Annotated in this window: 54 protein-coding genes (1 of these 54 cut by a window edge); 29 read left to right on the plus strand and 25 right to left on the minus strand. The window is 62.4% G+C overall.

Features of this window, described 5'->3' with window-relative positions:
* Positions 1-421: 421 nt before the first annotated feature.
* From K3557_RS13890 to K3557_RS13905, 4 genes are read right to left on the minus strand one after another with little or no spacing between them, the layout of a single operon-like run.
* Positions 422-799, minus strand: a complete 378-nt coding sequence (locus K3557_RS13890) for a carboxymuconolactone decarboxylase family protein (protein WP_259990388.1) — start codon at positions 797-799, stop codon at positions 422-424.
* A 1-nt stretch (position 800) separates the two neighbouring features.
* Positions 801-2,255 (minus strand): aldehyde dehydrogenase family protein, encoded by a 1,455-nt coding sequence (locus K3557_RS13895; RefSeq protein ID WP_259994594.1) that lies wholly within the window; start codon positions 2,253-2,255, stop codon positions 801-803.
* A gap of 5 nt (positions 2,256-2,260) precedes the next feature.
* Positions 2,261-3,361 carry an aromatic ring-hydroxylating dioxygenase subunit alpha gene (locus K3557_RS13900; protein WP_259994595.1) on the minus strand — a complete coding sequence of 367 codons (1,101 nt, stop codon included), beginning with the start codon at positions 3,359-3,361 and terminating at the stop codon, positions 2,261-2,263.
* Complete coding sequence (locus K3557_RS13905; RefSeq protein WP_259990382.1) at positions 3,358-4,245, minus strand: MurR/RpiR family transcriptional regulator; 888 nt, start codon at positions 4,243-4,245, stop codon at positions 3,358-3,360. Before K3557_RS13905 ends, K3557_RS13900 begins: the two co-directional genes overlap by 4 nt.
* A gap of 70 nt (positions 4,246-4,315) precedes the next feature.
* Here K3557_RS13905 and K3557_RS13910 point away from each other — a divergent pair, with 70 nt between their 5' ends.
* From K3557_RS13910 to K3557_RS13950, 9 genes are all read left to right on the plus strand, one after another.
* The gene (locus K3557_RS13910) at positions 4,316-6,775 is read left to right on the plus strand and encodes an FAD-dependent oxidoreductase (protein WP_259994596.1); all 2,460 of its coding nucleotides are present in this window, start codon (positions 4,316-4,318) and stop codon (positions 6,773-6,775) included.
* Between the two features lie 99 nt (positions 6,776-6,874).
* Positions 6,875-7,957, plus strand: a complete 1,083-nt coding sequence (locus tag K3557_RS13915) for an alcohol dehydrogenase family protein (RefSeq protein ID WP_259994597.1) — start codon at positions 6,875-6,877, stop codon at positions 7,955-7,957.
* Positions 7,954-8,562: a dimethylsulfonioproprionate lyase family protein gene (locus K3557_RS13920; RefSeq protein WP_259994598.1), complete on the plus strand. Its 609-nt coding sequence runs from the start codon at positions 7,954-7,956 to the stop codon at positions 8,560-8,562. Before K3557_RS13915 ends, K3557_RS13920 begins: the two co-directional genes overlap by 4 nt.
* Before the next feature lie 17 nt (positions 8,563-8,579).
* Positions 8,580-8,870 carry a hypothetical protein gene (locus K3557_RS13925; RefSeq protein ID WP_259994599.1) on the plus strand — a complete coding sequence of 97 codons (291 nt, stop codon included), beginning with the start codon at positions 8,580-8,582 and terminating at the stop codon, positions 8,868-8,870.
* A 71-nt stretch (positions 8,871-8,941) separates the two neighbouring features.
* Positions 8,942-9,226, plus strand: coding sequence for a cupin domain-containing protein (locus tag K3557_RS13930; protein WP_259994600.1), 285 nt, complete (start codon positions 8,942-8,944; stop codon positions 9,224-9,226).
* The gene (locus K3557_RS13935) at positions 9,223-10,332 is read left to right on the plus strand and encodes a mandelate racemase/muconate lactonizing enzyme family protein (RefSeq protein WP_259994601.1); all 1,110 of its coding nucleotides are present in this window, start codon (positions 9,223-9,225) and stop codon (positions 10,330-10,332) included. Before K3557_RS13930 ends, K3557_RS13935 begins: the two co-directional genes overlap by 4 nt.
* Before the next feature lie 4 nt (positions 10,333-10,336).
* Positions 10,337-10,987: a dimethylsulfonioproprionate lyase family protein gene (locus tag K3557_RS13940; RefSeq protein ID WP_259994603.1), complete on the plus strand. Its 651-nt coding sequence runs from the start codon at positions 10,337-10,339 to the stop codon at positions 10,985-10,987.
* Entirely contained in the window at positions 10,984-12,087 is a 1,104-nt protein-coding gene (locus tag K3557_RS13945) for a mandelate racemase/muconate lactonizing enzyme family protein (RefSeq protein ID WP_259994604.1), read from the plus strand. The genes K3557_RS13940 and K3557_RS13945 overlap by 4 nt, the downstream gene beginning before the upstream one ends.
* 66 nt (positions 12,088-12,153) lie before the next feature.
* Positions 12,154-13,428 carry an aspartate aminotransferase family protein gene (locus K3557_RS13950; protein WP_259994605.1) on the plus strand — a complete coding sequence of 425 codons (1,275 nt, stop codon included), beginning with the start codon at positions 12,154-12,156 and terminating at the stop codon, positions 13,426-13,428.
* Positions 13,429-13,500: 72 nt separating this feature from the next.
* On the opposite strand, the gene K3557_RS13955 is transcribed toward K3557_RS13950, so the two are convergent.
* The 4 genes from K3557_RS13955 to K3557_RS13970 all read right to left on the minus strand — a co-directional run bounded on the left by K3557_RS13955 (position 13,501) and on the right by K3557_RS13970 (position 16,516).
* The gene (locus K3557_RS13955) at positions 13,501-14,544 is read right to left on the minus strand and encodes an Ldh family oxidoreductase (RefSeq protein ID WP_259994606.1); all 1,044 of its coding nucleotides are present in this window, start codon (positions 14,542-14,544) and stop codon (positions 13,501-13,503) included.
* Between the two features lie 269 nt (positions 14,545-14,813).
* Complete coding sequence (locus K3557_RS13960) at positions 14,814-15,164, minus strand: RidA family protein (RefSeq protein ID WP_259994607.1); 351 nt, start codon at positions 15,162-15,164, stop codon at positions 14,814-14,816.
* Positions 15,165-15,214: 50 nt separating this feature from the next.
* Entirely contained in the window at positions 15,215-15,556 is a 342-nt protein-coding gene (locus tag K3557_RS13965; RefSeq protein WP_259994608.1) for a hypothetical protein, read from the minus strand.
* Between the two features lie 87 nt (positions 15,557-15,643).
* A complete protein-coding gene (locus K3557_RS13970; RefSeq protein ID WP_259990361.1) occupies positions 15,644-16,516 on the minus strand; it encodes a MurR/RpiR family transcriptional regulator in 873 nt (290 codons plus the stop codon).
* Positions 16,517-16,668: 152 nt separating this feature from the next.
* Here K3557_RS13970 and K3557_RS13975 point away from each other — a divergent pair, with 152 nt between their 5' ends.
* From K3557_RS13975 to K3557_RS14005, 7 genes are all read left to right on the plus strand, one after another.
* The gene (locus K3557_RS13975; RefSeq protein WP_259994609.1) at positions 16,669-17,454 is read left to right on the plus strand and encodes an N-formylglutamate amidohydrolase; all 786 of its coding nucleotides are present in this window, start codon (positions 16,669-16,671) and stop codon (positions 17,452-17,454) included.
* Positions 17,447-18,043: a TRAP transporter small permease subunit gene (locus K3557_RS13980; RefSeq protein WP_259994610.1), complete on the plus strand. Its 597-nt coding sequence runs from the start codon at positions 17,447-17,449 to the stop codon at positions 18,041-18,043. The genes K3557_RS13975 and K3557_RS13980 overlap by 8 nt, the downstream gene beginning before the upstream one ends.
* Positions 18,043-19,545 carry a TRAP transporter large permease subunit gene (locus K3557_RS13985; protein WP_259994611.1) on the plus strand — a complete coding sequence of 501 codons (1,503 nt, stop codon included), beginning with the start codon at positions 18,043-18,045 and terminating at the stop codon, positions 19,543-19,545. The genes K3557_RS13980 and K3557_RS13985 overlap by 1 nt, the downstream gene beginning before the upstream one ends.
* Positions 19,546-19,597: 52 nt before the next feature.
* Complete coding sequence (locus K3557_RS13990; protein WP_129369951.1) at positions 19,598-20,632, plus strand: TRAP transporter substrate-binding protein; 1,035 nt, start codon at positions 19,598-19,600, stop codon at positions 20,630-20,632.
* 117 nt (positions 20,633-20,749) lie between these two features.
* Entirely contained in the window at positions 20,750-22,102 is a 1,353-nt protein-coding gene (locus tag K3557_RS13995; RefSeq protein ID WP_259994612.1) for a glutamine synthetase family protein, read from the plus strand.
* A gap of 100 nt (positions 22,103-22,202) precedes the next feature.
* Positions 22,203-23,585: an aldehyde dehydrogenase family protein gene (locus tag K3557_RS14000; protein ID WP_259994613.1), complete on the plus strand. Its 1,383-nt coding sequence runs from the start codon at positions 22,203-22,205 to the stop codon at positions 23,583-23,585.
* Between the two features lie 64 nt (positions 23,586-23,649).
* Positions 23,650-24,795, plus strand: coding sequence for an iron-containing alcohol dehydrogenase (locus tag K3557_RS14005; RefSeq protein ID WP_259994614.1), 1,146 nt, complete (start codon positions 23,650-23,652; stop codon positions 24,793-24,795).
* Positions 24,796-24,864: 69 nt separating this feature from the next.
* Here the strand turns inward: K3557_RS14005 and K3557_RS14010 are convergent, their stop codons facing one another.
* Together K3557_RS14010 and K3557_RS14015 are read right to left on the minus strand one after the other, a co-directional pair.
* Positions 24,865-25,080, minus strand: a complete 216-nt coding sequence (locus K3557_RS14010; protein WP_027256338.1) for a hypothetical protein — start codon at positions 25,078-25,080, stop codon at positions 24,865-24,867.
* A 147-nt stretch (positions 25,081-25,227) separates the two neighbouring features.
* Complete coding sequence (locus tag K3557_RS14015) at positions 25,228-26,232, minus strand: LacI family DNA-binding transcriptional regulator (protein WP_259994615.1); 1,005 nt, start codon at positions 26,230-26,232, stop codon at positions 25,228-25,230.
* A gap of 143 nt (positions 26,233-26,375) precedes the next feature.
* Here K3557_RS14015 and gap point away from each other — a divergent pair, with 143 nt between their 5' ends.
* Together gap and K3557_RS14025 are read left to right on the plus strand one after the other, a co-directional pair.
* Complete coding sequence (gene gap, locus K3557_RS14020; RefSeq protein WP_259994616.1) at positions 26,376-27,404, plus strand: type I glyceraldehyde-3-phosphate dehydrogenase; 1,029 nt, start codon at positions 26,376-26,378, stop codon at positions 27,402-27,404.
* A gap of 278 nt (positions 27,405-27,682) precedes the next feature.
* Entirely contained in the window at positions 27,683-28,756 is a 1,074-nt protein-coding gene (locus K3557_RS14025) for an Mrp/NBP35 family ATP-binding protein (RefSeq protein WP_259999641.1), read from the plus strand.
* 221 nt (positions 28,757-28,977) lie between these two features.
* Here K3557_RS14025 and K3557_RS14030 read toward each other — a convergent pair whose 3' ends face one another.
* From K3557_RS14030 to phnC, 5 genes are all read right to left on the minus strand, one after another.
* Positions 28,978-29,592, minus strand: coding sequence for a chloramphenicol acetyltransferase (locus K3557_RS14030; protein WP_259994617.1), 615 nt, complete (start codon positions 29,590-29,592; stop codon positions 28,978-28,980).
* Positions 29,593-29,617: 25 nt separating this feature from the next.
* On the minus strand, positions 29,618-31,000 hold the full coding sequence (phnE, locus tag K3557_RS14035) for a phosphonate ABC transporter, permease protein PhnE (protein WP_259994618.1): 1,383 nt from the start codon (positions 30,998-31,000) through the stop codon (positions 29,618-29,620).
* Positions 30,997-31,866: a phosphonate ABC transporter, permease protein PhnE gene (gene phnE / locus K3557_RS14040; RefSeq protein ID WP_259994619.1), complete on the minus strand. Its 870-nt coding sequence runs from the start codon at positions 31,864-31,866 to the stop codon at positions 30,997-30,999. The genes phnE (K3557_RS14035) and phnE (K3557_RS14040) overlap by 4 nt, the downstream gene beginning before the upstream one ends.
* A 115-nt stretch (positions 31,867-31,981) precedes the next feature.
* Positions 31,982-32,884: a phosphonate ABC transporter substrate-binding protein gene (phnD, locus tag K3557_RS14045; RefSeq protein ID WP_259994620.1), complete on the minus strand. Its 903-nt coding sequence runs from the start codon at positions 32,882-32,884 to the stop codon at positions 31,982-31,984.
* Between the two features lie 66 nt (positions 32,885-32,950).
* Positions 32,951-33,769, minus strand: coding sequence for a phosphonate ABC transporter ATP-binding protein (gene phnC, locus K3557_RS14050; protein WP_259994621.1), 819 nt, complete (start codon positions 33,767-33,769; stop codon positions 32,951-32,953).
* A 215-nt stretch (positions 33,770-33,984) separates the two neighbouring features.
* On the opposite strand from phnC, the gene rpe reads away from it, so the two are divergent.
* The gene (gene rpe / locus K3557_RS14055) at positions 33,985-34,674 is read left to right on the plus strand and encodes a ribulose-phosphate 3-epimerase (protein ID WP_259994622.1); all 690 of its coding nucleotides are present in this window, start codon (positions 33,985-33,987) and stop codon (positions 34,672-34,674) included.
* 185 nt (positions 34,675-34,859) lie between these two features.
* Here rpe and K3557_RS14060 read toward each other — a convergent pair whose 3' ends face one another.
* From K3557_RS14060 to K3557_RS14085, 6 genes are all read right to left on the minus strand, one after another.
* Complete coding sequence (locus K3557_RS14060) at positions 34,860-36,950, minus strand: 3-hydroxyacyl-CoA dehydrogenase NAD-binding domain-containing protein (protein ID WP_259994623.1); 2,091 nt, start codon at positions 36,948-36,950, stop codon at positions 34,860-34,862.
* A gap of 244 nt (positions 36,951-37,194) precedes the next feature.
* Entirely contained in the window at positions 37,195-38,427 is a 1,233-nt protein-coding gene (locus K3557_RS14065) for a Tm-1-like ATP-binding domain-containing protein (RefSeq protein ID WP_259994624.1), read from the minus strand.
* A 115-nt stretch (positions 38,428-38,542) separates the two neighbouring features.
* Entirely contained in the window at positions 38,543-39,985 is a 1,443-nt protein-coding gene (locus K3557_RS14070; protein WP_259999643.1) for an aldehyde dehydrogenase family protein, read from the minus strand.
* On the minus strand, positions 39,892-41,511 hold the full coding sequence (locus K3557_RS14075; protein ID WP_259994625.1) for a tripartite tricarboxylate transporter permease: 1,620 nt from the start codon (positions 41,509-41,511) through the stop codon (positions 39,892-39,894). Before K3557_RS14075 ends, K3557_RS14070 begins: the two co-directional genes overlap by 94 nt.
* A 9-nt stretch (positions 41,512-41,520) precedes the next feature.
* Entirely contained in the window at positions 41,521-42,051 is a 531-nt protein-coding gene (locus tag K3557_RS14080) for a tripartite tricarboxylate transporter TctB family protein (protein WP_259994626.1), read from the minus strand.
* 71 nt (positions 42,052-42,122) lie between these two features.
* Positions 42,123-43,070, minus strand: coding sequence for a tripartite tricarboxylate transporter substrate binding protein (locus K3557_RS14085; RefSeq protein WP_259994627.1), 948 nt, complete (start codon positions 43,068-43,070; stop codon positions 42,123-42,125).
* A 173-nt stretch (positions 43,071-43,243) separates the two neighbouring features.
* Here K3557_RS14085 and K3557_RS14090 point away from each other — a divergent pair, with 173 nt between their 5' ends.
* A complete protein-coding gene (locus K3557_RS14090) occupies positions 43,244-44,023 on the plus strand; it encodes an IclR family transcriptional regulator (protein WP_259994629.1) in 780 nt (259 codons plus the stop codon).
* Positions 44,024-44,071: 48 nt separating this feature from the next.
* Positions 44,072-45,427 (plus strand): aspartate aminotransferase family protein, encoded by a 1,356-nt coding sequence (locus K3557_RS14095; protein ID WP_259994630.1) that lies wholly within the window; start codon positions 44,072-44,074, stop codon positions 45,425-45,427.
* Between the two features lie 198 nt (positions 45,428-45,625).
* Here the strand turns inward: K3557_RS14095 and K3557_RS14100 are convergent, their stop codons facing one another.
* Both K3557_RS14100 and K3557_RS14105 read right to left on the minus strand, forming a co-directional pair.
* Entirely contained in the window at positions 45,626-46,915 is a 1,290-nt protein-coding gene (locus K3557_RS14100) for a glutamine synthetase family protein (RefSeq protein ID WP_259994631.1), read from the minus strand.
* 108 nt (positions 46,916-47,023) lie between these two features.
* Entirely contained in the window at positions 47,024-48,283 is a 1,260-nt protein-coding gene (locus tag K3557_RS14105; protein WP_259994632.1) for a cytochrome P450, read from the minus strand.
* Positions 48,284-48,363: 80 nt separating this feature from the next.
* Between K3557_RS14105 and K3557_RS14110 the strand changes: the two genes are divergently transcribed.
* Complete coding sequence (locus tag K3557_RS14110) at positions 48,364-49,074, plus strand: type 1 glutamine amidotransferase (RefSeq protein WP_259994633.1); 711 nt, start codon at positions 48,364-48,366, stop codon at positions 49,072-49,074.
* 74 nt (positions 49,075-49,148) lie between these two features.
* Here K3557_RS14110 and K3557_RS14115 read toward each other — a convergent pair whose 3' ends face one another.
* A complete protein-coding gene (locus K3557_RS14115) occupies positions 49,149-49,799 on the minus strand; it encodes a GntR family transcriptional regulator (RefSeq protein WP_259994634.1) in 651 nt (216 codons plus the stop codon).
* 131 nt (positions 49,800-49,930) lie between these two features.
* Complete coding sequence (locus tag K3557_RS14120; RefSeq protein ID WP_259994635.1) at positions 49,931-51,556, minus strand: sulfatase-like hydrolase/transferase; 1,626 nt, start codon at positions 51,554-51,556, stop codon at positions 49,931-49,933.
* Positions 51,557-51,684: 128 nt separating this feature from the next.
* On the opposite strand from K3557_RS14120, the gene K3557_RS14125 reads away from it, so the two are divergent.
* The 7 genes from K3557_RS14125 to K3557_RS14155 all read left to right on the plus strand — a co-directional run.
* A complete protein-coding gene (locus tag K3557_RS14125; protein WP_259994636.1) occupies positions 51,685-52,215 on the plus strand; it encodes a GNAT family N-acetyltransferase in 531 nt (176 codons plus the stop codon).
* A 174-nt stretch (positions 52,216-52,389) separates the two neighbouring features.
* A complete protein-coding gene (gene pcaF, locus K3557_RS14130; RefSeq protein ID WP_259994637.1) occupies positions 52,390-53,592 on the plus strand; it encodes a 3-oxoadipyl-CoA thiolase in 1,203 nt (400 codons plus the stop codon).
* A gap of 23 nt (positions 53,593-53,615) precedes the next feature.
* Entirely contained in the window at positions 53,616-54,593 is a 978-nt protein-coding gene (gene paaA / locus K3557_RS14135; RefSeq protein ID WP_027248067.1) for a 1,2-phenylacetyl-CoA epoxidase subunit PaaA, read from the plus strand.
* 73 nt (positions 54,594-54,666) lie between these two features.
* Positions 54,667-54,951, plus strand: a complete 285-nt coding sequence (paaB, locus tag K3557_RS14140) for a 1,2-phenylacetyl-CoA epoxidase subunit PaaB (RefSeq protein WP_014879084.1) — start codon at positions 54,667-54,669, stop codon at positions 54,949-54,951.
* A complete protein-coding gene (paaC, locus tag K3557_RS14145) occupies positions 54,951-55,724 on the plus strand; it encodes a 1,2-phenylacetyl-CoA epoxidase subunit PaaC (RefSeq protein ID WP_102853986.1) in 774 nt (257 codons plus the stop codon). The genes paaB and paaC overlap by 1 nt, the downstream gene beginning before the upstream one ends.
* Positions 55,725-55,846: 122 nt before the next feature.
* Positions 55,847-56,320 carry a 1,2-phenylacetyl-CoA epoxidase subunit PaaD gene (gene paaD / locus K3557_RS14150; protein WP_102853985.1) on the plus strand — a complete coding sequence of 158 codons (474 nt, stop codon included), beginning with the start codon at positions 55,847-55,849 and terminating at the stop codon, positions 56,318-56,320.
* Between the two features lie 10 nt (positions 56,321-56,330).
* On the plus strand, positions 56,331-56,595 hold the beginning of the coding sequence (locus K3557_RS14155; RefSeq protein WP_259994638.1) for a 2Fe-2S iron-sulfur cluster-binding protein. Its footprint extends 809 nt past the window's final position; the window shows 265 of its 1,074 coding nt (coding positions 1-265); the start codon lies at positions 56,331-56,333; the stop codon falls past the right edge of the window.

Genomic DNA, 56,595 nt, shown 5'->3' on the forward strand with positions numbered 1-56,595 from the left:
GGGTTCTAAGGTTAGACCAACAAACCCGCAAGCCAAAAAACAGCAAAAACCGAACTTTCCGCAGAGAAAAGATACAAACACAATAAAATCAACGACTTACACAGCGAAAAAGTCAGCAATCCTGACCCGGATGCTGCAGCCGCAAACACCGCAGAACACCCAAACCGCCCCAGCACCGGACTTACCCACAGAAAGCCCCCGCTTATCCACAGACCCGCCGCCCGGAATCACAGCAAATCACCCCTCCGGAAACGAGTCGCCCTACCCGGAACCGCAACAATCCAGACAAAAGACCCCTCCCCGCGTCTCCCCGGTCAAAAATACCCAGCCAAAAATCCGGCAATGCCAAAAAGAAAACAGCACATAACAAAAAGACGGCCACAAAGGGCCGCCTTTCTAGTCCAACGCTGATGACGCGGTCCTATTCATCCAGAACCTTGCGGGCGGCGCGGAAGCATTCCAGCGCTTGCGGAACACCGCAATAGATCCCGATCACATGAATGATCGCCCGGATCTCCTCTTTGGTGACACCGTTATTGATGGCACCGCGGCAGTGCAGCTCCCATTCGTGCATCTTGCCCAGCGCCCCGATCATCGACAGGTTCATCATCGAGCGGGTCTTGGCGTCAATGACATCATCACCCCAGCCGAAGCCCCAGCACCAGGCAGTCATTGCTTCCTGGAAGGGGCGGCTGAAATCATCCGCCGCGGCCAGATTGCTTTCGACGTATTCCGCGCCAAGGGTTGCCTTGCGCTGCTCCATGCCCTTCAGGAACAGGTCTTCGTCAAATGTACTCATCTCAGCCTCTCAATCTCATGGCGATGTTCTTGGTCTGCACGTAGTTCCACAGCGCCTCGCGGCCCTTTTCGCGGCCGTAGCCGGATTTGCCGTAGCCGCCAAAGGGGGTTTCGACCCCACCGGCATACCATTCGTTCACAAAGACCTGGCCTGCGCGGAGCTGGCGGGCGCAGCGGGTGGCGCGGTCCAGGTCGCGGGTGAAGACGCCGCCGACCAGCCCGTATTCGGTGCTGTTGGCGATCGCGATCGCCTCGGCATCGGATTGGAACTTGAGCACCGAGAGGACGGGGCCGAAGATTTCCTCGCTGGCGATGCTGTCGTTCGGAGTGATGCCGGACGCAACGGTTGGGGCCAGGAAGGCACCCGCATTGCCAACGGGCGTGCCACCGGTGGCAACGGTGGCACCCTCTGCCTGCGCCTGCTGGACGATGCCCAGGGCGCGGTCGCGCTGAGGCATCGAGACCATCGCACCCATATTGGCACCAAACTCCGGCCGGTCGATGCCGGGGCCGACGTTCAGGCTGCTGGCCACATTTACCGCGCGCTCGACCAGTTCATCATGGCGGCTTTCGTGCACGATCACCCGGCTCATGGCGCTGCACACCTGGCCTGCGTTGAAATAGATACCCCAGCGGATGTCATTCTCAAACGCGTCGAGGTCGGCGTCCTCATGCACGATGGCGGCGGATTTGCCGCCAAGCTCAAGCACGCAAGGGACCACATTCTGAGCCGCTGCGGTAGCGATACGGATGCCGGTGGGCACAGAGCCGGTGAAGACGATCTGGTTCACCTGGCTGTGACCGGAAAGTGCCGCGCCCGCTTCGTGGCCATAACCGCAGAGGATATTGACCGCGCCAGCCGGGAAACCGGCAGCCTCGGCCGCGCGGGCGAGCCAGGCATTGGTAAGCGGTGTCAGCTCAGGTGTCTTGATCACGCAAGCGTTGCCGGTGGCAAGTGCAGCCGACAGCGAACGCGCGGTCATCTCCACCGGGTAGTTCCAGGGGATGATCTGGGCAGAGACGCCCATCGGCTCATTCTCGGTCCAGTCGAAGTAACCGCCACCCAGCGGGATCGAGCGGCCTTCGACGGTGCTGGCCTGATTGCCGTAGTATTCGAAGTAGAGCGCGGCGCCCTCAACCTCGATCCGGGATTCCCAAAGCGGCTTGCCTTGCTCCAGTGTCAGGACACGGGCGATCTCGTCGAGATTGTCCAAGAGGTAGCGGCCCATCGCCTGCACCATGCGCCCGCGCGCAATCGGGCGCAGCGATGACAGCTCCCCTGACAGATGCAGCCGGCGGGCAGCCTGCACGGCGCGATCCACATCGGCGGCATCAGCCAGCGCCTGGCGGGCCAGCAGTTCGCCATTAGCCGGGTTGGTGACATCAATCCACCCTGCCCCGCCTGGCACCCAGGCGCCGTCGATGTAATTCAGCCATTCGGCATCAAGCTGTGTCATATTCGTTAGGTCCCTGCTGCAAGATCGTGGTCTGCCGCTTCACGCATCCACTTCTGAAGATGCAGGATTGAATGTTCCGAGTTCACTCCGCAAGAGGGATCAACCACCAAGGGTCCGGGAACATAGCCGCGGCTTTTGAGGCCGCGCTGCACGGACTCCACCAGGTGGATATCCTCCTCTACCGTGGTTGCCCGGTCCTGAACCGCCATCCGGCGCACGGTTTCATTGTCCTCGCCGCCGATGGAATACCAGCCGCGCCAAACCACCACGTGATCAGCGTCCACTGCCCGCCAGTGATAGGTGTTCAGCAGATTGCCCGGGTAGACCTGAAAGGAGAACATCGGCCAGAGGAACCAGCTGGAGTATTTCTCGTTGTTTTCAAAACCGGAATTGATGTCATAAGTCATCTGGTCCAGCGAATTGCACTCGGTGGTGTGGCGCAGGCAGTAACCCTGAGGCTGGATGTCATAGGTTTCCGGCTTGATCACCCCGGTGGAGAAGGTCGGGTGGTTCAAGCTGCAGTGGTAGCATTCAGAGTAGTTCTCAACGGAAACTTTCCAATTGCAGGCCTCCGGAATACCCACCCATTCCAGCGGCTTCAGGTCCGCCCAATTGGGGACAAAACTCTCCAGCTCAGCCCGCACATTCGGGAACCAGTCCTCCATCGGCCGCGCCTCCGGGTCGAGGTTCACAAAGATAAAGCCGAGGAAAACCTCGGTGCGGACTTCGGTCAGGCAAACCTTGGATTTGTCGAACCCCTGAACCGATTTGAGGTTCGGCCCGGCACGCAGCTGGCCGGTCAGCTCATAGGTCCAGGCGTGATAGGGGCAGACCACAACCCGCGTGGTACCGATCCCCGAGACAAGCTGATGGGCACGGTGCTGGCAGACATTATAAAAGGTGCGGATTTCGCCATCGCGCCCCTTGATGCTGAACAGGTTTTCGCCGGCCATCTCAAAGGCGAAATAGTCGCCGGTGTTTTCCAGCTGGCTGGCGTGGCCGGCAAACTGCCAGCTGCGCGCCAAAAGGCCCTTGCGCTCAGCCTCAAAGAGGACCGGGTCGATGTAATACCGCGCCTCAAGAGAATGGATCGGGGCTGCGTTCATTCAGGGTCCTCCGCGTAGATGCCAAGCTGGTGCCGGCGTTTGTGGAACTTCTCCACCCGCGCGACAATTTCCTCGCTGGAGACAGCAATCACAAAGGACAGCAGCGTTTCCAGAAAAGCGATAGTCGAGACGGATGAAGGAAAGAATTGCGGCGTATCCACTGCAACGACAAAACCATGATCCGCATTCAGGACCACCGGGCTGGCGGGGCTGTCGGAGACCCCGATAATGGCGACCCCCTGTTCGCGCGCGATCTGGACCGCCTCGATCACCTCGGCCCGGTAGGGCTTGCAGGTCATCGCGATCAGCACATCCTGGCCGTCCGCCCAAGCAAGGTCATCCACCGCCGTCGAGCCGGGCCGCGGGATGGCGTGGAATTGCTTCATGCCGGTTGAGGCAAGATAGGTGAAATTGCGGGCATTGGCGTTGTTGACGCCGACGCCCAGCGTGAACACCTGGCGGGAATTCCAAATCGCATGCGCTGCTGCCTCCAAAGCGCTGGCGTCGATCCCTGCAAAGGTGTCTTCGATATTGCGGATCGCAGCACCCGCCATATCGGCATAAAGCGCGCCCAGTTCACCGGACTTGGCCGTATCCTGCAGCCAGCGGGCGCGGTCGGGAAACGACACCCCGCCTTTGCGAATCGCCTCGCGGAAGGGGGCGCGGAAATCCTCATAGCCTTCAAAGCCCACCTGCCGCGCCATGCGGACAAAGGTGTTGGGCTTCACATTGGCCGCCCCGGCAATCTCGCGCACGGTGGAAACCCCGACATCCGCAGGATTTTCCAGCACATAGCGGGCCGCCTTCTGGGCCTCGGGGGTCAGCGCATCCCACTCTTCCGTGAGGCGCTCCAAAACAGTCAGTGATACATTTGTGCCATTCATGATTGACGATGGTACAAATATGGAATTAGCCTGTCGAGCAGAAAAGCGCATTGCAATCAGGAACAGCGAAATGGCTGAGAGAGAATTCCCGGCACAGGCTCGCGTGGTCATCGTGGGCGGCGGCGTGATGGGGGTGGGCCTGGCCTATCACCTGGCACATGAGGGTTGGGGTCCTGAGGTGGTTCTGCTGGAAAAGGCGGAGCTGACGTCCGGCTCGACCTGGCACGCGGCGGGGCAGATCACCCATTCCACCAGCTCCTTCGGCCTTGGCAAATGCGTCGACTACAACATTGGGCTCTATTCCGGGAAGCTGGAGGAAGAGACCGGCCAGGCGGTAACCTGGCACGGTTGCGGCTCCTTCCGCCTGGCCTATACCGAGGATGAAATGGACTGGCTGCGCCACACCCTGTCCGTCGGGCGCTCGCTGGGGTTCAACATCGAACTGGTTGGACCGGAAAAGGTCGCCGAGCAGCACCCCTTCTACAACCTCGACGGCGTTCTGGGCGCGCTGCACACCCCGGACGACGGCCACGTGGACCCTTCAGGCGTCACCATGGCACTGGCAGCAGGCGCCCGCCAGCTTGGTGCCCGCATCATCCGCCACTGCCGCGCAACAAATATCACCCAATCCGACAATGGCGAATGGATCGTGGAAACGGAAAAGGGCTCCATTGCTTGCGAGCATGTGGTCAATGCCGGCGGCACCTATGCCCGCCAGATGGGCGAATGGTCCGGGCTGCAGCTCCCGATGACCTCGATGACCCACCACTATTTCGTGACCGAACCGGTGCCGGAGTTCGAGGCGCTGGACAAGGAACTGCCGGTGATCCGCGACGACAGACAGGTTTCAGGCTACATCCGCATGGAGCAAAAGCGCGGGCTGATCGGGATCTACGAAAAGGAAGGCTCGAACTCGGTCTGGCACGACCACTGCCCCTGGGACTACGAAAACTGGCTGTTTGATGCCGATTACGACCGGGTGATGCCCTGGCTGGAGGAAAGCCTGAACCGGATGCCGGTCTTCGCCGACCTCGGCATCCAGCGCGAGGTGCACGGCGCGATCTCGCATCCCCCCGATGGCAACCCGCTGATCGGCCCGGCGCCGGGCGTCAAAAACTACTGGTGCTGCTGCGGCACCCAGATCGGCATCGGCTGGGGCCCGGGCCTGACCCGCGAGCTGGCCCGCTGGATGGTGCATGGCGCCGCCGATATCTCAATGCGCGAGTATGACCCGCGCCGTTTCGGCGCCTACGCCACCAAAGACTGGCAGGTGACCAAGGCGCATGAGGACTACAAGCTGCGCCACGAGATCCCCTTCCCGCATTTCAACCGCCTGGCGGGCCGCCCGATCAAACCCTCGCCGCTGTATGAACGGCTGAAGGAAAAGGGTGCAGTCTATGAGGAGGTCTTTGGCCACGAGCGCCCGCGCTGGTTTGCCAGGAACGGTGTGGAGCAACGCGACCACTATTCCTTCAAGCGCAACGAAGTGCACCATATGGTCGGCCTGGAGTGCAAGGCCGTGCGCGAGGGCGTCGGCATCATGGACATCTCCGCCTTCACCAAAGTCGAAGTTTCAGGCCCCGGCGCCGCCGCCCTGCTGGACCGGCTGACCGCCAACCGCCTGCCGCAAAAGCTCGGCGGCATTGCCCTCACCCACATGCTGAACCGCCGCGGCCGGATCGAGCTGGAAACCACCGTGGTGAAACTGGCGGAGGACAGCTACTACCTCGTCTGCGCCGCCTTCTTTGAACAGCGGCTGCTGGACCACCTGAACCAGAACCGCGCGGGTGAAGAGGTGGAAATCACAACGCTGTCCACCGATTGGGCTGCCATCGCTCTCAACGGCCCGAAAGCCCGCGAGGTCCTGGCCGCCTGCACCGATGCGGATCTTTCAAGCGCCGGTTTCAAATGGCTCACGGCGCAGCAGATCGAGGTGGCAGGCCACACACTCTGGGCCTTCCGTATGTCTTACGCGGGCGAGCTTGGCTGGGAATTGCACATCCCGCGCGGCAGCACCCTGGCCGTCTACGACGCGCTTTGGGCTGCGGGTGAGGCGCATGGCATTGCCGACTACGGCTCCTTCGCCATGAACGCGATGCGGATGGAAAAGGGCTTCAAGGGCGCAGGCGAACTCACCAACGAGGTCACCCTGGCCGAAGCGGATGTGCTGCGCTTTGCCCGCACCGACAAGGACTACCTGGGCAAGGACAAGACGCTGAATGATGCCGATAAGCCGTGGGTCTGCGCCTACCTGGAGATTGAACCGGACGGCGTTGAAGACGGCCACGGCGGCGAGGCCATCCTGCTGGACGGCCAGGTCGTGGGTTCCACCGCATCGGTTGCCTTTGGCCACACCGTCGGCAAGATCCTGGCCTTCGCCTATGTCAAACCGCACGCCAATGTGCCGGGCACGCAGATCGAAGTGATCGTTGCCGGAGAGCCGCGCAAGGGCCGGATCCTGGGCGCCCCCGCCTATGACCCCGAAAGCCTGCTGCCCCGTAGCGACGCGGAGCTCACTCCGGCAGAATGAGCAAACAACAGGCTCCCCTTCATTTATTTAAAAATACTCCGGGGGAGCCGAAGGCGGGGGCAGCGCCCCCCTCCCCATAGCCAAAAGGGAAACGCAAAAATGACCCTGCCCGACACAATGAAAGCGATGGTTCTGACCGGCCACGGCGGTCTGAACAAATACGAATGGCACCAGGACTGGCCGGTGCCGCAACCCGGCCCGATGGAGGTGCTGATCAAGGTCGGCGCCTGCGGACTGAACAACACCGATGTGAACACCCGCTCCGGCTGGTACTCCAAGTCCGTCAAAGGCGCCACCACCGGCGGCGCCTTTGACGAAGCGGACGAGGAAGACCCGAGCTGGGGCGGCCGCCCCCTCACCTTCCCGCGCATCCAGGGGGCCGACGCGGTTGGCGATGTGGTGGCCGTTGGCGACGGGGCCGACCCCGCGCTCATCGGCAAGCGTGTCATGGCCGGCGGCTGGGTCCGTGACTGGGACGATCCCGGCAACATGGACAAGGCCGGCTACTTCGGCTCCGAATGCGATGGCGGCTTTGCCGAATACACCAAGGCGGATGCGCGCGGTGTTGCGGTGGTCAACAGCCCCCTCAGCGATGCGGAGCTGGCCACTTTTTCCTGCTCTTATGTCACCGCCGAGGGCATGCTGAGCCGTGCCAATGTGGATGCGGATGACACCGTGCTGATCCCCGGCGCCTCGGGCGGGGTTGGCGGCGCGCTGATCCAGTTGGCCAAGCGCCGCGGCGCCAGGGTGATTGCCATGGCGTCTGAGGCCAAACATGCAGAGGTGGCCGGGCTTGGCCCCGACCTGATCCTGCCACGGTCGCCGGAAAACCTGCAGGCTGCACTTGGCGGCGAAAAGGTCACCGTGGTGGCCGATGTGGTCGGCGGCGCGGCCTGGCCCAAGCTGATCAGCGTGCTGGAGCGCGGCGGCCGCTACACCTGCTCCGGCGCGATTGCCGGACCGGTGGTCGAGCTGGACCTGCGCACCTTCTACCTGCGTGACCTGACATTCACCGGCTCCACCGTAACTCCGCACCGCAACTTCACCGACGTGGTCTCCTATATCGAAAAGGGCGAAATCAAACCGGCACTGGCCGCAGCCTATCCGCTGGCGGACTTGAAAGAGGCGCAGGCCGCCTTCATCGCCAAGAAGCACACCGGCAATATCGTGGTGCTCCCATGAGCCGGGCGCTGTTTGATAAGGCGCTGGAGGCGGCCAAGGCCTTCCATGCCGCCTTGCCAGCCGTGGCAAAGTTTCAGCCCTGGCCCAGCGACATCCGCTGGGCGGGCCGCGAGGGACATCAGGTTCCCGGCGCAGCACTGGTGCAATCCGACCCCGGTTATGCCGCCAAAGGCATCCCGGCAGAGGCTGAGGTGCGCGCCCTGCAGCAAGCGATCATTGCCCTGGCGCCGCATGCGGAATGGCGCCACACCTATACTGAAGAGGAAGTCGGCCAGGACTTTCTGCTGCGTTACGGCTGGTTTGAACTGGTTGGGCCAACGGGGCATTTCCATTCACTCCAAACGCGGATGACCATTGGCTATTGGGGCCCTGGACTGGACTATCCCTGGCACCAGCACGCCCCTGAAGAGCTTTATACCATCCTGTCCGGCAGCGCCGATTTCATGGCCAAGGGCGAAGAAGTCCGGCGGCTGGTTCCGGGTGACACCAAGATGCACGGGCCAAACCAGCCGCATGCGATGATCACCAACGAGCATCCGATCCTCTGCTTCGTCTTCTGGCGCGGCGAAGGGCTGGCGGATAACCCCGCCATGTCCCCGGACTGACCACAGGAGCGCCAGAGATGAAGATCACCTGTATCCGCATCTTCCAAACCGACCTGCCTTATGTTGGCGGCGCCTATGTCTGGGGCGCAGGCAATGCGATTGAAACCGCCACCGCCTCGGTGGTGGTGATCGACACCGACGCAGGCCTGCAGGGCTGCGGCGGGTTCACCCCTTGCGGCGAAAATTGCATCGCGGCGCACTCCGAAGGCGTGCCGCCACTGGCACTGCTGATAGCGCCCGGGCTGGGCGCGGTACTGGAGTTCGAATGTCCCGGCACGCCGGCAGCCGCGTTCGGAACTGCCAAATGACACACCCGGTCTATTCTGGCCGAAAATATCCCCGCCAGAGGCTCCCGCACTCTCAACAAGGACCGTTCCCCATGACCATCGCAGCCCAAGCCACCCAGATGATCGACGATACCCGCGTCCGCGTAACCCGTTTCGACTTTGTCCCCGGCGCGGAAACCGGCTGGCACACACATGCGATGGATTACGTGATCACCGCCGTCACCGACTGCCACATGCGGCTGGAGATGCCGGGCGGCAACGTACAAGAAGTCACTGTCCCCGCGGGGACAGCCTACCGCCGCGACGAGGGCGTCGAGCATAATGTCATCAACGCCGGAGACACCCCGATGAGTTTTGTGGAAGTGGAGCTGAAATGAAAATCACCCGGATCACCGTCTATCAGCTCGATATGCCGCTGACCGAGCCCTATTACCTTTCGGGCGGGCGACTGAAGTTCGAAAAGCTCGACAGCACGTTTGTGCGCATTGATACCGACGAGGGCATCTCGGGCTGGGGGGAAGGCTGCCCCTGGGGGCATACCTATCTGCCCGCACATGGGCCGGGGATTCGGGCCGGAATTGAAACGTTGGCACCGGCTCTGATCGGGCTGGACCCGCGCTGCCTGGATCACGTGAACCGGGTGATGGATGTGCAGCTGCCGGGACATCCGTATGTGAAGTCGCCGGTCGACATGGCCTGCTGGGATATTCTCGGCAAGGCTACAGGCCTGCCGCTGTGGCAGCTTCTGGGCGGGGCCGAGGCGGCGCCGGTACTGGTGAACTCCTCCATTTCCACCGGCAGTCCGGAAGAGATGCTGGCGCTGATCGCCCGTGCCGCGCAAAAGGGCTATACTGTGCATTCGGCCAAGGTCGGCGGCACTGACATTCGCCTCGACATCGACCGGATCGAAGCGATCTCGGAAGGCTTGCCCAAGGGCCACAAGGTGACCTTCGACGTAAACCGCGCCTGGCAGCCAGGGGTCGCGGTGGAGGTGCTGAACTCGGTCAAGGCCCGCGACTGGGTGGAGCAGCCCTGTGAAACGCTGGATCAATGCGCCCATGTGGCGTCGCGGGTCTCCAACCCGATCATGCTGGATGAATGCATGCATACGTTCGGTGATCACCTGGCGGCCTGGAAGCGTGGCGCCTGCGAGGGGGTAAAGGTGAAACCCAACCGCGTCGGCGGGCTGACCCGGGCGCGGCAGATCCGCGACTTTGGCGTCTCGGTGGGCTGGCAGATGCATATTGAGGATCTGGGCGGCTCGGCGCTGGCGGATACCGCGGCGATCCACCTGGCGGCCTCAACGCCGGAAGCCAACCGGCTGGCGAGCTGGCTTTGCCACTATCATCTGGACGTGGACCCGGTGCCCGGCCAGGGCGCGCGCAATGACGCAGGGGTAGCGGTGCCGCCCTCCCTGCCCGGCCTTGGTGTTACCCCGGAAGACGGCGCGCTAGGGGATCCGGTTGCGGTCTACGGAGGCTAACGCGATGCCCGCGCGCCTGTTACAGGAGCTGACACAGCTGGCGGCCCGGACCGAAGGGCTGGCGTGGTTTGCCGCGCGGATGCGGGACCTGCCGCTGATAGAGACTGAGCCGCACCGTCTGCCTGTGTGCAACAGGGTTGCCGAACTCGTTCATGCCGGGTCACAAAGCGGCCCTTCCCACGGCAGGAGCGATTGCGCGCCCCCGGCCGGACGCGACCCTCACGATTCGGCCTGCACGCTGCCGGTTGTTCAGGCTCTGGTTGATGCCCTCCACGCGCTGCGCTGGCAGCAGAGTTACACCAAGGCTGACGGCTTCTCCCGCGACTGGCTGGACAATTACGGCTGGGTCAATCTGGTCTCGCCCGAGGGGCTGTACCAAAGCGATGAAATGCGCCTGTCCATCGGCTACTGGGGTGCCGGGCAGCATTACGATGAACATTCGCACGCGCCCGAGGAAACCTATCTGATCCTCGCAGGCCAGGCCCGGTTTCATTCCGAAGGCCGCGCGGCACAGGATGCCGGGCCGGGAGACACCATCCACCACGCGCCGCATCAGAAACATGCCATTGATATGGTGCCGGGTCCGCTGCTGGCGGCGGCGTTCTGGCGCGGTGAAGATCTCTTGAAAAAATCCGACCTGGGAACACGCGAATGAAAATCACCCGGATATCCCTGTGGCATGTGCCGCTGACCAGCCACACCGCCTATTACATGGCCGAGGGCAAGACCTGCGGCACAGTCGAAAGCGTGGTGCTGGCGCTGGACACCGATACCGGCCTGACCGGCTGGGGCGAGGTCTGCCCGATCCCGCACTACCTGCCAGCCTATGCCCGCGGCGTGGTGCCTGCGATCAAGGAGATGGCGCCGGTTCTTCTGGGTGCCGATCCGGTGGGGCCAGAGGCGGTGATGGCGAAGCTGGACAGTTGGCTGCAGGGGCATGCCTATGCCAAATCAGCCATCGACATTGCTCTGTGGGACCTGACCGCGCAGGCGGCAAACCTGCCGCTTCATGCTCTGCTCGGCGGTCAGCGGCAGGCGGATATGCCGCTTTATCATTCAATCACCTGTGTTGCGCCCGAGGAGATGGCCCGCATTGCCTGCGAGGCGCAGGCCACCGGCATCACCCAATTTCAGGTGAAACTCGGCGCGGACCGGGACTGGCAGGCGGATGCAGCCCGTCTGCGGATGGTGCGCGAGGCGGTCGGCAGCGGGCCACTGGTCTATGGCGACTGGAACTGCGGTGCATCCTCGCTGGATGCCTCCCGCGTGGGCCGGGCTGTTGCAGATCTGGACATCATGCTGGAACAGCCCTGCGCCACCATCGAGGACTGCGCCCGGGTGCGCGCGTCTTGCGGCCTGCCGATGAAACTGGATGAAAACGCCCATGATACAGCTTCGCTGCTGGCAGGCCATGCGGCGGGCGTAATGGATGCGGTTGCCATCAAACTGTCGAAATTCGGCGGGCTGTCAGCCTCGCGCCGGGCGCGGGACTTGTGCCTGCATCTGGGCGCCAAGATGTGCATCGAGGACACCTGGGGCTCGGACATTACCACCGCTGCCCTGCTGCATTTGGGTGCGTCCACCGATCCGCTGCGGCTGATGAACGTCTGCGACCTGTCCTCCTACGTTAGCCCGCGGCTGGACCCGGCAGGTCCAGAGCGCCGCAATGGCCGCATCGCCCCGCCCGAAGGCCCTGGCCTTGGCGTGCGGCCTGACCGCAAGGGGCTGGGCGCTCCCGCAGCTGTGATCGAATAAATTTTGACTTCTTGGTCAAATTTCACCTAACTTCGGGCAACCCGGCCCTCAACAGGAATTGAAGACATGGAAAAGATCCTCTCCCAGGCTGAATGGACCGAACGGGCCCGCGCGGTGCTGCCCGCGGGCGGCTTTGGCAACTTCGACCCCGGTATCGTCATCCGCGAGGGCAAGGGTGCGCGTGTGTGGGATGAAGACGGCAAGGAGTACATCGACTATCTGATCGGCTCCGGTCCGATGATGCTGGGCCATGGCCACCCCGAGGTGATGGAGGCGGTGCTGGAACAGCTGCCGAAGGGTATGACCTTCTTTGCCAGCAACGCCCGCGGTATTGAGCTGGCCGAGGAAATCTGCCGCGCAGTACCCTGCGCCGAACAGCTGCGCTATGTCTCCACCGGCGGTGAGGCGGACATGTATGCGATCCGGTTGGCGCGGGCCTTCACCGGGCGCACCAAGATCGTGAAGTTTGAGGGCGGCTATCACGGCATGTCGGCAGAGGCGCAGATGAGCCTGGCGCCCTCGGTGCGGGTGAACTTTCCGCAAGCGGTGCCGGACAGTGCCGGAATCCCGCCGTCGGTCGCCGCCGAGGTGCTGGTGGCGCCGTTCAACGATTTTGAGTACATCAAGCAGCTGATGGCCGAGCACGGGCACGAGATTGCGGCGATCATCGCCGAACCGCTGCAGCGCATCGTGCCGCCGCTGCCGGGATTCCTGGAGCTGCTGTGCGAGGAGACCAGGGAACACGGCAGCCTGCTGATTTTTGACGAAGTGGTGACCGGGTTCCGTTCCACCTATGGCGGCGGGCAGGAGCTGTATGGCGTGACGCCGGATCTGGCGGCATTGGGCAAGGTGATCGGCGGCGGCTTCCCCCTGGCAGCCATCGTTGGCCGTGCCGATATCATGCAGCATTTCGACAAAGCGCAGGTCGGCGCCGAGGGCTGGCTGATGCAGCTGGGCACGCTGTCGGGCAATCCGGTGGCCGCAGCGGCGGGCCTCAAGACCATGGAAGTGCTGCGCCGCGAGGGCGCCTATGACCGGCTGAACGGCACCGGCAAGCGGCTGATGCAGGCAACCAGTGCGGCGCTGGAAGAGGCCGGAGTGCCGTTCCGGATCGTCGGGGAGCCTGCTCTGTTCGAAGTTGTGTTCACGGACAGCAAAGTCCGGGACTACCGCGATACCCAGGCGGGCAATGCGGAGCGTACCAGACGGTACAATGCGGTGCTGCGCGCGGAGGGCATCTTCAAGTCGCCAGGCAAGACCTACCCAAGCCTGGCCCTGACCGAAGAGGATCTGCAACAGACCGAAGCAGCCATCCGCAAGGCGGCAATGGCTCTGGACTGATCAAGGCGGTTTTTGCCAGGCTGCAAAACCCAGGTGTAACGGCGGGTCCTGCTGGCACCGCCGTTCATCGGTTCATGCCGCCCCCAGGCTTTCGGCCAGCTCCTGGATCTGGCGCCAGGTCTCCAGTGGCACCGCGATCCGCCCCTCTGAAGCAGCACGGTGGTTGCGTTCGCGCTCTCCTGGGATTTCTACCTGCTCAAATCCCGGTGCCGGCGGGCAGCTGCGCAGATCGGCCAGCACGTCTTCGGCCGCGGCCTGCATGGCCGGCGCGGCGCGGAACCGGGAGGTCTCCAGGGTGATCAGCAGCCAGTTGCATTCGGTTGTGGACGGCCCCAGCATCGCCTCGCCGATGAGTTCAGCCACCAGCGCCAGCGCATAGCCTTTTTGCGCGCCCGCAGGCAGGATGGCACCGCCCGCAAAATAATCTTCGGGATCGCGGGTCGGGTTGCCATTGCGGTCGATCACGCAGCCCTCTGGCAGCAGAGCGCCCGCGGATTGGGCAGCGTAGATCCAGCCGCCGGCAATTTTGGATGTCGCAAAGTCCAGCACCACCGGACCCTGCGCGCCGCCCGGGATGCCTGCACACCAGGGATTGGTCGGCAATTTGGCCTGCGCCCCGCCATGGGGCGCCACCTGGCGCCAGGTCTGCCGGTTGCCGCCGCCAATGCAGATGGTCAGGAAACCCTGCTCTGCCGCGATGTCGGCAAAGGCGCCATGGCGGCCAGTGTGACCCGCATGACGGATGGAAAGCGCCGAAATCCCGCGCTCCCGCGCCTCGGCGATGCCGGTTTCGTAGGCAAGCTGCATCGCCGGGATGCCAATGCCGCCGCCGCCCTCGACCCGCATCACACCGCAGCTGTCCCGGAATGCGCGCGCTGTGCCCTTGGGGTCAAGATAGCCGGACCGCGTTTGATTGGCATATTCCAGCACCCGCATGACGCCGTGGCTTTCCACGCCGCACAGGCTGGTGTCGGCCAAATGATGCGCCACCTGCACCGAGACTTCAGGGCTGTACCCCAGGTTGGTAAAAATTCTACGGATCAGGCCTTCCGCCTCAGCCGCTTCGACGGATGTGCGGCTCCCCTGCAGGGTAAGCTTGGAAGCTGGTGATTGCATCAACGCATGCGCCCCCAGCAGGGTATTGGGCCCTGGCTGCTGTGTGAAAGCGACTGATCTGCCATGCCGCGTACTCCGTCCCCCCTGCCTGCACCAATCACTCTACCGCCGTGCAGCAGCGGGAAAAGAAGGTAAAAAGAACAATCCATGCTGCAAGGATTGTTATCCCGTCTCACCAGATTGCCGCGCTTCAAGCCACTAAGCGCAACCTTGGGCATGCACGGGCGGCGCAGGAGCGATAGGAGTCCTGAACTGGACAGCCACCGGGATCAGGCCCTGGCAGCGGTGACGATAAATTCGACCAGAAAATCCTCGCGGGCCAGCTTTGCCTCGCCGCAGGCACGCGCCGGAGCATGGCCTTCGGGAACCCAGGCGTCCCAAACTGCGTTCATCCCGGCAAAATCCTTCATGTCGGCAAGCCAGATCACCGTCTGCAGAATGCGGGTCTTGCTGCTGCCAGCCTCGGCCAGCAGCGCGTCGATCTTGTCCAGGCAATCCTGGGTTTGCTGCGCGACGCTGGCACCGGCTGTGCCGACTTGGCCTGCCAGATAGATAGTATCTCCGTGGGTCACGATCTGGCTCATGCGCTGGCCGGTGTGTTTGCGGGTAATATCAGTCATCATATTATCTCCCTTGCACTGAATGGAACGTTTTACGCTTGTGCGCCCGGTTACTGGGTCAGCAGCCAGTCAGCCCCCGACGGGCAAAACCTGCGCCGGACCTGCTTGGGGTCCTGGCTGTCCTTAAGAAAGGCCTGATGCTGCAAGAGCAGGCAATCACCCTCCTTGCCGGCCACCCGGACCTCGCCATGTGCGCCACTGTCCGGGTTGGTCCATTCGGCCCGCTTGCCAGTGCCGACCTGCGCCTCGGCCAGCAGAGACTGTTCGGCCTGGCGCATGATATTGGTGTCCTGCGGCGTCAGCCCTGACGTGGCCAGAATGCGGCTGAGCGGGTTGGCCGCGGCGGGTGCTGCAGCAAATGCTGCCAGCGCCAGAATTCCGATTAGTCGCATTTGAATACTCCTGCCTGAAAGAAACCGGCCTGATGCCCAGTAAGGCGCAACCGGAGGGCAATGTCCATGCAGCAGCCTGTCTTCTGGTCAGGAGAACTTGCGGAACAGGCGGGTCATATCGAACAGCTCATCCAGGCGGTCGTAGCGGTCCTTGGTCTTGTCCCAGCTTTCTTCCTGGGTGGCGGCGATCATCGCCTCCAAGAGCATCATGGTGGAGATGTTGGAGTCCCAGGCGGAAGGGATCTCGACCCAGCAGTTGAAGGTATGTTCGGCAACCGACGCAATCGGGCTGGCCCATTGATCCGTGATCAAAACAATCTTCACCCCGCGTTCGGAGGCGAGTTCGGCCAAGCGCTGCAGGTTGGTTTCATAACGGCGCACATCGAACAGCAGCAGGGTGTCGCCCTCAACCATGTCCAGCACGTAGTGCGGCCAGGTCGCGGAGGAAGACGTCATATGGGTGACCCGCTGCCGGATCGCCTGAAAATGGGTAAAGGCGTAATCTGCCAGCGCCCGGGTGATGCGGCCGCCAACCACATAAAGCCGCCCCTCGGTGTTTGACAGCTGATGCACCGCCGCATCGAACTGTGCGGTGTCGATGTTGGAAAACGTCTGTTGCAGGTTGTCGGTCACAGCCTGTGCAAATCTGTTCAGCAGGTGGCCCTCGGGCGCCTCGGTCGCCCAATTGTCCCGCCGCTTGGTCGGACCGGAGACTTTGGCCTCCAGTTCCTTCAGCAGTGCCTGATGGAATTGCGGATACCCTTTGAAGCCCAGTTTCTGCACCATCCGCGCCACGGTCGGTGTCGAGACATCAGCATTGCTGGCCACAATGGTGATCGAAGCCAATCCTGCCGCAGGGTAATTTTCCAGCAGCAGATTTGCGAACTTGCGTTCGGACTGGGTGAGCGCGGAATAGCTCTCGCGGATCAACTCACGAACGGTGGCTGGCGGTTTCGTCAACGGGGCATTCCTGCTTTGAACAGACACTTTCCTATCCGGGTCCGGCCTGAAAAGAAAGTTTCAGGAATCTCTGTGCGAAACCGGTCATGAAAAGATATTGACACAAATATCTCTTCATGGAAAGATTTTTCCAAATCGCAGGGGGGCAACATATGCGAGAGAGCGATTCTCACGCTCAAGCGGAGACAGTGGAGGTGGTGAACCGTGAGGGCGCCAGCCCGGTTCTGCTGCTGTGCGAGCACGCCTCCAGCAACATCCCCGCACGCTATGACGGGCTGGGACTGCGGGATCAGGACCGGCTGAGCCACGCCGCCTGGGACCCGGGTGCGCGGGCCATTGCTCTGCATATATCTAAGGCCCTGAATGCACCGCTGGTGGCCAGCACCGTGTCGCGGCTGGTGTACGACTGCAACCGCCCGCCCGAAGCGGCCTCGGCGATGCCAGAGAAATCCGAACTGGTCGAGGTGCCCGGCAACAAAGACCTGACAGCCGCCCAGCGGCAGGAGCGTACGGACACGGTCTATGCCCCGTTCTGCAGCACTGTCACCGAGATCATCAAGGCCCGCAAGGATGCCGGGCTGCAAACCGTTCTGGTCACCATGCACAGCTTTACCCCGGTCTATTACGGCGAAAACCGCGCGGTCGAAATCGGCATCCTGCACGACGCCGACAGCCGCCTGGCTGACGCCATGCTGGCCGCGGCCCCTGCCCTGCCGCACCGCCGGGTGGAGCGCAATGAACCCTATGGCCCGGCGGATGGCGTCACCCATTCTCTGAAGATCCACGGGCTGGCACACGGGCTGGCCAATGTAATGATCGAAATCCGCAACGATCTGGTGACCACGCCGGAAGAAGAAGAGGCCATGGCAGAAGAAATGCTGACATTGCTGCGCCCGGCCCTGGCCGCGCTGGCGGCGGAAGGGGGCTTTGGTGCCTAAAGTAATAAGGGCCTATGTGCGCGGCATTGACGCGATGAACCGTTTCATCGGCCGCTTTGCCATGTATCTGATCTTTGCCCTGATCGGGGTGCTGTTGTGGTCGTCGGTGTCCAAGACTTTTTTCAACCCCTCACACTGGACGCTGGAGACGGCGCAGTTCGTGATGGTGGCCTATTACATACTGGGCGGGCCCTATTCGATCCAAATGGGGTCAAACGTGCGGATGGACCTGTTTTACGGCGGCTGGTCGACGAAAACCAAGGCGCTGGTCGATGCTTTCACCGTGCTGTTCCTGATCAGCTACCTTGCAATCCTGATGTACGGCGCGCTCAGCTCTACGGCCTATTCACTGGGGTATTTCGGAATAGAACCCGTGCAGTTCTTCTGGGACCTGCTGAAAACGCTGCTGAGCGAAGGCCCCGCCGCTGCGGGCGAAAAGCTCGGCTATCTCGAGCGCAGTTCCACCGCCTGGCGCCCCTTCCTGTGGCCTGTAAAAACCATCCTCTGCTTCGGTGTCTTTCTGATGCTGCTGCAATGCCTTGCCGAATTGTTCCGGGATATCGGACGCCTGCGCGGAGTTGAAATCTGATGTCCTACGAATGGATTGCTATCGTCATGTTTGCCGGCATGATGCTGATGCTGATGACCGGCCAAAGGGTGTTTGGCGCAATCGGCTTTGTCGGTGCGGTTGCGGGCATGCTTTTGTGGGGCACCGGCGGGGTCGAGATCCCGTTCTCTGCGGCAATGAAGCTGATGAAATGGTATCCGCTGCTGACCCTGCCGATGTTCATTTTCATGGGCTATGTGCTGTCGGAATCAAAGATCGCCGATGATCTGTACCGGATGTTCCACGTGTGGATGGGGCCGGTGAAAGGCGGGCTCGCCATCGGCACGATCGGTCTGATGGTATTGATCTCGGCGATGAACGGCCTGTCGGTCGCAGGCATGGCAATTGGTGCCACCATTGCGCTGCCTGAACTGCTGCGCCGCGGCTATGACAAGATCCTGGTGACCGGCACCATTCAGGCCGGCTCCTCGCTGGGTATCCTGGTGCCGCCCTCGGTGGTGCTGGTGCTTTATGCGATGATTGCACGCCAGCCGGTGGGCCAGCTGTGGCTGGCAGGCGTGATCCCCGGCCTGCTGATGGCTACCATGTTCATCATCTACATCTATGTCCGCTCCCGCATGCAGCCCGACCTGGGTCCTGCCATGCACCCCGAGGATCTGGCCGAGTATGAGCAGATCACCGACCACCCGCTTCGCCTGAACTACATCGTGCTGGGCGCGCTGGTGCTGGTGCCGCTGCTGATCAAGACTGGAACGTTGGAAGCCAAACCCGCGCTTGGCCTGGCGCTGGCCCTGGGCGCATTGTCCTTCCTGACCCGCAAGAACACCCTGTTCTACAAAGACGTGTTCATGAAGGAGAAGTACCGCCTGCTGTTCTCCGGCGTGCTGCCGCTGGCGATCTTTGCCGCGATGATGGTTCCGTTCGTGAACGGCTGGACCTCGCTGGTGGAAAGCTCGGCCATCGGTGCCATGACGGCCTTCATCGCCGCGGTGCTGAAGGGGCGGATGACCAAGGAGGTGTTTGAGACTTCGGTGCGCTCTACCCTTGGCATCTCCTGCATGTTCATGTGGATCATCCTCGCCGCCCTGGCCTTCGGGGCAATCTTTGACGGCCTCGGCGCGGTCAAGGCCATCGAAGACCTGTTCACCACCAAGCTGGGCCTGTCCCCTTGGATGATCCTGATCCTGATGCAGCTGAGCTTCATCATCATGGGCACCTTCCTGGACGACACCGCAATGCTGGTGATCGTGGCGCCGCTTTACGTGCCGCTGGTGGGGGCGCTTGGGTTTGATCTGATTTGGTACGGGGTGCTTTATACCATCACCACCCAGATCGCCTATATGACACCGCCTTTCGGCTATAACCTGTTCCTGATGCGGGCGATGGCGCCGCCGGAAATCGGGCTGAAGGACATCTATGTCTCGATCATCCCCTTTGCCGCAGTGATGGTGCTGGCCCTGGCCCTGATCATGGTCTTCCCGCAAATCGCCCTGTGGCTGCCGGACTATGTCTACGGAAAATAACCAAGGAAGAGTCCCGCCAAGGGGCCGGATATTTCAACAAGGAGTGAGTATAATGACAACAAGACGTAAGTTTCTGAAGACCGCCGGCGTTGGCGCCATGGCGGCACCGCTGGCCACCCCGGCCCTGGCCCAGTCCACCATCAAATGGCGGATGCAGACCTATGCCGGTGCGGCGCTGGGTGAGCATGTGATCAAACCCGCCATCGACATGTTCAACAAGATCGCCGGCGACCGGATGCAGATCGAACTCTACTACGCCGATCAGCTGGTCCCCACCGGCGAGCTGTTCCGCGCCATGCAGCGCGGCACCATCGACGCGGTGCAGTCGGATGACGACTCGATGGCCTCGCCCACCGAGGTCACCGTGTTCGGCGGCTACTTCCCCTTCGCCTCGCGCTACTCGCTGGACGTGCCAGTGCTGTTCAACCAGTACGGCCTGAACGAGATCTGGGACGCGGAATATTCCAAGGTCGGCGTCAAGCATATCTCGGCCGGTGCCTGGGACCCCTGCCACTTTGCCACCAAGGATCCGATCAACTCATTGGCGGACCTGAAGGGCAAGCGCGTCTTCACCTTCCCGACTGCCGGCCGCTTCCTGTCGCAGTTCGGCGTTGTGCCGGTCACCCTGCCCTGGGAAGACATCGAGGTCGCAGTGCAGACCGGCGAGCTGGACGGCATCGCCTGGTCCGGCATCACCGAGGACTACACCGTCGGCTGGTCCAAGGTCACCGACTACTTCCTGACCAACAACATCTCCGGCGCCTGGGCCGGGTCGTTCTTTGCCAACCAGGGCCGCTGGAATGAACTGCCCGAAGACCTGCAGACCCTGTTCCGCGTTTGCTGCGACCAGTCGCATTATTACCGCCAGTGGTGGTATTGGGGCGGTGAAGCCAACCTGCGCGTCAACGGCAGCGACATGAAGCTGACCACCATTCCCGATGACGAATGGGCACAGGTCGAAGACGCCGCAGTGAAGTTCTGGGACGAGATCGCGGCCGAGTCCGAGACCAAGGCAAAGGTTGTCGAGATCTTCAAGAAGTACAACGCCGACATGCAAAAGGCGGGCCGCCCCTACCGCTACGGCTAAGGGACGGGCAAACAAAACGGAACTTGGCCTGCCGCGCAGCGGGCCAAATTCCTTACCCAAGGAATTTGCCAAAACTTTTGAGGAAAAGTTTTGGCCCAAGCACGCAAAGGGCTGCTCATGCTCTCCTTCGAAGATTTGAAATCCCAGGTTTCTTCGGGCCTGGTCGACACGGTTCTGGTGTGTCTTGTGGACATGCAAGGGCGGCTGATGGGCAAACGCTTCCACGCCAAGCATTTTGTTGCCGGAGCCTGGGAAGAGACCCATTGCTGCAACTACTTGCTGGCGACAGACCTGGAGATGGCGACGCCGGACGGCTATGCTTCAACCAGCTGGGAAAACGGCTATGGCGACTATGTGATGAAGCCGGACCTGGCGACCCTGCGCCCGGTGCCGTGGCTGGAGGGCACGGTGATGGTGCTGTGCGATGTGCTGGATCACCACACGCATGAAGAGGTTTCACACTCCCCCCGCGCGATCCTGAAACGCCAGGTAAACCGGCTTAAGGCGATGGGCTATGACGCCATGTGCGCCACCGAGCTGGAGTTTTTCCTGTTCGAGAAGAGCTTTGACGAGATCCGCAAGTCCGGTTTTCGCGACCTGGCGCCGATCTCGGGCTACAACGAGGATTACAACATCCTGCAGACCACCCGTGAAGAGCATGTGATGCGTCCGATCCGCAACCACCTGTGGGACGCGGGCTTGCCGATCGAGAACTCCAAAGGTGAGGCGGAGACCGGCCAGGAAGAGCTCAACATCAAATACGCCGCGGCGATGGACACTGCAGAATACCACACGATCGCCAAACACGCGGTGAAGGAAATCGCCCACCAGCAGGGCCATGCGGTGACCTTCCTGCCGAAATGGAGCCACGATAAGGTCGGCTCATCCAGCCATGTGCATCAGTCGCTATGGCAGGACGGCAAGCCCGCGTTTCATGATCCGTCGGATGAGCTGGGCATGTCGCCGCTGATGAAGGCCTACATGGGTGGCCTGCTGAAATACGCGCCCGATTACACTGCCTTCATGGCGCCCTATATCAACAGCTACAAACGCTTCATGAAGGGCACCTTTGCGCCGACACGGATCATCTGGTCGGTGGACAACCGCACCGCCGGCTACCGCCTGTGCGGCGACGGGACCAAGGCGATCCGGGTGGAGTGCCGCATTCCGGGCTCTGACATGAACCCCTATCTGGCGATGGCGGGCATGCTGGCGGCGGGCATTGCCGGGATCGAAGAAGGGCTGGAGCTGCAGCCCCCGTCAAAAGGCGATGTCTACCAGGGTGACACGGGCATGATCCCGGGCACACTGCGCGATGCCGCAGCGGCGCTGAAAGGCTCGGCGATGCTGCGTTCCGCCCTTGGCGACGATGTGGTCGACCATTATGTACGCGCCGCCGAGGTGGAGATCGAGGAGTTTGACCGCGTGGTTACCGACTACGAGATCGCGCGCGGCTTCGAGCGGGCGTGATCCGGCCCCGGCGGACCGGGGGCCAGCCCCCTGACCCCCGAGGTATTTTTGACCAGAAAGAAGCAGGGGCGGCAGTGCCCCTTGGAATGGAGTTGATGGCATGGGCCAGACACTGAAGTGCATCTCGCCGATCGACGGATCGGTTTTTGCCGAACGCGAAACCCTATCGCGCGAGGCGGCTTTTGACGCGGTGGCGCGCGCCCGCGCGGCCCAAACCGCCTGGGCCGCACGCTCCCTGCAGGAGCGGATCGGCCTGGTGATGGCAGGCGTCGCTGCCGTTGGCGCGATGAACGATGAAATCGTGCCGGAACTGGCCCATATGATGGGCCGCCCGGTGCGTTACGGCGGCGAATTCGGCGGCTTTAACGAACGTGCCTCGCATATGGCGAAGATTGCTATGGGATCGCTGGCTGATATAGAGGTTGGCGAGGACGCCACCTTCAAACGCTATATCAAGCGTGTTCCGCATGGGGTCGTGCTTGTCGTGGCGCCCTGGAATTACCCCTATATGACCGCAATCAACACTGTGGCCCCTGCCCTGATCACAGGCAACGCGGTAGTGCTGAAGCACGCCACCCAGACGCTGCTGGCAGGCGAGCGCATGGCGCAGGCTTTTGCTTCGGCGGGTGTGCCTGCGGATGTGTTCCAGAATGTCTTTTTGGACCATGACACCACTTCGGCGCTGATTGCGGAGAAGGCGTTCAACTTCGTGAACTTCACCGGCTCGGTGGGCGGCGGCCAGGCGATGGAACGTGCGGCGGCAGGCACCTTTGTGGGCGTCGGCACTGAGCTGGGCGGCAAGGATCCGGGCTATGTGATGGAAGACGCCGATCTGGATGCGGCGGTGGACACACTGATCGACGGGGCGATGTTCAACTCCGGCCAGTGCTGCTGCGGCATCGAGCGGATCTATGTGCATGAAAGCCTTTTTGATGCCTTCCTGGAGAAGGCCATTGCCATCGTCAAAGGCTACAAGCTGGGCAATCCGCTGGAGGCGGAGACCACCATCGGGCCAATGGCCAATGTGCGCTTTGCTGGTGAGGTACGCAGCCAGATCGCCGAGGCCGTGGAGGCAGGTGCGGTGGCCCATATCGAAACCCTGCCGGAGGATGACGGCGGCGCCTACCTGACGCCGCAGATCCTGACCGGTGTGACCCACGGGATGCGGGTGATGCGCGAGGAAAGCTTTGGCCCGGTCGTCGGCATCATGAAGGTACAGTCGGACGACGAAGCCATTGCGCTGATGAACGACAGCAACTTCGGTCTCACCGCCTCGCTCTGGACCCGTGATCTGGAGCGGGCGCAAGCGGTCGGCGACCGGATCGAGACCGGTACCGTGTTCATGAACCGCGCCGATTACCTGGATCCCGGCCTGTGCTGGACCGGTTGCAAAGATACCGGGCGCGGCGGCGGGCTGTCGGTCATCGGCTATCACAATCTGACCCGCCCGAAGTCTTACCACCTGAAAAAGGTAACCGGCTAAGGGCGGCCCCGCCCGCCCTGGCGTCTCCTCCGCGGGGCGGGCCATTGCATCAAAGGAACACGATATGAGCCTTAACGGAAACTGGTCCTACCCGACCGCAATCAAATTCGGTGCTGGCCGGATCAACGAACTGGGTGACGCCTGCGCCGCTGCCGGCATCACCAAGCCTTTGCTGGTCACCGACAAGGGGCTGGCCGATCTGCCTGTCACCCAAGCCACCCTGGACATCATGGAGGCCGCAGGCTTGGGCCGCGGCATGTTCTCGGAGGTTGATCCGAACCCGAATGAGAAGAATCTGGAAGCCGGTGTCGAAGCCTATAAGGCGGGCGGTCATGACGGGGTAATCGCCTTTGGCGGCGGCTCCGGGCTGGACTTGGGCAAGATGGTTGCCTTTATGGCCGGACAGACCCGCCCGGTCTGGGATTTTGAGGATATCGGCGACTGGTGGACCCGCGCCGATGCGGACGCCATCGCGCCGATCATCGCGGTGCCGACCACTGCAGGCACGGGATCCGAGGTGGGCCGCGCGTCCGTGATCACCGACAGTGTCAGCCATCAGAAGAAGATCATCTTCCACCCCAAGGTGCTGCCGACGGTGGTGATCTGCGATCCCGAGCTGACGGTGGGCATGCCCAAGTTCATCACCGCAGGCACCGGGCTGGATGCCTTTGCCCATTGCGTCGAGGCGTTTTCCTCACCCCATTACCACCCGATGTCCCAGGGCATCGCGCTGGAAGGCATGCGGCTGGTCAAGGACTACCTGCCGCGCGCCTACGCCGACGGCACCGATATCGAGGCCCGCGCCCAGATGATGTCTGCCGCGGCGATGGGGGCCACGGCCTTCATGAAGGGGCTTGGCGCCATTCATGCCATGAGCCACCCGATCGGAGCGCACTTCAACACCCACCACGGCACCACCAACGCGGTCTGCATGCCTGCGGTGCTGGAGTTCAACGCGCCTGCAATCGCGGACCGGTTCACCATGGCGTCGGCCTACCTCGGCATCGACGGCGGTTTTGACGGCTTCCGCACGTTTGTGCAGGAACTGAACGACAGCCTCGGGATCCCTTGCAAGCTGGCAGATCTGGGCGTCACCGAAGCGGCCATCCCCGATCTGGTCAAAGGCGCGATCATCGACCCCAGCTGTGGCGGCAATCCGATTGAGCTTACTGAGGAGAACCTCACCCAGCTGTTCAAGGCCGCCTTGTAAACAACGGCTCTTTGCCAGGTTTCAGCGCTCTCCGCCCGGCGGGGAGCGCTGTTTCATTCCGCTACAGCGTCAGCCGCTGACGTAGACCTTGTCTTTGGGGTAGTAGAAAATTTTCTGATTGTGCAGCCGGCCCAAAAGCTCGTGCACGCGGCGCAGCGTTTCGTCTTCGCTGCTGCCCGCTGCCGGTTGGGCCTCTGACAGAGTGTCCCTTGTGGTTTGCAGGGCGGTCTCTATCAGCTCCATATCCGTAACGGACAGTTCGAACATGTCGTTGTACTGGGGCATCTGGGCTCCTTCTCCGGTTGGTTGGACTGAACTGGCTGCCTACAGGCTGCCCCATGGCGGGACGCAAAGCCACAGGAAAGCGCCAAAATCATCCCTGCCCTGCCCCGGATCGCGGAACCGCCGCCGGTTTCAGCCGCCGGGAGGTTGTCAGAGGGTCTCCCCAAGGCTGATCGCGGGGCACAGCCGGTCAAAAACCAGACCGTCCGTACCGCCAGCCTCGCGCGATTGCAGGATGACCCGCGCGGCACGCTCGCCAATCTCACGGCGGCAGGCGTCCGTCGTGGCCAGCTGTTGCGGCATGCCCTGCAGGATCTGCAGATTGTTGAAGCCGGCAAGCGCGATGTCGCCAGGCACCGACAGGCCTGCGGCCAGGCAATGCATCAAGCCGCCAACACTCATCACGTCGCTGGAATAGTAGATGCAATCAAGATCCGGGTTACGCGCCAGCATCTGCCCGGTCAGCTGGCGGCCGGTCTGAATCGCGCTTTCGCCGGCATAATGCTCAATATCACCGAGGGCGACACCCTGTGCGGCCAGACCGTCGGTGAAGCCGTCAAACCGTTTCCGGGCGCGGAAGTCCTGCGGCATTTTGGTACCGATAAAGCCGATCTTGCGGTAACCGCAGGCCAGAATCTGCTCTGCCATGTCGCGGCCTGCCTGCAGATGCGAAATGCCGACACAATGGCGGACCGGGTCGCCGTCCACATCCATCACCTCGACTACCGGACAGTCAGCCTGCTGCAGCATCCGCCGTGTTGTTTCAGTATGCTCCAGCCCTGCGACGATCAAGCCGGAGGGGCGCCAGCTGAGCATTTCGCGGATAACGCCTTCTTCTTCCTCAAGATCATACCCCGACACCCCGACCACTGGCTTCAGCTGGCTGTCTTTGAGCACGGCGGAAATGCCCGAGAGCACCTCGGGGAACACAAAGCTGTTCAGCGACGGCACAACCACCGCCACCAGATTGACCGATTGCGAGGACAGCGAGCCGGCAATCCGATTGGGCACATAACCGTGGCTGCGGGCGATTTCTTCAACCTTGGCCTTGGTTTTGGCGGACACATCCGGGGCACCGCGCAGGGCGCGGGAGGCGGTCATCTCGCTGACGCCGGCCAGATGGGCCACGTCTTTCAGCAGCAGTTTCTTGGTCATCTGCCCATGGTCAAGCACTTTGCCCGCAGCCGCAAGGGCTGCTCTGCCGGCAGGGGGGTTGATTTCCAGAACCGTTATCGGTATCGGTATCGCAACCGTTATCGCTACCGGCGCCATGCCGGCCCAACAGCCAGAGGTGAGGCATGACACTGAAAATCGCAATCAACGGATTTGGACGGATTGGCCGCGGGGTGCTGCGCGCGCTTCTGGAAAGCGGCCAACAAGACATCAAAGTTGTTGCCATCAACGACCTGTCGCCCCCCGAGACGCTGGTGCATCTGCTGAAATACGACAGCGTGCACGGCCGCCTGAAGACGCCGGTGTTTCTCGCCGATGACCTGATCCGGGTGGGCCGCCACAGCATCCGGCTGAGCGCGATCCGCAATCCGGAAGAGCTGCCTTGGCAGGATGTCGATATCGCCTATGAATGCACCGGGCTGTTCACCGCCCGCGATGACGCCGCGCGGCACCTGAAAAACGGCTCCAAGCGGGTGCTGATCTCCGCCCCCGGCAAGGATGCCGACCGCACCGTGGTCTACGGCGTCAACCACATGGATCTGACGGCGGACGACGTGATCGTCTCCAACGCCTCCTGCACCACCAATTGCCTGGCACCGCTGGCGCAAGTGCTGGACGGCGCCTTTGGCATCAAGACCGGCTATATGACCACGATCCACGCCTATACCGGCGACCAGCCGACCCATGACACCAGCCACTCGGACCTGTACCGCGCCCGCGCGGCCTCGCTGTCGATGATCCCCACCTCCACCGGAGCGGCCCGGGCGATCTCCGAGGTGCTGCCGCATCTGAAGGGGCGGCTGGAAGGCTCGGCAATCCGGGTGCCCACCGCGAATGTGTCTGTGGTGGACCTCAGCTTTGTGCCGGAAAGACCTGCCACGGTTGAAACGGTCAATGCCGCGGTCAAGGCGGCTGCCGAAAGCGGGCTGGCGGGCATTCTATCGTATGAAGAAGACCCGTTGGTCTCTGTCGATTTCAACCACGATCCGCATTCCAGCTGCTTTGCTGCGGCACAGACGGCTGTCACCGCCGAGGGTCTGGTGCGGGTGGTCAGCTGGTACGACAACGAATGGGGGTTCTCCAACCGCATGGTGGACACCGGCCGCCGTATTGGCGAAGTGATGAGGTCCGCCGAGGTCGCACTGGCCAGCTGACAGGGTCAATCGGCGGGCGCCTGTTGACGGGAGCCTCCCGCCCGTCGTCCGGCACCTGCCGGTGCCTTCCTCCCGTTGGGCCCAGCGCCGCGCTGACGCGCGGCGCTGCTGCGTTTTGCCGCTAGCCCTGCGTGCCGCCCGATGGACAAGGCCAGCTGGCACATAAGCTGACTCCAGGATGCACCAAAGCAAACTCCGGGCAGCGAACCGCTGGCATACCGCGCTGAATTGCGCCAGAACAGGCGCAAGGCATGACCAGCTACAGGAGCAAGACCGGCGTGACCATCTCCCGTGAAACCGTCCTTGAGGCGCTCAAATCCATCGCCGACCCCGTCAGCGGCAGTGATATCGTCAGCGCAGGCATCGCCCGCGCAGTGACCGTCGAGGGCAGCACCGTCCGCTTTGTGCTGGAAATCGACCCAGGCAAGTCCGAGGCTTACGGCCCGGTCCGCGACAAGGCTGACGCCGTGGTGGCCAAACTGCCGGGGGTAGCGAAGGTCTCGGCCATGCTGACCGCCCATTCGCAAAAGGCGCCGCCGGATCTGAAGCCCAAGCAGCCCGCCCAGGCGCAACAGCAGGCAGCGCCGCAGAAGGTTCCGGGTGTGGCGCGGATTCTTGCAGTTGCCTCCGGCAAGGGCGGGGTCGGCAAATCCACAGTCTCGGCCAATATTGCCTGTGCGCTGGCAATGCAGGGCCGGAAGGTGGGGCTGCTGGACGCCGACGTTTACGGCCCGTCGCAACCCAAGATGCTGGGTGTCAGCGGCCGGCCTGCCAGCCCCGATGGCAAGACCATCCTTCCCTTACGCAACCATGGCGTCACCATGATGTCGATGGGTCTGATGACCGGCGAAGACCAAGCGGTGATCTGGCGCGGCCCGATGCTGATGGGCGCGCTGCAGCAGATGCTGCTGCAAGTGCAATGGGGCGAGCTGGACGTGCTGATCGTCGATCTGCCGCCCGGCACTGGCGATGTGCAGATGACGCTGGCGCAAAAGACCCATGTAGACGGCTCCATTGTGGTCTCCACCCCGCAGGACGTTGCATTGATCGACGCCCGCAAGGGCATCGACATGTTCCGCAAGATGAACGTGCCAGTGCTGGGAATGATTGAGAACATGTCGACCCACATCTGCTCGAATTGCGGCCACGAAGAACATGTCTTCGGCCATGGCGGCGTGGCGCAGGAGGCGAAGAAGCTGGGCGTGCCGCTGCTGGGCGAGGTGCCGCTGCACTTGGACGTGCGCCTGGCCGGCGACAACGGCACGCCGATTGTGGCAGCGCAGCCCGACAGCGCCCAGGCCAAAGTGTTCCTTGATATCGCCACCCAGCTGGTGGACGCAGGCGCCGCATAATCCTGCCGCCCGTGGGTCAAGGGCCGCAAAGCGGCGGCGCGCTGCGCCGTTCACCCTTGAGGCAGGGATGGCAGACAGCACAATGAACAGGGCGTTTGAAGGGCAGGCTTGCCCATCAAGCGCGTCTCGGCAGGCCTTTCGCCGCGCAGCGGCGCCACGCCCAACTGTGAGGGGCATTCTATGAATGCGCTGGAACAGGCGGGAGCCTCCCGCCCGCTGGATCAGGCATATTTCTCCAGAAACGCCTCCGCCCGCAATGTTCGAAAATCCGGCAGTGCAACGCGCAGGGCTTCGTGGTCCCAGTCCCACCAGGCCAGATCCATCATCTGCCCGGCGACAGCCTCGGTATAGCGGCGGCGGATCACTTTCGCGGTGTTGCCGCCGACAATCGTATAGGGCGCCACATCCTTGGTCACGACAGCGCCCGAGGCCACAACCGCACCATGGCCGATGGTCACCTCCGGTTTGATAACTGCGGCGTGGCCGATCCAAGTGTCATGGCCGATAAAGGCCGTGCGCCCGGCGCGGCGGGAGAACCACTCCGCATCATGATCCGCATCGTTCCAATAGTCGCCGGACCGGTAATGGAAGTGATGCAGCGAGGCTTTTTCCATCGGATGATCGGTCGCGCCGATCCGGACAAAGCTGGCGATATTGGCAAACTTGCCGATCTCTGCATTGGCGATATCACAGATACGGTCGCAATAGCTGTAGTCGCCAACCACTGAATTCGCGACCCGGCTGCCGGCGCCGATCTCCACATAGCGCCCGAACCGGCTGTCTGTGATCTGGCATTCCGGGTGAAGGAACGGGGCTTCTGCCTGCAAACGGGCCATGGTCTTTCCTCTGAAACGTCTGGGATCAAGGCAGCAGGAAGGCGCTGCCCTCTTGCGCCTTGGCCGCCTTGCGTTTGGCCGGGCCGCTGCCGCCTGTGATCAGTTTCCGCCGCAGCCAGCCCGAGAACCAATCCATCAGCATTACCATCAGGATGATCAGGGTGATGTAATAGGCCACCTCCTCCCAGTCCTTTTGGGTGATGATCGCCTGGGTCAGCAGCAGGCCGATGCCGCCGCCGGTGATTGCACCGATAATGGTGGCCGAGCGGGTGTTGGATTCCAGGAAATACAGCAGCTGGCTCAGCAATACCGGAGTAATCTGCGGTATCACTCCGAACCGGTAGCGCTGCAGAGGCTTTGCGCCGGTGGAGGCGACGCCCTCAATCTGTTTCCGGTCGACGTTTTCCAGCGCTTCTGAGAAGATCTTGCCGAAGGTGCCGGTGTCCGTGACCAGGATCGCCAGCGCTCCGGTCAGGGGGCCGGGGCCAAAGGCGCGGGCCAGAACCACGGTCCAGATCAGCGAATCCACGCCGCGGAAGAAATCGAACAGCCGCCGCATGGCAAAGCGCAAGGCCCGGAACGGCATGAAATTGCGGGTCGCGGCAAAGGCCAAAGGCAGTGCGATGATACCGGCGCCAATGGTGCCAAGGAACGCCATCAGCAGGGTTTCGGCGATCGCCCAGGCCACATCCTGATGGCGCCACATCTTGTTGGTCCAGAACTCCTGGAAAATCGCGCCTGCTTCACCGGTGGCTGCACGCTGCAGAAGTTCCCCTGCCCCCATGCCGTAATAAGGGCTGTCGAGCGTAAAAAAGAACAGCTCCCAGCCTGTGAAATAGCGGAACACTTCGGCCCGGTTGCGGGTCACGGTCAGGCGTCCGGCCCCGGTTTTAACCGCCAGCCGGTTTTTGGAGACGCTGATCCAGTCCGGCACATCGCCTGCCGGCAGTTCGGCCTGAACGCCTGCGCTGCGGCTGGGAGTGGCGCGGACGGTGCCATAGCCTGGGATCGCGTATTCGATGGTTTCCGGGCCAAAAGTGACGGTATGGCCGTCCTCCAGGTCAATCACCGTGGTCTCGCCCGCCTCGCCCAAGGTAACCCAATCCGGTGCTGTTCCATCGGGATAGGCACCCTTGCGCTCCCCTTCGATCGACACTGAAACCGCACCGTTTCGGTTGTCGCGGGTCACATGGGTCTTGTAGCTATAGCTGTCGCTGACCAAAGTTCTCGCGTTCTCCAGGCTCGCTTTCTCCCACAGCCCCAGGACATCAAAAGCCACAAAGACATAGGCCAGATAGACCAGCACCGCGGCGGGCAGAGCGAAACCCAGCAGCCGCTTCTTCAGGAACAGCTTCGAGATATCCAGCTTCAGCTCTGCCGGGGTGAGGGTGGTATCGAAAGTGGTCATGCTTTCGCTCCATGGGTCAGACGGTCACGCAGGATGCCGGACAACTGGTCGACGGCCACGATGGTGATGAACAGCAGCAGGAAGATGGCGGCGGCCTCGTCGTACCGCCCCTGCCCCCAGGACATGGCGTTCTTCAGCTCGTAGCCGATGCCGCCCGCGCCAACGAAGCCAAGTATGGCCGATGCACGGATATTGATCTCAAACCGCAACAGCGCGTAACTGACGTAGTTCGGCCCGACCTGCGGGATCACCCCCAGCGTCATCCGCTGCGCCCAGGTGGCGCCGACCGATGACAGACCTTCCACAGGTTTCAATGAGGCGTTTTCGTTCACCTCGGAAAACAGTTTGCCCAGCGCACCAGCGGTGTGGATGGCGATAGCGATCATCGCAGGCACCGGACCGCCGCCAAGGACAAAGATCAGCACCAGCGCAATGACGATTTCCGGGATCGCGCGGCAAATGTCGCTGATGCGGCGGAACAGCGGGATCAGCGCAGGCCAGGGCGCCATGCCGCGGGTCGACAAAAGCGACAGCAGGGTGCCGAACACCGCGCCCGCCAGCGTTGATGCCGCGGCGATGTTCAGCGTCTCCACCAGTGCCGGAAAGAAGTGCACCGCATGGCCGGGCAGCTGGGCTGCCTTGTCCGCGGCTTCTGCCAGCACTTCAGCGGGGTAATCGAAGATCCGGGTGAACCCATCCGCGAAAGAGCCCGCATTGCGCGCATCCGCGGTGCGGAAACCTGCAACCATCAGCGCCACAAAAATGGCCAGAAGAATGCCGCCGTACAGCCGCTTGCGCTGGGTGTGGGCGGTGTATTGCTGCCGGATATCCTCGATGCCCGGCCGGGCGGCTGTCAGATCTGCCATGTAGGGGTCCTGGTCCTGAAGGGATGGCCGGAGCAAATGCCATCAAGGAAATTGCGGGGTTCCGAGCCAGACCCGAACCCCCGCAGAGCACAGTATCAAAGGTACGGTACTGAAATTACTGGGATTTCAATTTACGAGCTTCGATGATCACCTCATAGGCGTCATGGGTGATCGGCATCAGGCCTTTTGAGTCACCGCCAAGCACATTGTACATGCAATCCGGATCGATCGAGTTCATCGAGGCCAGCAAACCGGTCATCTTGACCTTAACATCCGCAGGCAATTCGGTGCGCAGCACAAACGGGCCTTCGGGGATCGGCGCGGATTTCCAGATCTCGACCAGATCATTCATGTCTACCAGACCTGCATCCACCGCACGGCGCAGAGCGCCGGAGTTGTAGCCGTCTTCCCATTCGCCCAGACCATCGGCCCAGCTGACACCGCCAGCAACGTCGCCATTGGCCACGGCAACAATGGTCTGTTCATGCCCGCCAGTGAATTTCACTTCGCCAAAGTAATCGCCAGAGTCCATGGTGGCGCCCGTCACTTGCGGGATTTCGATCGACGGGATCAGATAGCCCGAGGTGGAATTCGGATCGCCAAAGCCAAAGGACTTGCCCTTCAGGTCTTCCAGCGAAGCGACGCCGCTGTCCTTGCGGGCAAAACCAACCGAGTAGTAGCCAAAACCGCCGTCCGCATTGACCTTGACCAGAACCGGTTCAACCGCTTCGGGGTTGGACAGATAGGTCTTGGCATAGCCCGAAGCGCCCAGCCAGGCCATGTCGATGGTGCCGCCCAGCAAGCCCTGGATCACGCCGTTATAATCGGCGGGGGCAAACAGTTTGGTTTCGACACCCAGCAGCTCTTCGGTCTGCTCACGCAGGCATTCCTGTTTGCTCAGACGGTCCTGTGCGTTCTCGCCGCCCAGGATGCCGATGCGGAATTCCTTGATTTCCTCTGCCGCAACGGGGGTCGTCAGCGCGGTGGTTGCCAGAACGGCAGCAAGCAGTTTCTTCATCTCATGTCTCTCCGGTTGGTCAATCCCCGACGAGCAGCCCGCGGGGTCGGTAAAAGAAGTTCGGGGTTACTCGGCGGGAATGGCGGCGCGCATTGCATCCGCCCGTTCCAAAGTCTCGATCTCGGTTGAGGTTGCAGCTTCGGAAAACTCATCCCCGGCGCCGTAAATCTCGCGGGCAACGCCGGTGGTCAGTTGCTCAGGCAGCCCGTCGAACACAATGCGTCCGTCGCGCATGCCGACAACCCGGTCGCAGTAACGGCGCGCGGTGTCCAGCGTGTGCAGATTGGCAATCACCGTGCGGCCGTCTTCCTCGTGAATGCGGCGCAGCGCTTCCATAACGGTCTGGGCGTTCATCGGGTCGAGCGAGGCAATCGGCTCATCCGCCAGGATGATCTTCGGATCCTGCATCAGCGCCCGGGCAATCGCCACCCGCTGCTGCTGGCCGCCTGACAGCGCCTCGGCGCGCTTGGCGGCATGTTCGGCAATGCCAAGCCGGCCGAGAATTTCAATTGCCGCGTGAATATCCGCCATCGGATACAGGTTGAACAGCGTCGCCATCGCGTTGCGGCGGTTCAGCGTTCCGTGCAGCACGTTGGACACCACATCCATCCGCGGCACCAGGTTGAACTGCTGAAAGATCATCGCGCAGTCGGACTGCCAGGCCCGTTTCTCTTTGCCCTTCAGGCCAGTGATTTCACGGCCCTCAAACAGAATACGGCCTTCGCTGGCATCTTCCAGCCGGTTCAGCATCCGCAGCAGGGTGGATTTGCCCGCACCCGAGCGGCCGATAATGCCGATCATGCAGGGCTTGTCGATGTCCAGCGTGGCGGTATCCACCGCTAACTTGCCACCGAACCGTTTTGTCAGTTTGTCTATGCGCAGCACCGGGGCGCTCCCTCTTCGTTCGGGACCTGCCTAATGCGCTTGCTCAAACCTCATGTGTCACCGCCGTGAAAGTTTTGTAACGCCGCCCCGTGCAACCCGCAGGCGTGCGGCGCCGGGTAACGGGCCTGCTGCGCATTCTGCCCCTGTCCACAGGGGCCGGGACGGTCTATACGGCCATCGACTCCTCAATTCCCTTTGCAAAAGGAAGCTGCCAGATGTCCTTTGACCGCAAGATCAAGATCGCGCCCTCTATCCTCTCCGCCGATTTCGCCAACTTCGGCCAGGAGATCCGGGCGATTGAAGCCCAGGGCGCCGATTGGGTGCATGTGGATGTGATGGACGGGCATTTCGTGCCGAACCTCACCTTTGGCCCGCAGGCGGTGAAGGCGTTCCGCCCGCATGTGAAAACAGTGATGGACGTGCATCTGATGATTGCGCCGGTTGATCCCTATATCGACGCCTATGCCGACGCCGGCGCCGACGTGCTGACCGCCCATATCGAGGCCGGTCCGCACATCCACCGCACCCTGCAGGCGATCCGCGGGGCCGGAATGAAGGCAGGCGTCGCACTGAACCCCGGCACCCCGGCGGAAGCGGTTGCGCATCTTCTGGACCTGACCGACCTGGTCTGTGTTATGACCGTGAACCCCGGCTTTGGCGGCCAGAAGTTCATCGACATGACCGCCAAGATCCGCAGCCTGCGTTCGATGATCGGCGACCGCCCGGTGCATATCGAAATCGACGGCGGTGTAGATCCCGCCACCGCGCCGCTGGTCACTGAGGCAGGGGCCGACGTGCTGGTTGCCGGCTCCGCCGTATTCAAAGGCGGTTCGGTCAATGATCCCACGGTTTACGGCGAGAACATCCGCAAGATCCGCACTGCCACCGAAGGCACCTGGACCTAAAACGCACCGAGGTTCTCCCGTCAATCGCCAGGCGCATCAAAGATGCACCGCTCTTGTTAGGCCAAGCGCCGCGCGTTCCGCGCGGCGCTTTTTCGTGATACGGCCAGCGTTTGCGCGTCCAGCCCGGCACAGCCGGGCCGCGCCCTGATGGCCCTCGACGGGCCGGAAGGGCGCCCGCCCCCCGCTTAGCCGCCCTTATTCAGATCATCGAAGGTTTTCCCGTCCGCCACCAGCTGCTCAAGCAGCGGCGCGGGCTGCCAGAAGAAATCATCCTCTGCCGCGTAGGCCCTGATATCGGCCAGAATGCCGTCCAGACCCTGCAGATCCGCCCATTTCAGCGGCCCGCCCCAAAAGCGCGGGAAGCCGTAGCCGAACAGCATCACCATATCCACATCCAGCGGACGGCGGGCAATGCCCTCGCCCACCACCTTGGCGGCCTCGTTGACCATGGCGCACATATAGCGCCGCAAAACCTCGGTGTCCGGGAAGTCCCGCGGGGTGATATTCTGCTCTTCCTGATCCCGGGCAATCAGCCCGGCCACTTCCGGGTTCGGAACGCCGCCGCGCGTGCCTTCCTTGTAGACATAGAAGCCTTTACCGGTCTTCTGGCCGAAATCGCCGCCCTCGCAGAGCATTTCGTAGAACCGCGGCACCCGTTCGCGCGGATCGCGGGTCGGGGCGCGTCGCTTGCGGGCGGCCCAGTTGATGTCCAGCCCGGCCAGATCGCCCATTGCAAAAGGCCCCATCGGGAAACCAAACCCGGTTACAACCGCGTCCACCTGATAAGGCGATGCGCCGTCCAGCACCAGATATTCCGCCGCTTTGCGGTAGGCGTTCATGATCCGGTTGCCGATGAACCCGTCGCAAATGCCCGAGCGCACCGCGACCTTCTTCAGCCTTTTGCCAAGGGCAAAACCAGTCGCCAGCACCTCTGGCGCGGTGTCCTTTGCCACCACAACTTCCAGCAGCTTCATCACATGCGCGGGCGAGAAGAAATGCAGCCCGATCACATCCTGCGGCCGGGAGGTCGAAGCGGCAATCTCGTCCACATCCAGATAGGAGGTGTTTGTCGCCAGCACTGCGCCGGGTTTGCAATGGGCATCCAGCTTGCCAAACACCTCGCGCTTGACACCCATGTCCTCAAACACCGCTTCAACCACCAGATCCGCTTGCGCCAGCGCAGCATAATCCGTCGCCACGGTCAGCGCCTCGCCGGTCAGCTGATCATATTGCGTCTCAGTGATCTTGCCGCGCTTCAAGGCCCCTTTCAGGTTGCCTTCAATCCGGCCCCGTGCCGCAGCCGTGGCGTCATCGGTCATCTCTATCAGCACCACCGGCAAATCCGCCAGCAGCGCTGCGGTGGCGATTCCCGCCCCCATGGTGCCGCCGCCGATCACCCCCATCAAGGCCACCTCGCGCGGCGCAACGCTCTCCAGCTCCGGCAGTTTGCTGACCGCGCGCTCCGAGAAGAAAGCATGGATCAGCCCCTGCCGCTGATCAGAGCCCATCAGCTCCATGAACAGCGCACGCTCACGCTTGAGGCCCGCCTCAAAGCTCTCCGCCTCAGCCGCTGCCTGCACCGCGCGCACAGCCGTGGCCGGCGACAGCTGGCCGCGCCCCTTTTTCAGCGTGGCTGCATAGGCCGCATCAAAGTCCACCGCTTCCGGCGCGGGCATTTCCCCAACGGCCCGGCGCGGGGCGCCCTGCTCTAGCAGCTCTTGTACATAAGCCAAGCCGATCCCCCGCGGATCCCCCTCTTCGATTTTGTCGATAATGCCCTTTTCCAGCGCCTCCGCGGCGCCGAAATGACGGCCGCTGGTGATCATCTCCAGAGCCGCTTCGGTTCCGGCCAAACGCGGCAGCCGCTGGGTGCCGCCCGCTCCGGGCAGAATGCCCAGGTTGACCTCAGGCAGGCCCATCCTGGCGGACGGCACCGCAATCCGGTAATGCGAGGACAAGGCCACCTCCAGCCCGCCGCCCAATGCCGTGCCATGCATTGCAGAGACCACGATCAGCGGCGAGGCCTCGATCCGGCTGCACAGGCCGGGCAGCTGCGGCTCTTGCGGCGGCTTGCCGAACTCGCGGATATCGGCACCGGCAAAATAGGTCCGGCCCTCGCCATAGATCAGTACCGCCTTGGCACCGTCCTGTTCCGCGCGTTCGATCCCGGCCAGCAACCCTTTGCGCACCTCAGCACCCAGCGCGTTCACTGGCGGATTCTGCGCCTTCAGAACAGCAACATCGCCTACACGCTCATACGCTATGGTTTCACTCATCCGGTCATCCTCTTTTTCCCGGTGCGGCAGCAGCTGCGCCCGGCTCTCATCCGATTAGGCACGGCAGCCAAACCGGCGCCAAGCCCGAATGGCCGCCAATGGCCAGCAAACCCCGCGTCTGAAACGCCCGGGCGCTGCCAAAGCCGGACATGCCGCCCATTACGTAACAGAAGATTGGCGAATTGAAAACTTCTTGAAACATTTCACCAAGAGGTACAGCCAAGGGCTTAAGGGGATTCGCTGTTCAGCCAGTCTTCACCACACCGCTGGAAATCCAGCCGTCCAGAATTTCCAAAGCTTTGCCGGAAAACGCAGCATCATTGATATGGCAGTCCAGTTCATGCAGCACCGCATTCCCTGGGCAGGAGGCGCGCATTTCATCACAGAACGCCGCCAGCCCTTCCCCATCATGTAAAGGAGCGCCAGGGCGGTCCCACTCATTGCAACCGCCCGCAGGCAGCAGAACCGCCACCGGCGCCTCTGCCGTTGCCAGTTTGCCGCAAATCGCCTGCGCCACCTGCCGCCGCTCGGCAGCATCCAGCATCGCAGAGGTGAGCAGCCGGTTGTGGGCATGTGTTTCCCGTCCCTTCAACTGCGTTGGCGTCTCCTGCCAGCCGACAAAATCCACCAGATCATAACAGCCCGGCGCCACCAGCTGCGGCGTGCCTGAACGCCCGGCATTGGTCATCCGGTCCGCTCCCGCCGACAGCCCGCCGAACAAGTGGTTCGACACTTCCTGCGGCGCAAAATCCATCACCGCGGCAAAGGCGCCCTCGGCGGCCAGGCTTTCAAACGCCCGCCCGCCCATGCCGGTGGCGTGAAACACCGCAACCTCAAACCCGCGCGCTTCCAGCGCAGGTTTCAGTGTTACCATATAGCGCAGCACAGTCTTGCCAAACGACGTCATGCCGATCAGCGGCCTGTCCCGTTTTGGCGGCTCCACCGACCGCGCCGCGCCCAGCACCGCACCTGCGGCCTGGCTGAGCGACGCCTTGCAGATCGAATTCAGCCCAAACAGCCCGCCCGCCCAGAGGATCATCTGCACATCCGCCGGGATCCGCTCGGGCGGCATCAGCGGTGAAAATGCGACAGTTGAGACGATGTATTTAGGCACCCCCACGGGCAGCGCCGCACACATATCCAGCGCCAGATCAGTGCCCATGGTACCGCCCAGCACAATCACCCCGTCAATGCGCCCCTGCCGGTACAGATCCAGCGCCATGGCCGCGGCACCTGCACCCATGATCTGCATGGCGGTGTTTTCATCCCCCGAGCCAATCGCCGCCTCGATCGAGCTGCCGCCGGCCGCGGCCACCTCCTGCTTGCTGACATCCGCGGGCTGGCTGGGATCGCCCAGAACGCTCACATCCATCGTCAGCACCTTGCCGCCCTGCCCGCGGATCACTTCCGCCAGATAGCTCAGTTCATCGTCTTTGGTGTCATAGGTTCCGGCGACTAGTATGGTCTTGTCTGCCACAGGCTTTGTCTCCCGTCAGTTCAGCTTCGCGGTGGTTATCGGCCTAACCTCAGCTTTTCATCTTTCCCCAAATACTCCCGCCGGAGGCCGCGGGATTTGCGGCGCAAAACCCGCTTCACAACTGAATCCAAGCGGTTTTCAGATCGATGTATTTGTCCAGCGCATGCAACGACTTATCATGGCCATTGCCGGACTGCCCGACACCGCCCAAGGGCACGGTGTTGTCAGACCCGCCATAAGTGTTCACATGCACCACACCGGCCCGAACGCCCGCCACCATCCTGTGCGCGCGGGACAGGTTTGCGGTCCAGACACCCGCCGCCAGGCCAAAGTCGGTGGCGTTGGCAAGGCTCAGCGCCTCGTCCTCACTTTCGAACCTTGTCACTGCCAGCACCGGCCCGAACACCTCGCGCTGAAACAGCGCGTGGTCCTGCGCCACTTGGGTGACAATCGCCGGCGACATATATGTACCACCGGTTTCTTCCAAAATGCGCTTTCCGCCGGTCACCACCTGTCCGCCCTCGGACCGCGCCATATCCATGAAAGACAGGTTGCGGCGCAGCTGTTCTTTCGAATTCACCGCCCCGATCTGGCTGCTGAGGTCCAGCGGGTCGCCCACCCGCAGCGCTTCGGCCTCGGCCTGCAGCATTTCGACAAACGCGTCATGAACCGACGCCTCGACCAGCAGGCGGGACCCCGCGATACAAACCTGCCCGGAGTTGCGAAAGATGCCAGCGGCAGACACTTTGGCCGCCTTGGCCAGATCCGGCGCATCCGCAAAGACGATATTCGGGGACTTGCCGCCCAGTTCCAGATAGCAGCGTTTGAGGTTGGAACGCGCCGAGGCCTCCAGCAGTTTGCGCCCGGTGGCGCCCGAACCGGTGAAGGCCAGCACATCGACATCCATCGAGGCGGCCAGCGCCGCGCCGGTTTCGGCGCCCGCGCCGGTTACTACGTTCAGCACACCATCCGGCAGGCCGCATTCCGAGCAGATTTCTGCCAGCCGCAGCAGCGTCAGCGAGGCGGTTTCAGCCGGTTTCAGCACCACCGAATTGCCCATCGCCAGCGCCGGCGCCAGCTTCCACGCACCAATCATCAGCGGGAAGTTCCAGGGCACGATGGCCCCCACCACGCCAACCGGCATCCGCTGCACCAGCCCCAGCACATCCGGCGCAGTCGGCGCGACCTCGCCCGGCACTTTGTCCAGCGCCTCGGCAAAATAGCGGAAGGTGCCCGCCGCCGATCCCGGCTCGGCCTTCAAGGCCATGTTGAACTCGGTGCCGTTGTCGCGCACGCCCAGCACCGCCAGTTCCACCGCCTCGGCGACTATCCGGTCTGCAATCCTGTGCAGTACTTTTTTCCGTGCGGCGGGGCTCTGTCCCGCCCAGCGGCGGTCCTCATATGCCCGCCGCGCCGAAGCCACGGCGCTTTCAACATCCGTTGCAGAGGCGCCCTGCAGTGTGGTCAGAACAGATCCGTCAACCGGCGAAGCAACTTCGAGTGTCTGGCCCGAACCTTCTTTCCATGATCCTTCAAGAAAGAGTTTTTGCGGCGCCACATCAAGCTGCCGAAGCTTGTCGATGCGATGTTGGTCTGCCATTCGGCCTCCTTCAGTTCCTTGTGGTCCTTCAGCACCCGCAGGATGTGGACCGCCAGAACGATGATGATGAGTAGAAACAGGATGAACGCCACCGGGCGATCAATGAAATCAAAGGGTTCTTTTACACGTGCCATTGCGGCGCGCAGTTTCACCTCCATGATGCCGCCCAGAACCATACCCAGGATGATCGGCACCGCAGGCAGCGACAGGCGTTTCAGCACATAGCCAAGGATACCAAACGCCGCCGCCATCACGCAGTCGGTGGCGGAGTTGCGCAAGCTGTAGACGCCGACAAAGCTGAGCGTCAGGATGCAGACGCCCAGGAAACGGTTGGGGATGCGCACCACCTGGATCAGCGACTTGGTAGCAAAGAGCAGGAAGACAAGAACCAGGACATTCAGCAGCAGCAATGCGAGGTACAGTGCCACCACGAAATCCATGTCGTTCTGAAACAGTCCCGGCCCCGGCACCACGTTGTGCACATAAAAGACCGACAGCATCATCGCCGTCAGCGCCTCACCCGGAATGCCCAGCGCCAGCAATGGCACCATGGCGGCGGCCGGCACCGCATTGTTGGCGGTCTCTGCCGCGATCAGCCCCTCGGAGGAGCCGTTGCCAAAGTCCTGCGGCCGTTTCGAAGTTTTCTGCGCATAGGTGTAGGACATGAACTGGGCAGTGAATTCGCCGACGCCGGGTACCATGCCCATCAGCACGCCGAAAGTTGCCGAAACCCCTGCAACCCGAGGATGGCGCGTCAGCTCGCGCAGGCCCTGGAACATGCCGCCGCGCAGGCGGGTCATGCGGACCTTTTCGTCTTCGTCCGTCAGCAGCACAAAGGCCTGCGAGATTGCAAACAGCCCCAGCACCACCACGATCAGGTTGATGCCGCCGCCCAGGAAATCCTGCCCGAAGGTATAGCGCTGGGTGTATTTTACCGGCTCCAGCCCGATGGTCTGCAGAAAGATCCCGAAACAGGCCAGGGCGCCGGCAATCAGCGCCTGGCCGCGATGGGCGACCACCACCAGGATGAGGCCCAGAAGGGCGGCCATGAAAATCTCGCGCGAGCCGAACATGGGCGCGATTTTGGCCAGCACCGGGGCAAACAGGATCAGGCAGATGACCGAGAAGATACCGCCAAAGAAGCTGGCGGAATAGGCAAGGCTCAATGCCCGCTGCGGCTCGCCCCGCGCCGTCATCGGATAGCCGTCATAGGTGGTCAGCGCGTTGACCGCAGTGCCGGGGGTATTGATCAGGATCGCCGGAATGGCGCCGCCATACATAGACGAGCCGTAAATCCCCAACAGCACCGTCAGGCCCACAATCGGATCCATCGAAAACGTCGCGGGCAGCAGGATGGCAATCGCCACCGCCGGGCCGACACCAGGGATGGCGCCGATCAGCACGCCGCCGACTGAACCCGCCAGCAGTGCCAGCGCCACGTCCCAGCGCATCAGGATCTCAATGGCAGAAAGGATAAGGTCCATGACGGGTACTCAGAGATAGAGAATGAAGAAACTGCGGACCGGCCCCGGCAGATACTCATACAGCACTGCCCCCGGAATCTTGACCGACAGAACAGCTTTGAACAGCACAACCACGACCACAGCAAAGACGGCACTGATCGACAGCATGAAGCGGCTGCGATAGCCCATCCGCCAGCTGAGAAGCGGCATGAAGGCCAGCGTCACGGGCAGATAGCCTATGATGGGCACCAGCAGCACATACCCCATGAACCAGCCGGCAAACTCCAATACCTGCGCCCAGCGCCTGACCTCCCGCAGGTCATAGCGGCTGACCCGCCGCCAGGGCAGTTTGTACAGGTGCAGTCCGCCCATCAGCACCATGCCGCCAATGGCGACAGCTGGCCAGAACCGGGGCTGGGCAAACAGCTTGGTTTTGTTGACCCAGGCGGTCTGCTCTGTGATCAGGACCAGCAGCAGCAGCGCAGCCGCCACCAGAAACAAGGCAAAAACCAGCTGTCCGCGCCGTGGTCCGGCAAAGCGGTGTTCACGTTCCGAAGGCATGTGAGATGTTCATTGTCCGCGCGATTGAAAGGGCACCGGGACCCATCAGGGCCCCGATGCAGGGGGGAGGATTACTCCGACAGCAGGCCGCTGATGCGGGCCATGGTGCCGATATCATTGGCAACCCGTGCCGCGCTGTCGTCGGCGCTTTGCCAATAGACCAGCGCGCCGGTCTCCTTGGCGACATTCTGGGCGCGTTCGCTCATCACCGCCTTTTCCGCAACCGCGATGATCTTGTCGCGCACATCCTGCGGAGTGTCTTTGGTCACGAACAGACCGTTCCACAGCGCGATGTTCAGGCTCTCGTCCAGCTCGCCGATGGTGGGCGCGTCGGGGGCCAGCGGGATGCGCTGATCCGTGATCGAGACCAGCACCTTGACCTGATCCAGGCAGGGCAGCACCAGCTGCAGCGTGGTGTTGATCACATCCGCATCGCCCGAGGCCAGCGTGTTGCAGTCCAGCGCGTCAAAGGCCGCGTCGGAACCCCACTCAAACCCGGCGTTCTTGGCGTAAGCCTTGGTCACTTGGGTCGGGGTCAGCACATCGCCGAAGTGGCCCAGCGCCACGTCGTTTTCCTTGGCATAAGCGGCCAGCTCTTCCATCGTGCTGTAGGGCGCATCGCCAGATGTGGCGATCACAAAGGGATAGGTCAGGAATATCCCCAGCGGGTCGAATTTCTCAGGCGTCAGCGGCGGGATGTCGATCTGATGGCCCATCACTGGTACGCCGATCACGAAGGAGCCGATGGTATAACCATCGCTCGGTGCATTGGCGACTTCGATGGCACCGGGGAACGGCCCGCCGCCGCCGCCCGGTTTGTTCACCACAGCAGCCGCAACGCCGTATTCGTTCTGAAAATCCTCGGCGATCATCCGCGTCAGGACATCCTCCAGATCACCCGGCGGCCACGGCACGATAAAGTTCACCGGCTTCTCCGGATATTCGGCCTGCGCGGCAACCGCGCCCAGCCCCAGTGCCGCCGCTGCGGCTGCACCTTTCATGAGGGTCTTGAGTTTCATCGTTTTCCTCCCAGTTTTCTTCCCGGCCGTTGCCGATGGTTCGTTATTTGAACCGTTGGTTTGAATTTAGATTGACAGGCAGCCCGCTTATCTGTCAACAAAATTGCATCAAAGGTGCGTCTTTTTCCAAAGGCACCACCTGCCAAAACCAAACAGGGAGAACGGACAGGCCCATGGGAACGGTATCCAAAGCCTTGTCATTACTGACATATTTCAATCACGGCCGGACCGGGATCGGGCTCAGCGACCTCACTCGCCTGTCCGGCATGAACAAGGCCACCGTCTTTCGGCTGATGAGCGAGCTGCAGGAATCAGGTTTTGTCGAACAGACCGACGGCGACCGCATGTACCGGCTTGGCCCCCAGGTTCTGCGCCTGGCCGCCCTGCGCGAGGCGGCGGTTCCGATACTTTCGGTCTCGCGCCGTGTGCTGCGTGATCTGAGCGACGAGACCGGCGAAACCACCCACCTGTCGCTGTTGCAGGGCAGCCAGCTGAATTCGCTGTCGCATGCCTATTCCCCGCGCCACGCAACCAAGGTGATGATGGAGGACGCCGAAGTGCTGACCTTTCATGGCACCAGTTCCGGCATGGCGGTGCTGGCCTATGCCGACCCCTGCTTTGCTGACGCGGCACTGGCACAGCCGTTACAGGCCCACACACCTGAGACGATCACCGATCCGCAGGACATCCGCGCCCAGCTGGCAGTTGTCCGCAGCACTGGAATGGCCCAGTCCATTGGCGGGTTCGAGGCGGATGTGCATTCCCACGCAGTGCCGGTCTTTGGCCCCGACCGCCAGGTGATCGGCGCGCTCGCCGTGGCCGCGCCGGTGTCCCGCATGACCACTGAACAGAAACAACGGATCCCTGCGGCGCTCCGCCGCGCGGGCGCCACCCTTACCCATCGCATCGGCGGCTCGGCGCCTGCGGAATATCCGCAGGACGGTGCCGCCTGACTTCCCCCTCTCCGGCCCCGGCGCGGGCCGCATCCAGGAGCTGACCCCATGAAAGACTCCAACTTCCTGAAAGAGCACAACGCCAAATCCCTCTGGCATCCGATGGCGCATCCCGGCGACAGCCTGGCCAACCCGCCTGCCATCATCACCTCGGCCCAAGGGGTGAAAATCACCGATATCGACGGGCATGAGGTGGTGGACGCGGTCGGGGGCCTGTGGAACGTGAACCTCGGCTTTTCCTGCCAGCCCGTGAAAGACGCGATTGCCGCGCAGCTGGATGTGCTGCCCTATTACTCCACCTTCCGCGGCACCACCAACGACCAGGTGATCCAGCTGGCCGAGGAGCTGCGCAAGTTCTTCGCGCCCGATGGCCTCACCCGTGCCTTCTTCACCTCTGGCGGATCGGACTCGGTGGAAACCGCCCTCCGGCTGGCACGCCAGTACCACAAGATCCGCGGCGAGGAGGGCCGCACCAAGTTCCTGAGCCTGAAAAAAGGGTACCACGGCACCCACATGGGCGGCGCCTCGGTGAACGGAAACGCCAATTTCCGCACCCAGTACGAACCGCTGCTGCCCGGCTGCTTCCAGATCCCCGCGCCCTATACCTACCGCAATCCGTTCAATGAGACCGACCCCGAACGCCTCGCACAGCTCTGCCTGCAGGCGCTGGAGGACGAGATCGCGTTCCAGGGCGGCGGCACCATCGCGGCCTTCATCATGGAGCCGGTCCTGGGCGCCGGCGGGGTGATCCCTCCGCATGCCAGCTTCATGCCCGGCGTGTGTGAGATCTGCTCCAAAAACGGTATTCTGCTGATCGCAGATGAGGTGATCACCGCCTTCGGCCGCACTGGTTCCTGGACCGGTTCGCGGCACTGGGGTGTGCAACCGGATATGATGGCAACAGCCAAGGCGATCACCAACGGTTACTTCCCTTTTGGTGCCGTGATGATCGCAGACCACATGACGGAGACCTTCGAAAAGGACACCAGCGGAAAGGCCGCCATCGGCCATGGCTACACTTACTCAGGCCATCCTGTAGGCGCTGCAGCAGCGTTGGCCTGCCTTGCCGAGACCCTGCGCCTGAACGTGCCCGAAAACGCCGCCGCCCGCGGCACCCAGATCCATCAGGGGCTGTTGGACCTGCAGCAGAAATACGAGCTGATCGGCGACGTGCGCGGCGGCCACGGGCTGATGAGTGCACTTGAGCTGGTGGCAGACCGCAGCACCAAGGCGCCGGCTGACAAGAAAACCACCGGCACGCTGCAGGAAGCAGCCTATGAGGCCGGCGCGATGGTGCGGGTCTCCGGCCCCAACATCATCCTGTCACCGCCGCTGGTACTGAGTGAGGCTGAGGCCGCAACCATCCTCTCCGCCCTGGACGCAGGCCTGGCGGCGGTGAGCTGACACCCGCGCCAGACGCTTCCCCGCCCGGACCGCCAGGTCCGGGCGCCACCAAATACCATGGCGGGCCCGAAGCATATGCTTCGGGCCCGCGCCTTCGGCGGCGCCGCTGACGCGGCGCGGTTGCGGGATACGGATACGGGCGCAGCTGCCGCAGCCGCGCCCGTTTCCATGTCCCTTGCAGGGATCCCGCTGTGAATATCAGATAAAATGCACGTAGAAATCACGCATGCCGTCGCCTTCCAGATCACGGGTCTTGCGCACTTCTTTGCGTTTCATGAAGACGTGGTTGGCGACCAGCTCCGGCCCGACAGCTTCTGCCAGAACGGTGTCCTTCTCCAGATCACTCACTGCCCCTTTCAGATCAGCCGCCGTGCCTTCGCGTGCGTCAGTCCGGTCAAAGCCGTCGCCAGTTTCCATCGGCGGCAGCTGATGGCTGTTCTCCACCCCCAACCGTGCAGCATGAAGCACCGCCGCCACCGCCGTGTAGGGATTGGCCGACGCATCCGCCATCCGGTGCTCCAGCCGCGCCTTGGAGCCGCCTTCGGAACTGATCCGCGTGGTCACATTGCGATGATCGCCGCCCCAGTTCTGCCAATACCCCGACAGCGATCCCGGCTGCAGCCGCATATAGCTGTTGGCGGTTGGCGCAATCAGCCCCGCAAGCCCCTTGTGGTGATGCAACAGCCCAGCCAGGCAGCCGCGGGCCAGATCATTCATATGCTCCGGCCCGCCCTGCGGCCCTGAAGACAGCGCATTGCCGCCCGCCTCATCGGCAAAGGAGAAGTTGATATGCATACCCGAGCCGCCAGCCTCGGCCACCGGTTTCGGCATGAAGGTCAGGATAATGCCGTATTCCAGCGCCACCTCCCGCGCCATCAGGCGGAACAGCACGATGTCATCCACCGCCTTCACCGCATCATCAAAGGTCAATGTGTATTCAAACTGCGGACTGTCGAATTCGGCAGTGATCATGTCGAGCGAAAAACCCATATCATCAGCCATCGCCCAGATCCGGTCGTTGAACCGCAACGGATCGGCAAACGGCCCGGTGCCATAGACCACCCCGCCCGGCGCATCATAGGGCATCAGCCGCCCGCGGTCATCCGCCTGCAGGGCAAAGGCCTCCAGCTCGATCCCGACTTTCGGCGTCAGCCCGTGTTTTTGCCAATCCGCGACCGCCCGCTTCAACGCCCAGCGCGGACACAGCGGCAGCGGCTGACCCTCATCATCATACAAATCCCCCAGCACCACTTTGGTCGAGGCATGCCAACTGTCCCGGATGTCGTCATGCAACCACTTCAGCTCCATATCCGGCAGACCCTGTTTGACCATCGCCCCCGGCGCATCCAGCAGGTCCCTGTCATAATGGGTGCCAAAGACCGACCGGCAGAACCGGGTCGAGTCATCGCCGATCTTGGAATTCGGCAGGTATTTCCCCCGCATGATGCTGAGGTGGTCGCAAAACATCGCGCGCAGGCGGGTTTTCATGGCTCAAGCCCTTCCCAGTTGAACAGTCGTCGGCATCGAGCACCGCATCTTATTACTTAACATATTTAACGGTTTTCGCAGAGTCTTTCCTGTGAGACAGCCCATTTGTCAGGCAGCCTCCACCCGTACCGGCAGCGACTTGAGTCCGCCGACAAAGTTTGAACGCAGGAACTTATGCGGCCCCGCCGCCTCGATATGGGTGATCCGTTTGGCCAATTCCTGAAACAGCACCGTCACCTCCAGCCGCGCCAGCCACATGCCCAGGCAGACATGCGGACCGAACTGGCCGAACGACAGATGCCGGTTCGGGCTGCGGTGAAGATTCACGTGAAATGGATCTTCGAAATACCCGTCATCCCGGTTCGCCGAAGCAAACCAATACAGCACCTTGTCGCCTTCGCGGATGGTCTTGCCATGCATCTCCACATCCCGCGTCGCGGTGCGGCGGAAGTACAGCGCGGGCGTGGCCCAGCGGATGATCTCATCTGCCGCCGTCTCCCATACCGCGCCGCCCGCCTGCATCTGCGCCAGCAGCTCCGGCTGATGGCACATCGCCTGGATACCTGCGGCAATCGAATACCGCGTGGTGTCATTGCCCGCCGCAACCAGCAGGCAGAAGAAATTGCGGAACTCGGTCTCAGTAATGACCGAACCATCCTTGGCCGGTTCCAGGATCAGATCCAGCACACCGGATGTATCCCCCTTGCGCGCTTTTGCCTCCATCAGCTCTTTGGCATAGGCGTACAGCTCCGCCCCGGCGGGAGAGTTGAAGGGCATCATCCGGAACTCATCCGTCTGCATCTTGTCCAGCACATGCGAGGTGAAATCCGGATCAGTATTGGCAATCAGCGCGTCGCCTTTTTCGACCAGCCAGGGCAGATCCTCCGCCGGCAGGCCCACCACCCGGCCCAGCATCCGCATCGGCAACTGACGGGCGATTTCCTTGGTTGCGTCAAATTCCCCTTTGGCCAGCGCCTGATCCAGAATCTCCGCACAAAGGTCGCGGATATCCTGCTCATACTGCGCCATGGTGGTTTTTGAGAACGCCTTCAGCAGTTTCATCCGCACTTTGGAATGATCCGGCGGATCGGTTTCCTGAAAGGTGCGCCGCGCCAGGTATTCCTCGTAGGATTGATCCTCCATCCGGATCCCGCGGGCCGAGGAGAACACCTCGGTGTTCTTGTTCATCACCGTGATGTCTTCATAGCGGGTGACCGACCAGAAATTCTTGCCGCCCGCATATTCGGTCCAATGCAGCGGGTCCTCGCGCCGCAGCCGCGCAAAGGTGTTGTGCGGCGCACCATCGGCAAAGACGTCATGGCTGCTCAGATCCGCAAAGCCGTCATCGGTGGGGGTCCAAACTGTCATTGCGGGCTTCCCTAACTTGCTTACGGATGTATATTAATAGTGACCTTAAATATGTAAATGATAATCTTGCGAGCGCTCTCATGCATTTGGCCATTCTGATGACCAACACCGACGAAAGCGAATTTGCCCAAAGGCACCCAAAGGACGGGGAAAAATTCACCGATCTGATCCGGATAGCCCGGCCAGACTGGCGTACTTCGGTGTTTACCGTGAAAGAAGGAGATTTCCCGCAGGACCTGTTTGCTTTTGGCGGCGCAATGATCACCGGCAGCCCGGCCTCGGTCCGCTCCGGTGCCCCCTGGGTGGCGCAGCTGCTGGACTTGATCCGCGACGCCCATTCCCGGAAATTCCCGCTGTTCGGCGCCTGCTTCGGCCATCAGGCCATCGCGCTGGCCCTTGGCGGCGGCCTGGATCTCAACCCAGACGGCTGGGTGCACGGGCTGACCCGCAACAAATTGCTGAACCGCCCGGACTGGGCCGCACCGTTACCGGATGAGGTGAAGCTTTACGGCTCCCACCGCGAATGCGTCAGCACACTGCCGCCAGACGCAACCCCGCTCAGTGGATGGAATGGCATGAACACTGGCTTCACCCTGGGACGCCACATCTTCACCACCCAGCACCACCCGGAAATGTCCCGCAGCTTCATGACAGCGCTGACCGAAGAAATGCAGCAGGCCCTCAGCCCCGAAGCACACGCCCGCGCGCTGGACAGCCTTACCGGGCGCTCAGACCAGCAAGCCTTTGCCGAGAGCCTCGCCCGCTTCTTCGAGCAAGCCCGGCAACCCTGACCCGCCGGCTTCTTTCTGGTCAAAAACACCCCCGCCGGAGGCACGGGACCGCCAGGTCCCGTTCAACTCAAATGTCAGCCCAGCGCAGCCAGAAGATCCATCACGGTGACCTGATCAAACTGCACATGGGATATCATCGCCGCCTCCGCTCCCTCACGGTCATGGGCAGTGATCAGCACAGAAATCTCCCGGTGTTCCTTGGCGGATTGGGCAATGGCGCCGGGGTAACGGTAGCGCGCCCGGTAATACGCCATCAGCTTGCGTGCATTGGTTTTGATCATCTCGACCAGAAAGGGGTTGCCCGATCCTTCGGCCACACAGGCATGAAACCGCAGGTTCAGCTGGTAATAGCCCGCCGGATCACCATCGCCCTTTTCCGCTGCATGCTTTTCACATGCCGCAACCGCCGCCTCCAGCTCCCTGGCCTGGACCGGAGACAGCCGCCGTGCTGCCAGCGCCGCCGCCTGGCCCTCAAGCCGGGCATGGACTTCCAGAATTGCCAGAAACTCCTCCAGCGTCGGCTTGAACAGCACCGCGCCCTTGCGCGGCAGCCGTTTGATCAAGCCAATGGCTTCCAGCTGGATAAAGGCTTCTCGCACCGGCGTGCGGGAGACACCGTGACGCTCCACCAGCTCGCTCTCCTCCAGCGGCGCGCCGGGCACCAGCCGACCCGCCTCGATGTCCTGAAGGATTGCGTTCAGAACCTGCTCTGTCTGACCTGCCATTGCGCCGCCTTTGATGCGTTTGCGGCCAATTTATGCCTGTGCTCCCTGCATGGCAACGCGCAATAGGGGGCCCTGCCCCCGCCCTGCGGGCTCCCCCGGAGTATTTGTGCAAAGGTGAATGTGCAGCGCAGTTATTGCGGCACCGGCCCGCGGTATTTCTCTGTCAGCTCCGGCGCCGCCTCATCCGCCTTATAGACGCCCAGCAGAATGCCCTTGCGCCCTGATTTCCCACGGCGCGCCTTGATCTGCCCATCCGACAGGGTGATCCGCTGCGACATCCTGAGGCCCCATTCCAGCAGCCGGTCATACATCAGATCAATGATCTCCTGATGCGCATCACCCTTGGCCAGGTCCACAAGTTCTTCCGGATCGCTTTCCATGTCGAACAGCATCGGCCGCAGCCCGCCTTCGGCATGCATGAACTTCCAGCGCTTGTCCGTCACCATGAACAGCCGCGCGTCCTTGGGCTCCAGCCCCAGCTTTTCGCACAGCGGCATGGTGGAATAGTCGAACTCGGCAATTGCATACTCCCGCCAGGCCGGGGTTTCACCGCGCAGGAACGGCATCAGCGAGCGCCCCTCCAGGATATGCGGCGCCGGATCGCCGCCCGCCGCCTCCAGGAAGGTCGGCAACAGGTCGATCGCCTCCACCAGTTCATCGCAGGTTGTTCCACGTGCAGCATCAGCCTCCGCGCGCGGGTCGTAGATGATCAGCGGCACCTTGATGGAGGGGTCATGGAACAGGTTCTTCTCGCCCAGCCAATGATCGCCCAGATAATCGCCATGGTCCGAGGTCACCACGATCATCGTGTCCTGCATCCGCCCGGTATCTTGCAGCCAGGCAAACAAGCGGCCCATCTGGTCGTCGGCCTGTTTGATCAGCCCCATGTAGGCGGGGATCACCTTGTTTCGCACCTCATCCCGGCTGAAGGTCTTGCCAATCCGGTTGTTCATCATGCCGTCAAACACCGGATGCGCCGCGTCACGTTCCGCGTCCGAGCGCACCACCGGCAGCACATGCTCCGCCCCGTACATATTGTGATACGGCGCAGGCACGATATAGGGCCAATGCGGTTTGATATAGCTGAGATGCGCACACCAAGGGCCGTTGGCCTGATCAATAAACGCCATCGCCTGAGTTGTCAGCCATGGGGTTTCACTGTCTTCCTCGGCGATATTGGCAGGTTTATCCGCGTTGACCATGAACCAGCCGGAAGCAACGTCACTCCCCTCGACCCCGGCGTTGGCAAAGTCGTTCCAGGGGTTATCACCCGGGTAGCCCTGTTGCTTCAGGTACTCATTATAGGGGCTGTGTTTTTGGTCATAAAACCCGTCCGGCCCTTCTGCCCACAGCCCGTCATCCCGCACCCACGGGTCAAACCCGCATTCCGACTGGCGCACGCCGATTACGCTGTCCGGCGCCAGCCCCAGCCGCTGCATCCCTTCCGCATCAGCCACCATATGCGTCTTGCCGATCAGGTGGCAGCCCATGCCCGCCTTGCGCAGATGGTCGCCCATGGTCCATTCCCCCACCCGCAGGGGGTAGCTGTTGAACTGCACCCCATGGCTGGAAGGGTAGCGCCCGGTATAGCTCGACATCCGCGACGAGCCGCAGGTGGGCGATTGCACATAGGCGCGGGTAAAGCGCACGCCCCTGGCCGCCAGCCCATCAATGTGGGGCGTATGCAGATGCGGATGGCCAGCGCAGCTTAGATAATCGAACCGCAGCTGGTCGAACATGATGTAAAGAATGTTCATCGGCACCTCCCGTTAAGTTCCGGAATTATTGAACACGTGAAGCAAAATGGCGAGGATGAATTGCCTCAACAGCCACCCCCCCGGCGGCGCACTCTCCGCCCGCAGTTTTTCCAAAGGCAAGACATAACATGACCGATACACCCGATCCCGGAACCATCCGCGCAGCCCGGTGCGAAGACGCCTCCTGTCTGGCGGCCCTGTCCATCGAAGTGTGGATTGGCACATATTTGCGCCAAGGCATCAGCAGCTTCTTTGCGGACTATGCGCTTGGCCAATTCACCCGCGAACACTTTCTTGATCTTGTGAACCGCCCTGCAGAAACGCTGCTGGTTTCAGAAAACAGGGAAGGAATAGACGGCTATATCCGGGTGTCACACGGCAACCCCTGCCCAGGCGGCAGCAGCTCAGAAACTGAGATCTCCACTCTCTACGTGCAGCCCCGGCACCAGGGTAAGGGCCTGGGACAATCCCTGCTTGCTGCGGGGATAGAGGCGTGCCGCACCAACGGCTGGGACGCCCCGTGGCTGGTCACCAACTCAGAAAACAAAGGCGCCATCGCCTTCTATCTCAGCCACGGCTTTGAAAAATCGGGCCTCACCCATTTTCAGGTTCAGGACAGACGCTACCCCAACGACGTCCTGCACTGCATTGATTTTTAAAACCGGATCACAGCGCATGTACCGGCGAAGGATTGAAGCCAGCAGGACTCGTTACACAATTTCAGCTCTTGGAATTTTTCCGTTACATTTAACTTGCCGCGAATCATCTTCCGGCGTATCACCGACCCAACGGTCGGCTTATCCCTGCCGCCGCCACAGGAGACGCGAACACCCATGGATGCTTTCATCTGCGATGCCACCCGCACCCCGATCGGCCGCTACGGCGGCGCGCTGAGCCAGGTGCGGACCGATGACCTTGCCGCCCTGCCGATTGCCGCCCTGGCGGCGCGCAACCCGGATGCGGACTGGGGTACCTTGGATGACGTGATCCTGGGCGACGCCAACCAAGCCGGCGAAAGCAACCGCAATGTCGCCCGCATGGCCGCCCTGCTGGCAGGCCTGCCTGCCACCGTGCCCGGCACCACCATCAACCGCCTCTGCGCCTCCGGCATGGATGCGGTCGGCATGGCATCGCGCGGTATCAAGGCGGGTGATTATGACATGGCCATCGCCGGCGGTGTTGAGAGCATGTCGCGCGCACCCTTTGTGATGCCCAAGGCAACCTCCGCCTTCACCCGCGCCAATGAAGTTTATGACACCACCATCGGCTGGCGTTTCGTGAACAAGAAAATGCACGAGATGTACGGCACCGATTCCATGCCGCAGACTGCCGACAATGTCGCCGCAGACTATGGCATTTCCCGCGACGATCAGGACGCCTTTGCTGCCCGCAGCCAGGCCCGCTGGGCCGCAGCGCATGAGGCGGGCCTTTTCAACGACGAAATCACCCCGGTCACCATCCCCCAGCGCAAGGGTGAAGCCCTGGTGGTGGACACCGACGAACACCCGCGCCCCGGCACCTCGGCTGAAAAGCTGTCAGGCCTGAAAGGTGTGAATGGCCCGGACAAGACCGTGACGGCCGGCAATGCCTCCGGTGTCAATGACGGTGCTGCGGCGATCCTGATGGCAAATGAAGCCGCGGCCGCGAAAAACGGCTTAAAACCGATGGCCCGCATCGTCGGCATGGCCGCCGCCGGGGTTGAGCCGCGCATCATGGGCATCGGCCCGGTGCCTGCGACCCGCAAGGTGCTGGCCCGCACCGGTCTGACCATCGACCAGATGGACGTGATCGAACTGAACGAGGCATTCGCCTCGCAGGGCCTCGCCACCCTGCGCGAGCTTGGCCTTTCGGACGATGCGCCCCATGTTAATCCCAACGGCGGTGCAATTGCACTGGGCCACCCGCTTGGCATGTCAGGCGCCCGGCTGGTGCTGACTGCCGCCTATCAATTGCAACGCACCGGCGGGCGTTATGCGCTTTGCACCATGTGCGTCGGCGTTGGACAGGGCACTGCCCTGATCCTGGAACGCGTGTAACAAACCCAAGGGAGGTCCCAGACATGTATGCTCAGATGGTCAAATCCGAAGCGACCCAGGACGATCCGGAACAGCTGGCGGCCTTTCAGGCGCGCATCGACGCGGGCGAGAAGATCGAGCCCAAGGACTGGATGCCCGAAGGCTACCGCAAGACGCTGATCCGCCAGATCGGCCAGCACGCGCATTCGGAAATCGTCGGCCAGCTGCCAGAGGGCAACTGGATCACCCGCGCGCCGACGCTGGAGCGCAAGGCGATCCTGCTTGCCAAGGTTCAGGATGAGGCAGGCCATGGCCTGTACCTCTATTGTGCGGCGGAAACGCTGGGCGTGTCCCGCGACGAGATGACCGAAATGCTGCTGGACGGGCGCATGAAGTATTCGTCGATCTTCAACTATCCGACGCTGAACTGGGCCGACATCGGTGCGGTCGGCTGGCTGGTTGACGGTGCGGCGATCATGAACCAGGTGCCGCTGCAGCGGACCTCCTTCGGCCCCTATTCGCGCGCGATGATCCGCGTCTGCAAGGAAGAAAGCTTTCACCAGCGCCAGGGCTATGACGCCATCCGCAAGATGGCCGAAGGCACGCCCGAGCAGAAGAAGATGGCCCAGGATGCGCTGAACCGCCTGTGGTATCCGTCGCTGATGATGTTCGGCCCGTCCGACAAGGACTCGGTCCATTCCGCCCAGTCGATGGCCTGGAAGATCAAGATGAACACCAATGACGAGCTGCGCCAAAAGTTTGTCGACCAGACCGTGCCGCAGGCCGAATACCTGGGCCTCACCGTTCCCGACCCGGACTTGAAGTGGAACGAGGAGCGCGGCCATTATGACTACACCGACCCGGACTGGAACGAATTCTTTGACGTGATCAAGGGCAACGGCCCCTGCAACGTGGACCGCCTTGCCGCCCGCAACAAGGCCTGGGACGACGGCGAATGGGTCCGCGACGGGCTGTTGGCGCATGCCAAAAAGAAGGCCGCGCAAAAGCACGCTGCCGAGTAACCCCAAGCATTCCGGCGCTCTGCCCGTTTTCGAACACTGCGGCGGCGCCCCCTCAGCCAGGAGGATTTAAGACATGAAAAACGAATGGCCCCTCTGGGAAGTCTTCATCCGCGGCCAGCACGGGATGAGCCACCGCCACGTCGGCTCCCTGCACGCGCCGGACGCCGAGATGGCGATCAAGAACGCCCGCGACGTCTATACCCGCCGCAACGAAGGCGTGTCGATCTGGGTGGTGGAAGCCAACCACATCGCCGCGTCCTCGCCCAGCGACAAGGGCCCGCTTTATGAGCCGTCGGAGAGCAAGGTCTACCGCCACCCGACCTTCTTCGACATCCCCGAAGAAGTGGGGGCAATGTAATGACCCGCCCGCTTAACAAAGATGAGGCATTCACCCAGTTCCTGCTGCGGATGGGGGATAACACCTTGATCCTCGGCCACCGGGTCAGCGAATGGTGCGGCCATGCGCCGGTGCTGGAAGAGGACATCGCGCTGGCCAACACCGCGCTGGACATGATCGGCCAGACCCAGATGTGGCTAGGCCTCGCGGCTGAGGTACAGGGAGACGGCAAATCCGCCGACGATCTGGCTTTCCTGCGCGATGCTTGGGATTTCCGCAACGTGCTGCTGGTGGAAGTGCCGAACGGCGACTTTGGCCGCACGCTGATGCGCCAGTTCCTGTTCGATGCCTGGCATTCGATCCAGCTGGGCCGGCTGATGAAATCCTCGGACGAACGCGTCGCCGCGATTGCCGAGAAGGCCTCGAAAGAAGTGGCTTATCACCTGGAACGTTCCGCCGATACCGTGGTGGGCCTGGGCGACGGTACTGAGGAAAGCCACCGCCGCATGCAGGAAGCACTGGACTATCTCTGGCCCTACGCCGGCGAGATGTTCCAGTCCGACAGCGTGGACGCGGAAATGGTCAAAGCGGGCATCGCACCCGACCCGGCCTCCCTGCGTGAGGAATACGACGCGCTGATCACCCGCATCCTGGGCGACGCAACGCTGACCATCCCGGAAAGCCGTTTTGCCCATAAGGGCGGCCGCACCGGCGCGATGCATACCGAGCACCTGGGCCATCTGCTGACCCAGATGCAATGGCTGCAGCGCGCCTATCCCGGCGCCAAGTGGTAAGGCCACGGCCAAAGAACTGAGGGCGGCCCCCGGCCTCGGGTGGGGGTGAAGCCCCCTCCCGTGGGGGAGGTCGGGGGCTGCCCGGCCTATCGTCCGGGCGGTGCATAGCAAGGATAAACCGCATGAGCCAAGTGACAACTCAGCCAAGCATCAACCAGATCTGGGAGTGGCTCGACGCTGTGCCCGATCCGGAGATCCCGGTGATCTCGCTGGTGGATCTGGGCATCATCCGCGATGTCGCTTGGGAAGGGGAAACCCTCGTGGTCAGCGTCACCCCGACCTACTCCGGCTGCCCGGCAACTGCAGTGATTGCCCTGGATATCGAAACCGCCCTGCGCGGCCACGGTGTTACCGATCTGAGACTGGAAACCCAGATCTCCCCCGCCTGGACCACCGATTGGCTGTCCGACAAGGGCCGCGCCAAGCTGGAGGACTACGGCATCGCCCCGCCCCAGGCCGCAGGCGGCCCGGAAAAATGCCCCAACTGCGGCAGTACACATGTCACCAAGGTCAGCCAGTTCGGCTCGACCCCCTGCAAGGCCCACTGGCGCTGCCAGGACTGCCTTGAACCCTTTGATTATTTCAAGTGCATCTGAGGAGACCCTGATGGCGCGCTTTCACGACCTTGAAGTCACCGACGTCCGTAAAACCATCCGCGATGCGGTGGTTGTCACCCTGAAGCCCGCGGGCGGCGCGGCAGAAGAATTCGATTTCACCCAAGGCCAGTACCTGACCTTCCGCCGCGACTTCGACGGCGAGGAGTTGCGCCGCAGCTACTCGATCTGTGCCGGACGCGATGAGGGCATCCTGCAGGTCGGCATCAAGCGCGTCGACGGCGGCGCGTTTTCAACCTGGGCCAACACCGACCTGA

This window comes from Leisingera sp. M523, from assembly GCF_025141335.1.
Classification (GTDB): Bacteria; Pseudomonadota; Alphaproteobacteria; order Rhodobacterales; family Rhodobacteraceae; genus Leisingera.

Excerpts from the sequence above, each read along its gene's own strand:
- K3557_RS13890 (WP_259990388.1), bottom strand. The coding sequence starts at position 799 with ATGAGTACATTTGACGAAGACCTGTTCCTGAAGGGCATGGAGCAGCGC.
- K3557_RS13895 (WP_259994594.1), bottom strand. The coding sequence starts at position 2,255 with ATGACACAGCTTGATGCCGAATGGCTGAATTACATCGACGGCGCCTGG.
- K3557_RS13900 (WP_259994595.1), bottom strand. The coding sequence starts at position 3,361 with ATGAACGCAGCCCCGATCCATTCTCTTGAGGCGCGGTATTACATCGAC.
- K3557_RS13905 (WP_259990382.1), bottom strand. The coding sequence starts at position 4,245 with ATGAATGGCACAAATGTATCACTGACTGTTTTGGAGCGCCTCACGGAA.
- K3557_RS13910 (WP_259994596.1), top strand. The coding sequence starts at position 4,316 with ATGGCTGAGAGAGAATTCCCGGCACAGGCTCGCGTGGTCATCGTGGGC.
- K3557_RS13915 (WP_259994597.1), top strand. The coding sequence starts at position 6,875 with ATGACCCTGCCCGACACAATGAAAGCGATGGTTCTGACCGGCCACGGC.
- K3557_RS13920 (WP_259994598.1), top strand. The coding sequence starts at position 7,954 with ATGAGCCGGGCGCTGTTTGATAAGGCGCTGGAGGCGGCCAAGGCCTTC.
- K3557_RS13925 (WP_259994599.1), top strand. The coding sequence starts at position 8,580 with ATGAAGATCACCTGTATCCGCATCTTCCAAACCGACCTGCCTTATGTT.
- K3557_RS13930 (WP_259994600.1), top strand. The coding sequence starts at position 8,942 with ATGACCATCGCAGCCCAAGCCACCCAGATGATCGACGATACCCGCGTC.
- K3557_RS13935 (WP_259994601.1), top strand. The coding sequence starts at position 9,223 with ATGAAAATCACCCGGATCACCGTCTATCAGCTCGATATGCCGCTGACC.
- K3557_RS13940 (WP_259994603.1), top strand. The coding sequence starts at position 10,337 with ATGCCCGCGCGCCTGTTACAGGAGCTGACACAGCTGGCGGCCCGGACC.
- K3557_RS13945 (WP_259994604.1), top strand. The coding sequence starts at position 10,984 with ATGAAAATCACCCGGATATCCCTGTGGCATGTGCCGCTGACCAGCCAC.
- K3557_RS13950 (WP_259994605.1), top strand. The coding sequence starts at position 12,154 with ATGGAAAAGATCCTCTCCCAGGCTGAATGGACCGAACGGGCCCGCGCG.
- K3557_RS13955 (WP_259994606.1), bottom strand. The coding sequence starts at position 14,544 with ATGCAATCACCAGCTTCCAAGCTTACCCTGCAGGGGAGCCGCACATCC.
- K3557_RS13960 (WP_259994607.1), bottom strand. The coding sequence starts at position 15,164 with ATGACTGATATTACCCGCAAACACACCGGCCAGCGCATGAGCCAGATC.
- K3557_RS13965 (WP_259994608.1), bottom strand. The coding sequence starts at position 15,556 with ATGCGACTAATCGGAATTCTGGCGCTGGCAGCATTTGCTGCAGCACCC.
- K3557_RS13975 (WP_259994609.1), top strand. The coding sequence starts at position 16,669 with ATGCGAGAGAGCGATTCTCACGCTCAAGCGGAGACAGTGGAGGTGGTG.
- K3557_RS13985 (WP_259994611.1), top strand. The coding sequence starts at position 18,043 with ATGTCCTACGAATGGATTGCTATCGTCATGTTTGCCGGCATGATGCTG.
- K3557_RS13990 (WP_129369951.1), top strand. The coding sequence starts at position 19,598 with ATGACAACAAGACGTAAGTTTCTGAAGACCGCCGGCGTTGGCGCCATG.
- K3557_RS13995 (WP_259994612.1), top strand. The coding sequence starts at position 20,750 with ATGCTCTCCTTCGAAGATTTGAAATCCCAGGTTTCTTCGGGCCTGGTC.
- K3557_RS14000 (WP_259994613.1), top strand. The coding sequence starts at position 22,203 with ATGGGCCAGACACTGAAGTGCATCTCGCCGATCGACGGATCGGTTTTT.
- K3557_RS14005 (WP_259994614.1), top strand. The coding sequence starts at position 23,650 with ATGAGCCTTAACGGAAACTGGTCCTACCCGACCGCAATCAAATTCGGT.
- K3557_RS14010 (WP_027256338.1), bottom strand. The coding sequence starts at position 25,080 with ATGCCCCAGTACAACGACATGTTCGAACTGTCCGTTACGGATATGGAG.
- K3557_RS14015 (WP_259994615.1), bottom strand. The coding sequence starts at position 26,232 with ATGACCAAGAAACTGCTGCTGAAAGACGTGGCCCATCTGGCCGGCGTC.
- gap (WP_259994616.1), top strand. The coding sequence starts at position 26,376 with ATGACACTGAAAATCGCAATCAACGGATTTGGACGGATTGGCCGCGGG.
- K3557_RS14030 (WP_259994617.1), bottom strand. The coding sequence starts at position 29,592 with ATGGCCCGTTTGCAGGCAGAAGCCCCGTTCCTTCACCCGGAATGCCAG.
- phnE (WP_259994618.1), bottom strand. The coding sequence starts at position 31,000 with ATGACCACTTTCGATACCACCCTCACCCCGGCAGAGCTGAAGCTGGAT.
- phnE (WP_259994619.1), bottom strand. The coding sequence starts at position 31,866 with ATGGCAGATCTGACAGCCGCCCGGCCGGGCATCGAGGATATCCGGCAG.
- phnD (WP_259994620.1), bottom strand. The coding sequence starts at position 32,884 with ATGAAGAAACTGCTTGCTGCCGTTCTGGCAACCACCGCGCTGACGACC.
- rpe (WP_259994622.1), top strand. The coding sequence starts at position 33,985 with ATGTCCTTTGACCGCAAGATCAAGATCGCGCCCTCTATCCTCTCCGCC.
- K3557_RS14060 (WP_259994623.1), bottom strand. The coding sequence starts at position 36,950 with ATGAGTGAAACCATAGCGTATGAGCGTGTAGGCGATGTTGCTGTTCTG.
- K3557_RS14075 (WP_259994625.1), bottom strand. The coding sequence starts at position 41,511 with ATGGACCTTATCCTTTCTGCCATTGAGATCCTGATGCGCTGGGACGTG.
- K3557_RS14080 (WP_259994626.1), bottom strand. The coding sequence starts at position 42,051 with ATGCCTTCGGAACGTGAACACCGCTTTGCCGGACCACGGCGCGGACAG.
- K3557_RS14085 (WP_259994627.1), bottom strand. The coding sequence starts at position 43,070 with ATGAAACTCAAGACCCTCATGAAAGGTGCAGCCGCAGCGGCGGCACTG.
- K3557_RS14090 (WP_259994629.1), top strand. The coding sequence starts at position 43,244 with ATGGGAACGGTATCCAAAGCCTTGTCATTACTGACATATTTCAATCAC.
- K3557_RS14095 (WP_259994630.1), top strand. The coding sequence starts at position 44,072 with ATGAAAGACTCCAACTTCCTGAAAGAGCACAACGCCAAATCCCTCTGG.
- K3557_RS14100 (WP_259994631.1), bottom strand. The coding sequence starts at position 46,915 with ATGAAAACCCGCCTGCGCGCGATGTTTTGCGACCACCTCAGCATCATG.
- K3557_RS14105 (WP_259994632.1), bottom strand. The coding sequence starts at position 48,283 with ATGACAGTTTGGACCCCCACCGATGACGGCTTTGCGGATCTGAGCAGC.
- K3557_RS14110 (WP_259994633.1), top strand. The coding sequence starts at position 48,364 with ATGCATTTGGCCATTCTGATGACCAACACCGACGAAAGCGAATTTGCC.
- K3557_RS14115 (WP_259994634.1), bottom strand. The coding sequence starts at position 49,799 with ATGGCAGGTCAGACAGAGCAGGTTCTGAACGCAATCCTTCAGGACATC.
- K3557_RS14120 (WP_259994635.1), bottom strand. The coding sequence starts at position 51,556 with ATGAACATTCTTTACATCATGTTCGACCAGCTGCGGTTCGATTATCTA.
- K3557_RS14125 (WP_259994636.1), top strand. The coding sequence starts at position 51,685 with ATGACCGATACACCCGATCCCGGAACCATCCGCGCAGCCCGGTGCGAA.
- pcaF (WP_259994637.1), top strand. The coding sequence starts at position 52,390 with ATGGATGCTTTCATCTGCGATGCCACCCGCACCCCGATCGGCCGCTAC.
- paaA (WP_027248067.1), top strand. The coding sequence starts at position 53,616 with ATGTATGCTCAGATGGTCAAATCCGAAGCGACCCAGGACGATCCGGAA.
- paaB (WP_014879084.1), top strand. The coding sequence starts at position 54,667 with ATGAAAAACGAATGGCCCCTCTGGGAAGTCTTCATCCGCGGCCAGCAC.
- paaC (WP_102853986.1), top strand. The coding sequence starts at position 54,951 with ATGACCCGCCCGCTTAACAAAGATGAGGCATTCACCCAGTTCCTGCTG.
- paaD (WP_102853985.1), top strand. The coding sequence starts at position 55,847 with ATGAGCCAAGTGACAACTCAGCCAAGCATCAACCAGATCTGGGAGTGG.